We start from the raw sequence: 57671 nt of genomic DNA, 5'->3' as shown, positions 1-57671 counted from the left end.
GCGATTTCCGGATAGCGTTGCGTCCATTCGTTGATCGCCGGCGGCAGCAGCGACAAGGCCAGCGCCGGGATCGCGCCAATCCGTACACTGTGGCCCGGCTCGCGGCGCAGGCTCTGGGCCAGACGTCGCACGCCTTGCAAGCTTTCGCTGACCTTGTCGACCTCACGCTCAAGCTCCAGGGCTTCGGGCGTCGGCTGCAATTTACCGCGCACCCGCAGGAATAACGCAAAGCCCAATTGCTGTTCGGCGTGTTGCAGCACTTTGCTCACCGCCGGCTGCGACACGTGCAGCAACTGGGCGGCGCCACTGACCGAACCAGTCTGGCGAATGGCCTGAAAAATCTCGATGTGTCGCAGTCGCATGGCAAGTCCATAACCTTTGTTTATGGGTCAGCCATCTTTATGCATTGTTCAACGGTTGTCACCTGGCCCTAACCTGAAGCACGTTCCAACAACGCTTAAGGACAGACATGGCTCAGCGGATTTGTATCATCGGTGGCGGCGTCATCGGACTGACGACGGCTTACGCACTGGTTCGCGACGGCATCGATGTGACACTGATCGAGGCCCGGGATTCGTTTGCCAGCGAGACCAGTTTCGCCAATGGCGGCCAGTTGTCCTACCGCTATGTCGCGCCACTGGCCGATGCCGGCGTACCGTTGCAGGCGCTGGGCTGGATGTTGCGCGGTGATTCGCCCTTGAAGCTGCGTCCGCGTCTGGACCCGGCCCAGTGGCGCTGGATGGCGTCCTTTCTGGCGGCTTGCCGTCGTTCGGTGAATCAGCGTAATGGCGCACATCTGCTGCGCTTGGCGTTGCTGAGCCAGGCCACGCTGCAAGGCTGGCGCGACGAAGACCGCCTCGACGGTTTCGACTGGCGGCGCAACGGCAAACTGGTGACGTTTCGTGAAGCCGCAAGCTTCGAGCATGCGCGCCAAGGGCTGGCTGATCCGCAACAGCAACAGGTGTTGTCCGGGGCCGAGTGCGCACAGCTGGAACCGGCACTCGCCGAGGCGCCGTTCGTAGGCGCGATCTACACGCCCGATGAAGAAGTCGCCGATTGCCATGCGTTCTGCCAGCAACTGGTGGCCCGGCTCAAGGCGTCGGGGCGTTGCGAGTTTTTGCCGGGCCGCACGGTCACCGGCATTCGCCACGGGGACGGCGCGGTGCAGGCCATCGAAATGGGCGCGCAGGTGCTGCCGGTCGAGCAACTGGTGATAGCGGCCGGTCATCGCAGCCCGGCGCTGGCGTTGCCGGGCATGAACCTGCCGCTGTACCCGCTCAAGGGCTACAGCCTGACCCTGCCGATCCACGCCGAACATCGCGCGCCGGAGCTGAGCATCACCGATTACAACCGCAAGATGGTTTACGCCCGCATCGGTGCACAACTGCGGGTGGCGGCAATGGTCGACATTGTCGGTTTCGACCCGGCGCTCGATCCCAAGCGTCTGGCGCTGATCAAGCGCCAGGCGCAGGAAACCTTGCCCAATGCCGGCGATTACGACGCTGCCATTGAATGGGCCGGCATGCGCCCGGCCACTCCCAGCGGCGTGCCATTAATTGGCGCCACGGCGTACCGCAACCTCTGGCTCAACCTCGGCCATGGCGCCTTGGGCTTTACGTTGGCCTGCGGTAGCGCTCGGTTGCTGAGTGAGTTGATCGCCCGGCGCGCACCCTCGATCGAAATGCAGGGCCTCGCACCCCGCGTCGCCTGACTGGAAAAGGAAGAACCGATGAGCATCAAGCGTTTCAACAGCAACAATCGACTCTCTGGCGCAGTGACCTTCGGCGAACTGGTGTTTCTATCGGGACAGGTGCCGGGTGACAGCCACGACGCTGCTGGCCAAACCGCAGAGGTCCTGGCGAAAATCGATGGGTTGCTGGCCGAGGCTGGCAGCGACAAGGATCACTTGCTCAGCGCGACCATTTACCTGAGCGACATTGGCCGCGATTTCGCCGCCATGAACGAGGTCTGGTCACAATGGCTGTCGCCGGACAAGGCGCCGACCCGCACCACATTGCAGGCGCAACTGGCCCGTCCAGAGGTTCTGGTGGAAATCACCGTGATCGCCGCCCGCCGCTAATCGCCCCTTACCCACAACGGAGAATAACAATGCAAAAAATCACGTTGATCGGCTGCACTCTTGGCCTGCTGCTCGCCAGTCAGGTCCAGGCCAACGAAGCGCCGCTGACTGGCACGCTGAACAAGGTCGCCAATGCCAAGAGCATCACGCTGGGTTATCGCGACGCGTCGGTGCCGTTCTCTTACGTGGGTGATCACACGGGGCAGCCGATGGGCTATTCGGTGGACCTGGCGAGCAAGATTGTCGAGCGCATCAAGCAAAAACTCGAGCTGCCGGATCTGCAGGTGAAGTACAACCTGGTGACCTCGCAAACACGCATTCCGCTGGTGCAAAACGGCACGGTCGACCTTGAATGCGGCTCCACCGGCGTGACTGCCGAGCGTATGCAGCAAGTGGCGTTTTCCTATGGATTCATCTACGTGAAGGGGCAATTGCTCACGGCGAAGGACAGCGGCATCAAAAGCTTCGCCGACCTGCGCGGCAAGAACGTCGTGACCACCGCCGGCACCACCAATGAGCGGTTTCTGAAGAGCTACAACGTCGATCACAAGATCGATATGTTCGTGATCAGCGCCAAGGACCACGGCGAAGCATTCCAGATGCTGCAGTCAGGGCGGGCGGCGGCGTTCTATATGGACGATGCGCTGCTTTACGGCGAACGGGCCAAGGCTCGTGATCCGCATAAGTGGGTGGTGGTGGGCGAGGAGCAATCGCGGGAAATCTACAGCTGCATGGTGCGCAAGGGCGATCCGCAATTTCTCGAATTGGTGAATTCGACGCTCGCCGATTTGTACAGCTCAGGGGAAATCAACGGCATCTACAACCGCTGGTTCCAGCAGCCGATTCCGCCTAAAGGTTTGAACCTTGAGTTTCCGATGACCAGCGAGCTCAAGGCGATCATCGCGAAGCCGGTGAGTGATCCGGTGCAGTAGTTTTTTTGTTTTTTATGTCTTGTAGACCGCGTCGTCGGCCTTCGCGAGCAAGCCCGCTCCCACATTAGATCTGCGGTCAACACAATATCTGTGAACACCCGAGATCAAATGTGGGAGCGGGCTTGCTCGCGAAGAGGCCCTAGAAGTCGCCCCACAATTGCTGGGCCACCGCCAGCGCCACCACCGGCGCGGTTTCGGTGCGCAGCACGCGAGGGCCGAGACGGGCAGCGTGAAAGCCGCCAGCCTTGGCCTGCTCGACTTCAGCGTCGGACAACCCGCCTTCCGGCCCGATCAAAAACGCCAGCGTCGCCGGTTTCGCATGGCTCACCAGCGGCTCGGCCACTGGATGCAGTACCAGCTTCAATTCGGCCTGCGTCTGCTTCAGCCAGTCGGCCAACAGCAGCGGCGGATGAATCACCGGCACCGATGAGCGCCCGCACTGCTCGCAGGCGCTGATCGCCACCTGACGCCAGTGCATCAGGCGTTTGTCGGCGCGTTCGTCCTTGAGACGGACTTCGCAGCGGTCGGTGAAGATCGGGGTGATTTCGCTGACGCCCAGTTCGGTGGCTTTCTGAATCGCCCAGTCCATCCGCTCGCCACGGGACAGGCCCTGGCCGAGATGGACCGCAAGCGACGACTCGACCTGCCCGGCGAAGCTTTCATCAATGTTCACCACGACGCGCTTCTTGCCGACTTCCGCCAGTGTGCCGCGAAACTCATGGCCCGAGCCGTCGAACAATTGCACCGCATCACCCTCGGCCATGCGCAGCACGCGGCTGATGTAATGGGCCTGGGCCTCGGGAAGCTCGTGTTCGCCGATGCTCAAGGGGGCGTCGATAAAGAAGCGGGAGAGTCTCATGCTGGGTCTCTGTAAAAAGTCGAATGTAGCAGGGTGCGCAATCAGCTTTTGTGGCGAGGGAGTCCGCCCAGCCTGCGATGAGGCTGCGCTGTCGCGCAGAGAACATGCCGATAAATCGGCAAATAAATTTATCTTTAAAATCAATGAGATAAATTTTGTTCTATAAGAGCTTGCTCCCGCTGGGTTGCGAAGCAGCCCCAAACCCGGTGACCGCGTTTTGTCAGTTAAAACGCGCAAACCGGATTACGACTGCTTCGCAGCCGAGCGGGAGCAAGCTCCCTCGCCACAGGGTTACTCAGTGGCTGTTAGCCCGGATCACGGTAGCCCGGGTGAAAGTCCTTCGGCACCGCCACGCTGATGCTGTCACGGGTGGCGATGTCGATGCCTTCGCTGGCCACTTCGGCCAGAAAATCGATCTGCTCCGGGGTAATCACGTACGGCGGCAGGAAATACACCACGCTGCCCAACGGCCGTAATAAAGCACCCCGCTCCAGCGCATGCTGGAACACTTTCAAACCGCGACGTTCCTGCCACGGATAAGCAGTCTTGCTGGCTTTGTCCTTGACCATCTCGATGGCCAGGACCATGCCGGTCTGGCGCACTTCGGCAACGTTGGGGTGATCGGCCAGGTGCGCCGTGGAGGAGGCCATGCGTTGAGCCAGGGCCTTGTTGTTCTCGATGACGTTGTCTTCTTCGAAAATATCCAGCGTTGCCAATGCCGCCGCGCACGCCAGCGGATTGCCGGTGTAGCTGTGGGAATGCAGGAAGGCGCGCAGGGTCGGGTAGTCGTCGTAGAAGGCGCTGTAGACCTCATCGGTAGTCAGGCAGGCCGCCAACGGCAGGTAACCGCCGGTCAGGGCCTTGGACAGGCAGAGGAAGTCCGGGCGGATACCGGCCTGTTCGCAGGCGAACATCGTTCCGGTGCGGCCGAAGCCGACGGCGATTTCATCGTGGATCAGGTGAACGCCATAACGATCACAGGCGTCGCGCAGCAACTTCAGATACACCGGGTGATACATGCGCATCCCGCCGGCGCCCTGAATCAGCGGCTCCAGAATCACGGCGGCCACGCTGTCGTGGTTGTCGGCCAGCGTCTGCTCCATGGCGGTGAACATAGTGCGCGAGTGTTCCTCCCAGCTCATGCCCTCGGGGCGCAGGTAGCAATCGGGGCTCGGCACCTTGATGGTGTCCATCAGCAGGGCTTTGTAGGTTTCGGTGAACAGCGGCACGTCGCCCACCGCCATCGCCGCCATGGTTTCGCCGTGGTAGCCGTTGGTGAGGGTGACGAAGCGCTTCTTGTTCGGCTGGCCGCGGTTGAGCCAGTAGTGAAAACTCATTTTCAGCGCGACTTCGATGCACGACGAGCCGTTATCGGCGTAGAAACACCGGGTCAGGCCTTCGGGCGTCATCTTCACCAGACGCTCCGACAGTTCGATCACTGGCTGATGGCTGAAACCGGCGAGGATCACGTGTTCCAGTTGATCGACCTGATCCTTGATGCGCTGGTTGATCCGCGGGTTGGCGTGACCGAACACATTGACCCACCAGGAGCTGACAGCGTCGAGGTAACGTTTGCCTTCGAAGTCTTCCAGCCAGACGCCTTCGCCGCGTTTGATCGGGATCAGCGGCAGCTGTTCGTGGTCTTTCATCTGGGTGCAGGGATGCCATAACACCGCGAGATCGCGTTGCATCCACTGATTATTCAGGCCCATGTTCAGTCTCCTCGAGGCGGCTCGCTTGGTGCGCGGGCAAACAATCGCGCAAGCCTATGCAATGCGCGTCATCGGGACAACCCATTGTGTCGATTGAGCTACTTTGTAGAGGGCGATAGACGTCGCTGGCGGCGTTTTGATGGCTGACGTATTCTTCGCGGTTCTTTGAGTCGTCTGACTCGTAAAACCGCTATTTCCTCGTGTATTTCCGGAGTTCGCTGAATGTCTGCTGGTTGGCTGCGCGCCTGTGCGCTGGTGATGTTGGGGCTGTTCAGCGTTTCGGCGCTGGCCAAGGATAAAACGGTGATCGTAGTCGGCGGCGGGCTCTCGGGCCTCACCGCGGCGTACGAACTGCAGAACAAAGGCTGGCAGGTCACGCTGCTGGAAGCCAAGCCGACTTTGGGCGGTCGCTCCGGCATGGCCACCAGTGAGTGGATCGGCAACGACAAGACCCAACCGGTGCTGAACAAATACGTTTCGACGTTCAAGCTGACCACCACGCCAGCCCCTGAATTCGTGCGGACTCCTAGCTACTTGATCGACGGTGAATATTTCACCGCCGCCGATCTGGCGACTAAACAGCCGGCCACCAGCGACGCGCTGAAACGCTACGAAAAGACCCTGGATGATCTGGCGCGTTCGATCGAGGATCCGCAAAACCCGGCCGCCAACAGCACGCTGTTTGCCCTGGACCAGATCAACGTGTCCAACTGGCTCGATCGCTTGAGTCTGCCAGCCACTGCGCGTCAGTTGGTGAATCAGCAGATTCGTACCCGTTATGACGAACCTTCGCGCCTGTCGCTGCTGTATTTCGCACAACAGAGCCGTGTCTACCGTGGCGTTGCCGACCGTGATCTGCGCGCCTCGCGTCTGCCTGGCGGCAGCCCGGTGCTGGCCCAGGCCTTCGTCAAACAACTGAAAACCATCAAGACCAGCTCCCCGGTTTCGGCCATTACTCAGGACAAGGACGGCGTGACCGTCAAAGTCGGCAGCGTTGGCTATCAGGCAGACTACATCGTGCTGGCCGTGCCGTTGCGTGCACTGAACAAGATCCAGATGACCCCGGCGCTGGATGCTCAGCACATGGGCGCCATCAAGGGCACCAACTACGGCTGGCGCGACCAGATCATGCTGAAGTTCAAGACGCCAGTGTGGGAAAGCAAGGCGCGCATGTCCGGCGAGATCTACAGCAACACTGGCCTGGGCATGTTATGGGTCGAGCCGGCCCTGAAGGGCGGCGCCAACGTGGTGATCAACCTGTCCGGCGACAACGCGCGCGTGATGCAGGCCTTCGGCGACAAGCAGATGGTCGATCAGGTACTGATTCGTCTGCACGCCTTTTATCCACAGGCACGCGGTTCGTTCACCGGTTATGAAATCCGTCGCTACAGCACCGACCCGTCGATGGGTGGCGCTTACCTGGCCTTCGGCCCGGGCCAGATCAGCAAGTACTGGCGCCTGTGGGAACGTCCGCTGCAACGTGTAGCCTTTGCCGGCGAACACACCGACACCTTGTATCCAGGCACTCTGGAAGGCGCCTTGCGCACCGGTCAGCGTGCGGCCAGTCAGGTAGAAGACTTGGCGGCGGGCAAATCGTTTGAGCCGGCGAAGGTTGTTCCGGCGGCGACCGCAGCAGCGGCAGGTGCAGTGGCGGCGAAGAAAGGCAACTTCTTCAGCAACCTGTTCGGTGGTTCTGACGACAAACCGGCACCGGCCAAGGCGCCAGCACCCGTGGCACCGGTGGCTCCCGTGACGGCCCCAGTAGCTGCGCCGGCCCCAGCGCCAGTACCGGTTGAGCCACCGAAGCCAGCGGTGCCGGTGAAAGCCGAGCCGGTCAAGAAAGCTCCCGTGAAAAAGACGGCTGCTAAAACCGAGACCAAAAAAGCGCCGGTCAAAGCGACGGCGAAAAAGACTGAACCCGTGAAGAAACCAGTGGCCAGTACCGCTGCGAAGATCCCGGCAACGACTGAAACCAAGACGCAGTAAGCAGGAACGGGCTTGCCCGCGAAGACGGCGGTACAGTCAACATTGATGTTGCCTGACACACCGGTTTCGCGGGCGCGCCTACCGGGCGCGGCTTATGCCTGAGGTAGATCGACGATATGGACTTCGTCGTTTTGATAGTCGCTGATATAGGCGCGGTGTCGATCAAGCACCATGTCATACGGTTCGCAAGCACCAGGGATGGGAACCCTGCGAATAATCTCGTACGTGGCGGTATTCACTTCCACGATCTCCTTGTTGGTTTGATCAACGGCATAAGCGTTTTTCTCGCCGAACACTATTTTCCCTTCGCAAGTCACAAAGTCGAAATGCCTGGTGATTGATGACCGGGTGTCCAGCACGGTAAGTTTTCGAGCGTCCTGACCCACGACATACACTTCTCTGCCGTCGGGGCTGACGGTAACCGCAGACGGATATTGTGCGGTTTTGATGATGTCGATGACTTTGAACGTCTTGCTGTCGATGACCGTGAGCGCGTCCTGATACGGGGCGCCAGGGGGGTTAGTGCTGGAAATATACAGACGCGAATCGTCCTGGCTGATATCCACACTGATGGACGGCGAGGGTAATCCTTGCACTCTGCTCACCGCGTAAGTGCGGGCGTCAATAATTGCCAACCACTCTTTATCCTGTCGAACCGTGACGTAAACCTGTTTCCCGTCGCGGCTCACGACGACTCCCCAAGGGTGTCTCCCCACCGTGACGTTACCCATTTCGTATGTTTCGGTATCAATCACTGAAACCGAGCCCGAACCGTAGTTGGTTACGTAAGCTCTTTTTCCGTCAGGGCTAAGGGTGATGTTTTGGGGGTAACGCTCGACGGCAATGGTGCGGATTACCTTTTTGCTCCGGGTATCGATGACAGAGACATTGCCTGAAATGTAATTGCAAACAAAAACGCGAGCCCCATCACTGCTGATGGCTATCCCTCGCGGTCCTTCTCCTACGGGTATCGAATTGGATTGATTGCTCATTATCACGGGGGGAAACTCGAATTGTGACTCATGTAGAACTCCTTTTCGGCCGCTCGCGCAAATATTCCAGTTCAGATTCATCAATGACCCGTAATGGCACTACTGCCAGATATGACAGTTCTGACGAGTGGTAAGGCGCTGGCATTGAAAATGGGAACGATGGCTGAAGGTTTTTCACCCGGTTAACACTCTCTTAACATCTCGACCCCAAGGTCTTGATCGTATTTCTCGATATTTCAGAGCGAAATTTTCCGCTTTAAATCGATAGATAACTCGATAGTCTTGGTCGCAGTTCTTACAGGATTTGGGCAATGCAGTTACGTAACTCTTCTTCCCGCTACGGTTGGGTCAGCATCTTCATGCACTGGGGTGTGGCGCTCGCCGTCTTCGGCCTGTTCGCATTGGGGCTGTGGATGGTCGGTCTCGACTACTACAGCACCTGGCGCAAAGATGCGCCGGATTTGCACAAGAGCATTGGTCTGGTGTTGTTCGCGGCCATGTTGCTGCGGGTGTTGTGGCGCTTTATCAGCCCACCGCCGCCGCCCCTGCAAAGTTATAGCCGCATGACGCGCCTTGGCGCTGTGTTCGGCCATGCCTTCCTCTATCTCGGGCTGTTCGCTTTGATGATTGCCGGTTACCTGATTTCCACCGCAGACGGTGTCGGGATCCCGGTGTTTGGCCTGTTTGAAGTTCCTGCACTGGTTTCCGGACTACCGGACCAGGCAGACACCGCTGGTGTGATCCATTTGTACCTGGCTTGGGTACTGGTAATTTTTTCCGGCCTCCATGCGTTGGCAGCATTGAAACACCACTTTATCGATCGTGATGCGACCCTGACGCGAATACTGGGACGCAAAGCCTGATATTCAACCTCGACTCCCAAGGAATAGAAAGCATGTTGAAAAAGACACTCGCCGCTCTGGCAATCGGTTCTGCTCTGCTGTCCGCTAACGTGATGGCGGCCGACTACGTGGTTGACAAGGAAGGCCAGCACGCCTTCGCTGACTTCAAGATCAGTCACCTGGGTTACAGCTACATCACCGGTACCTTCAAGGATATCGACGGCAAGTTCAACTTCGACGCTGCCAAGCCTGAAGACAGCAAGATCGAGTTCAATGTGCGCACCGCCAGCGTGTTCACCAACCACGCCGAACGCGATAAGCACATCGCCAGTGGTGACTTCCTGAACGTGGGCAAATTCGCCGACGCCAAGTTCGTTTCCACCAGCGTCAAATCCACCGGCAAAAACGCCGCTGGTAAAGACACTGCCGACGTAACCGGTAACCTGACCCTGCTGGGTGTGACCAAACCAATCGTGGTCAAGGCCACCTTCCTGGGTGAAGGCAAGGATCCATGGGGCGGCTACCGTGCCGGCTTCGAAGGCACCACCAGCATCAAACGTTCCGATTTCGGCAAACAGAAAGATTTGGGGCCAGCGTCCGACGCGGTCGAGCTGTACGTTACATTTGAAGGTGTGAAAGCGAAGTGAATTTCGCTGCTTGAACAAAAAACGCCCCTGATCTCGCGATCTGGGGCGTTTTTTATTGGCGGGCAAAATCTGCACTGGCACCGCAAATCCAATGTGGGAGCGGGCTTGCTCGCGAATGCGGTCGAGCATTCAGCATTGATGTCGACTGAACCACCGCTTTCGCGAGCAAGCCCGCTCCCACAGGGTTCTTCGCCAGCATAAAAAATGCCCCGGATCTCGCGATCCGGGGCATTTTTCATGGCTTTGAAAAACTCAGCGATTGCGTGTCAGCAACGCTGGTTTTTCGCCGCGCGGACGGCCTGGCAGTTGATCCAGCTGCTCAGGTGTCGGGAAGCGATCGCTTTTCGACTCCTTGTGAATGATCTTCGGTGCCGGGCCGCGCGGGTTCTGCACGGCCGGTTCCGAACGAGGCTGTTCGTCACGGGCCGGGCGGCGGTTGCGGGACTCTTCGCGACGGGCCTGGCCATCACGTGGAGCACCGCTGCGTGGGCCGCTACGCTTGGCCGGTGGCGTACCGGTGGTTGCGCCGCTGCTGCTGCGCGGACCGTTCTGGCGACCTTGTGGCTGACCGGTGCGCGGAGCACTTGCGCCTGCGCCTTGTGCCGGAGCGCCCGGACGGCGACCACGGCCCTGAGCAGGTTTGGCTTGAGGCACGTAGTCGACGCGGTTACCGAAGTTATCGACATCGTCGTCCAGGAACTCGTCCGGAGCACGGTCAGCGGCGGCGCGAGGTGCCGGACGCTGTTGCTCACGAGCCGGGGTACCTTCACGAGGCTTGTGTTCACGGGCCGGACGATCGCCACGGCCAGTGGCAGCAGGTTTTTCCTTGCCGCCCTTGTCCTTGCCTTTGTCTTTACGACCGCCACCACCACCGCCGCCGTTCGGACCGTCGCCGCGCGGGCCACGTGGGTTGCGCGGGTTACGCACATCCGGACGCTCGCGAACTTCAGGTTTCTCGGCTTCCACAGCGCTGGAGTCGAAGCCCATCAGGTTGCCGTCGGCAATCTTCTGCTTGGTCATGCGCTCGATGCTTTTCAGCAGTTTTTCTTCGTCCGGCGCGACCAGCGAGATCGCCTCGCCCGAACGACCGGCACGGCCAGTACGGCCGATACGGTGCACGTAATCTTCGTCGACGTTCGGCAGTTCGAAGTTGACCACGTGAGGCAACTGGTCGATGTCCAGGCCGCGAGCGGCGATGTCGGTGGCGACCAGAATGCGTACTTCACCGGCCTTGAAGTCGGCCAGGGCTTTGGTTCGGGCGTTCTGGCTCTTGTTGCCGTGGATCGCGACGGCGGTGAGGCCGTGTTTGTCCAGGTACTCGGCCAGACGGTTGGCGCCGTGTTTGGTGCGGGTGAACACCAGCACCTGTTCCCAGGCGCCGGCGGTGATCAGGTGCGCGAGCAACGAACGCTTGTGGCTGGCGGCCAGGCGGAATACACGCTGTTCGATCCGCTCGACCGTGGTGTTCGGCGGCGTGACCTCGATGCGTTCCGGGTTGTGCAGCAGCTTGCCGGCAAGGTCGGTGATGTCTTTGGAGAACGTCGCCGAGAACAGCAGGTTTTGCCGTTTGGCTGGCAGGCGGGCCAGAACCTTCTTCACGTCATGGACAAAGCCCATGTCGAGCATGCGGTCGGCTTCGTCCAGCACGAGGATTTCCACGTGGGACAGGTCGACGCTGCCTTGGCCGGCGAGGTCGAGCAGACGACCTGGGCAGGCTACCAGCACGTCGACACCGCGGGACATGGCCTGAACCTGTGGGTTCATGCCGACGCCGCCGAAGATGCAGGCGCTGACGAACTTCAGGTCACGGGCATAGACCTTGAAGCTTTCGTGCACCTGGGCCGCGAGTTCGCGGGTTGGGGTCAGCACCAGTACGCGCGGTTGGCGCGGGCCGTGACGCTGGGATTTGTCCGGGTGACCGTTGGGGAACAACCGCTCCAGAATCGGAAGGGCGAAGCCGCCGGTTTTACCAGTACCTGTCTGTGCCGCAACCATCAGGTCGCGACCTTGCAACACGGCGGGAATGGCCCGCTGTTGCACCGGAGTAGGCTCGGTATAGCCCGCTGCCTCGATGGCGCGGACTAAAGCCTCGGAGAGACCGAGGGAAGCAAAGGACATGAGTAATCCTGTTTTAGTTAGGGCTTGGCCCAATGGGAGTCTTGCCTGGCGCGAATCGCGTTTAAGAGGACGCAATCCCGTCCGGTCCTGCTGGGCCTCGAAGGCTCGTCTGGAGCGCTCGCGCGGGCTGAAAAGCTGCGCTGTAGCGGGGTCGAGATGCCTTGAACGAGTCCGAGCGTCCGGGCGTGAGCCTGGCGGGAAGGCCGGAGTATAACAGAGCAATCACTGCGCGCCGCTTTCCTGCTGCTCAACGGTTTTTCCGCCGGTTGCGGTGGCGCTGGCGGCCCGTGCTTCGGTAATCGGGCCGGCGCCATAGCGGGCGCTCAGTTCGGCATAGGCCGGCTCGCGCTTGAAGCGTTTGAGCTCGGCACCGAAACGCTGCACCAACAAATCCATCCCGGCATTGCGGCGTACCGCCAGAAACTGGCTCTGCTGACTGATGATGATCGGGTTCTCGGTGATCTTGTCGCGGATGTTCAGTTGATCGAGCAAGTACTGGCCGACCCGGCGATCAGTGATCAGCAGGTCGATGCGGCCGCGCACCAGTTTGCCGAAGTTGGCTTCATGGGTGGGCGCCGGCTCTTGGGTGAACAGCGTCGATTCGCTGAAGTCCTTGCTGTACAGGTAGCCCGGCGAGGTGCCAATGGTCAGACCTTTCAGATCGTCCAGCATGCGAAACGGATACGGTCGCTCCTTGGAGTAGAACATCACGAATTCGACTTGCGAGAGCGGCTCGCTGGGGTAGAGCAGGGTCGCGTCGCGTTCATCGCTGTGGAAAATATCCAGCACGCCATCCGCCTGGCCTTGCTCAAGCATCGACAGGCAGCGTTTCCATGGCAGGAACTGCCATTCCACGTCGATTCCCAGGCGTTTGAAGACGATGGCCGTGGCTTCGTAGTCGAGTCCCAGAGGCTTACCGTTTTCCTCATACACATAAGGTGCCCAGGGTTCGGTGACAATACGCAACTTCTCGCCCCGAGCGGTGAGGCTCAGGCAAGTGAATAGAAACACGGTCAGTAACTGGACGATCAAGGGCATGGCTTGAGATTACGACGAGAAATCATAAAGAGCCAGAAACCGGATCCAGAAGCTCTGGTTCAGGATATGACTGCACAATAAAGGGGCGCCGGAAAGCAAAAAATCGCAGCCTTCGGCATTTCCTACAGGGGGATACGTACCTTTGTAGGAAATGCCGAAGGCTGCGATCTTTTGGGATCTTGCTTTAACGACTTTTAACGCGGCAACTTCAGGTTATTCCACACCGCCAGACTCGGCTCAGCCTGGTTCAGCGTGTAGAAATGCAGCCCTGGAGCACCACCCTGCAGCAGGCGTTCGCACATCTCGGTGATGACTTGCTCACCAAAGCCTTGGATGCTCTGGGTGTCGTCGCCGTAGGCTTCCAGTTGCTTGCGGATCCAGCGCGGGATTTCCGCACCGCAAGCGTCGGAAAAGCGCGCGAGCTTGCTGTAGTTGGTGATCGGCATGATCCCCGGCACGATCGGGATGTTCACGCCTTTCGCTCGTATACGCTCGACGAAGTAGAAATAGCTGTCGGCGTTGAAGAAGTACTGGGTGATCGCACTGCTGGCACCGGCGTTGGCCTTGCGCACGAAGTTGTTGAGATCGTCTTCAAAATTGCGCGCTTGCGGATGCATTTCCGGGTAAGCGGCTACTTCGATGTGGAAATGATCGCCGGTTTCTTCACGAATGAATTCAACCAGGTCATTGGCATGACGCATCTCGCCGCTGGCCATGCCCATGCCCGAGGGCAGGTCACCGCGAAGCGCAACGATACGTTTGATGCCGGCTGCCTTGTACTGGCTCAGCAGGCCACGAATATCGTCCTTGCTATCGCCCACGCAAGACAAATGCGGTGCGGCAGGGACTTTGACTTCGCTTTCAAGCTGCAACACGGTATTTAGGGTGCGATCACGGGTCGAACCGCCAGCGCCGTAGGTGCAGGAGAAAAAGTCGGGATTGTAGGTCGCCAGATGACGGGCAGTGGCGATCAGTTTTTCATGCCCAGCATCGGTCTTCGTAGGGAAGAACTCGAAGCTGTAGCGACGGTCTTGGGACATGGTCATATCCTTGGAAACACGTAAGCCTGAAAGACGTGCACATCCCAATGTGGGAGCGGGCTTGCTCGCGAAAGCGGTGGGTCAGACGACATTAATGTTGAATGATAAACTGCCTTCGCGAGCAAGCCCGCTCCCACAAGGGAGAGCGGACAGCAGGACCGATCAGTAGCGGTAAGCGTGCGGCTTGAACGGGCCTTCGACGGTCACGCCGATGTAGTCAGCCTGTTGCTTGGTCAGTTGAGTGACCACGCCACCGAAACCGCGGACCATTTCAAGGGCCACTTCTTCGTCGAGTTTCTTCGGCAGTACTTCAACGGTCAGGCGCTCGGCTTTCTGGGCTGGCGACAGGTCGGCGTACTTCTGGCCGAACAGGAAGATTTGAGCCAGCACCTGGTTGGCGAACGAGCCGTCCATGATGCGGCTTGGGTGGCCAGTGGCGTTACCCAGGTTAACCAGACGGCCTTCGGCCAGCAGGATCAGGTAGTCGTCGTTCTGAGCGTCGAAGCTGCCTGCACCTGTGCGGTGAACCTTGTGAACCTGTGGCTTCACTTCTTCCCATGCCCAGTTCTTGCGCATGAAAGCGGTGTCGATTTCGTTGTCGAAGTGACCGATGTTGCAGACCACAGCGCGCTTCTTCAGGGCTTTGAGCATGTTTGCGTCGCAAACATTGACGTTGCCGGTGGTGGTCACGATCAGGTCGATCTTGCCCAGCAGTGCTTTGTCGATGCTCGCTTCGGTACCGTTGTTGATACCGTCGATGAACGGCGAAACCAATTCGAAACCGTCCATGCAAGCTTGCATGGCGCAGATCGGGTCGACTTCGGAGACTTTAACGATCATGCCTTCCTGACGCAGGGACTGGGCCGAGCCCTTGCCCACGTCACCGTAACCGATGACCAGCGCTTGCTTGCCGGACAGCAGGTGGTCGGTGCCGCGCTTGATCGCGTCGTTCAGGCTGTGACGGCAACCGTACTTGTTGTCGTTCTTGCTCTTGGTCACCGAGTCGTTGACGTTGATGGCCGGGATTTTCAGCTCGCCCTTGGCCAGCATGTCCAGCAGGCGGTGAACGCCGGTGGTGGTTTCTTCGGTGACGCCGTGGACGCGGTCCAGGATCGCCGGATATTTCTTGTGCAGCAGCTCGGTCAGGTCGCCGCCGTCGTCGAGGATCATGTTGGCATCCCAAGGCGCGCCATCTTTGAGGATGGTTTGCTCCAGGCACCACTCGTACTCTTCTTCAGTTTCACCTTTCCAGGCGAAAACCGGGATGCCGGCAGCGGCGATAGCGGCAGCGGCCTGGTCTTGAGTCGAGAAAATGTTGCAGGACGACCAACGCACTTCGGCACCCAGGGCAACCAGGGTTTCGATCAGCACGGCAGTCTGAATGGTCATGTGGATGCAGCCGAGAATCTTCGCGCCTTTGAGCGGTTGCTCGGCGGAGTATTTGCGGCGCAGCCCCATCAGGGCTGGCATTTCGGATTCGGCGATGATGGTTTCGCGACGGCCCCAGGCAGCCAGGGACATGTCGGCGACTTTGTAATCGTTAAAATCTACAGGCGTGATAACAGCGCTCATGAAGAGCCTCCATTCGTAATGTATGCGAATGGGCGCCGTTGTGCGTTTAGTGTCTGGCCGTGGCCAGGCAACGCCCCATCCGAGCCTGACAGGTCGAACCTGCTGCAGCGCCCCTCGGACAGGTGGCGGGAAAACGGTAGCAACCGAAGATGACCGTTTTGAGTTGGGTAGCCCCATTCCATTTCTGGAATGGGGCCCCCCAAGAACCGTACGTGCGCCTTTCAGCGCATACGGCTCAAGTCTTGCAAAACCTCATTAAGAGGCCGGTTTATTCACTGTCAAACCCAGTGCATGGAGCTGCTGGTGACAAACTGGGTGCAATAGTACCCGATTGCCCAAAGAGTCGTCACCACCCCGAATGCGATAGATGATGTGATGGTCATGCCATCCTGTCTCTTTGGTGATCGGCTGCCCACATAGCGCACACTTTCCGCTCTGGTTTTGGTACAGGCTGAGAATCTGTTTCCGGTACTTCAGCTTTTTCAGCATCCGTTCCATACGCAGCTTTTCACCCACCCCTTCCATCGTAGGATCGAAGGGGTTGTATCCGCCACTGACCTTCTTGTGTCGCTCAATAGGAGTCTCCGCTAACGAGTACAGCTTAAGGGTTACGAACTCTCCCTTTGCGTTTATCACTGTCCCGGAGAACACCCAACTTTTCTGCTCCTGTTTGGGGAAGTATTTTTCCTTTATCCAGGGCGCATTCTTGTTGGGGTGTCGCCGTTTTGCCCAGCGCCAGAGCGCGTAGTTAATCAAGTGGTCCATGCGGCTGTACGTCTGCTTGGCAACCACTGGCTGGTGATAAACCGCCCAGCCTCGCAGTATTGGGTTAAGCAATCGAATCAGATCCTCTTGCCTAGCCGTTTTGTTGGTGCTGATGACTTCCTTTACCTTGCGATAGAACGCTTGCGCGTTTTTCTTGCTCGGTTTGATCAGGAGCTTCCCTTTGTATTTGCGGAAATTCCAGCCAAGGAAATCGAAACCTTCATCTATGTGGACGACATGGGTTTTCTCAGGCGACAACTGCAATCCCCGCACCGCGAGGAATTGCTCAACCCAAGGCTTTATCTCGTTTTCAAGCATCTCTTTCGAGCTACCGGTAATCACAAAATCGTCCGCATATCGCACCACGTTGATTTTCAGCTTCTTGGCCTTTGTCACGCCCAGATGTTGCTTGAGCTGTGATTCCAGTCCGTCCAGCACCATGTTTGCCAAGGTGGGCGAGATAATCCCGCCCTGTGGCGTACCGGCATCCGTCGCCTGTAACTGACGCTTATGAATCACGCCAGCCTTCAGCCATTTCCGGAGGATCTCTTTGTCCGTTGGAACATTGGCGATCAGCCAGTCATGGTTGATATGGTCAAAGCAACCTTTGATGTCCGCTTCCAATACCCATTGGGCCGAAACCTTCTGGGATAAGCATACGAACAACTGACCCATCGCATCCGCCGTTGAACGCTCGATCCGAAAGCCATAGCTGTTCGGATCGCCGGTGGTTTCCGCAATGGGCGCCAAGGCCAGCAGATATAACGCCTGCATAGCCCTGTCAGTCATGGTCGGGATGCCCAGTGGACGCTCCATCCCATTTGACTTCGGAATGAAGACACGCCGTAGAGGCCGTGGCTTGTATCCGTGGCGCTTCAACCCGTTAGCCGCTTTCCACTTGGCATCGGGTGTATCCCAAAGCACGCGGTCGACTCCCGCCGTGCGCTTGCCCTGGTTTTCAGTGACTCGCCGTGTAGCCAAGTATCTGGCCGAACGAGAGCGAGTCAGCATCCGTTGCAAGGATTTAACCCTGCGCCAATTGCCTTCCCGACAAGCCTTCGCAATCCGTAGCTGCATCGCCCGGACATTCCGCTGGACACGACACCAGTCGATGTCGTGCCATTGCTGCGGAGCGCCGGAAGGCGCAGACACGGCCGTATGGCTATGTACTTTCATGCTGCCTTCCTCTCAACGCGCCTGAGCGGAAGACGTACGCATCCCCTGACGGGAATGGACGCTCCCGTCAGGGCTGGATTATTGAAAAACCCGAACCACAGGTTTCTAAGATTATTGAGACAGGTTCAATCAGAGTTCATGCGACGAAAGACCACGCAGAAGTCTGCCCGGTTTCCCGTGGGGTTATGTTTCAACCCCTATCCGGACCATTACAGCCCGGCGTTCGCTTTCTCTACGATCCCATACCCGCACAGCCAACAGCTCACCTTGCGGCTCGCCTGCCCGAAGGCAGCCATACGGGCTTACCACGTTCCCTGCCTGTCACACGATTGGTTTAGGGTCTGCCTTTTCACCGGTGGTCTAAATGGCGACGTATCACTTTCCGCTACAGAGATATCCGACCACGCACCTTTTGGTTCGAGCCTGACAGCAGTTTTGGCTCGTCAATCGTTACGGTGTTTATCAGCAGTTCACATGAGTTACCCATGCCAACCAGCCTAGCGCCTCAACCCGGTACTGCTCCGAGCATCTACGTCTAGCCTCACGGCGAAGACGTACCATTAAGGGGCACATTGTCGGAAGAGCTTCACACCCCACCGTTACCAGTGACGCATGTCTTCGTAGGCTATCGTTGGTCGCACAACGAGTCCGCTACCACCTTGAGAGCAAGGTAGTTGGACGATGACAGACAGAGCTTTCGCTCGAGTCTTCAGATGAGGGAAGCAAGTACTGAACGAATCAGCATGCTTTGAGATGTGTTTCCTCCTGTTTCAGAAGCAGGAGAAAACCCCTGCGGGGATTCTCTCCCGCATGGGTAGGGTTCTAAAAAGAACCGATGATTTATGGGCGCTCCAGAACCAGTGAAACCCGTTCTGTGATCGAACCTCCGAGCGCTAGTCGACCTTGGGGTGCCCCGCCGCAGCGGCAAGTCCTTGAAGGCATTGGACTTCTGGGATGGTTTTGTTTCTCGGGATTGGATACCCAAGCTGTCGGTTTCCTTTCGAAAACCCTTCAAGATGACCATACACCTTGAAGTCTTGAAGACACGCAACACGTGTCGCACAACGGTGGCGATTATAGCCGTGTAGACGATACTTCCAAAGTGTTTCTGTTGGTCAACGTCCGAACGGTAATCGAGACCATAGTCGATGCTTAATAGAGGCTTGGGGCGTAGCTCTGCCATGATGCCCGGCATCAATCGGCAAGACGGTCAGGAGTGAGCATGAATTTCCACACCCGCAAATGGGTAAAACCCGAAGACCTCAACCCCAACGGCACGCTGTTCGGCGGCAGTCTGTTGCGCTGGATCGACGAAGAAGCGGCGATCTACGCCATTGTCCAGCTGGGTAATCAGCGCGTGGTCACCAAGTATATTTCCGAAATCAATTTCGTCAGCGCCTCGCGTCAGGGCGACATCATCGAACTGGGCATCACTGCCACCGAGTTCGGTCGCACCTCGATCACGCTGACCTGCGAAGTGCGCAACAAGATCACCCGCAAGAGCATCCTGACGGTGGAGAAGATGGTTTTCGTGAATCTGGGCGAAGACGGCCTGCCCGCGCCGCACGGCCGGACCGAGATCAGGTACGTCAAAGACCAGTTCAAGGATGACGTCATCGGCGAATGAGATCGGCGGCGCGCCCTTCGCGAGCAGGCTCGCACATTTGATCTTCAGCGAACACAAACTCGATTAACGACTGAAATTCACTGTGGGAGCGGGCTTGCTCGCGAAAGCGGTCTATCGGTCAGCCTGATTTTAGCGGACCACTGAACAGCTCCGAACCCCGCGTGTCGTAACTAAACGACACGCCACCGGTTCAGGAGCTTTATGGACACGTCCAAAGACGGCAAGACCCCGGATCTCTCGGCACAAGAGCAGCGTGAGGTCGACAAGAATCAGCCACCGCGCGCGGCGGTGCTGCACGAAATCATTCGCACCCAAGGTAATCAGGAACTCGAGCGTAGCGTTGCGGCGCTGTGGTGGTCAGCCCTGGCTGCCGGTCTGACGATGGGCTTGTCGCTGATGGGCATGGGGCTGCTCAACTCGCGTCTGCCGGACGGCGAAGGCTTCAAAGTGATTGCCAGTTTCGGCTACTGCGCAGGTTTTCTTGCAGTGATCCTCGCCCGTCAGCAACTCTTCACCGAGAACACTCTGACTGCGGTTCTGCCGATCATGAGCAAACCCACACTGGATAATTTCGGTCGGTTGTTTCGGCTGTGGACAGTGGTGCTGGTGGGCAACCTCTGCGGCACTCTGCTGGTGGCCTATGTGATGCTGCACCTGCCGATTTTCGACACCAAGACCGACCTGGCCTTCCTCGACATCGGGCGCAAGGTCATGGAGAACGACGCCAGCAAAATGTTCGCCAAAGGCATCATCTCCGGCTGGATGATCGCCACCATGGTCTGGATGATCCCCTCCATGGAAAGCGCCAAGATGTGGATCATCATCCTCATCACCTATGTCATGGCATTGGGAGATTTCACCCACATCGTGGTCGGATCGGTGGAGGTTTCGTACCTGGTGTTTGCTGGCGAGTTACCGTGGAAGGACTTCTGGCTGGTGTTCGCCGGGCCGACGCTGGCGGGAAACATCATTGGCGGCAGTTTTATTTTTGCGCTGATCAGCCATGCGCAGATTCGCAGTGAGTCCGGTGCGCCTGAAAACAAGGGAAACGAAGTGGATGCGAGGGCTGACGAACGTTAGGCATTGAGGCCGGGCGAGGCATCAGCGCTCGCCCGACCCGCCCGGAACCTTGCGATTATCAGCCAGGGATCAGCCATGCGCGGGTTTGATCGATGGTTGTCGAGTGGGAAGGACGCGAAGCGTTCGCAAAGGTGCGCGAGACGTACTGGTCGGCAATCCGATTGAGTATTTCGTTGTAACCTTCGGCGTTTCTGGTTTCGCGCAAGTCATCGATTGCATCGTTCAACAACTTGACGTTCGAATCCGGTTGGCCAAGACGATACAAAGAGGGGTAGATCACCTCACGAATGAAGTTTTCGCTCTTGGTGACGATATCGCGCATGCCCATCTCCTCGATTGCCTTGGTTAAAACAGCGGACTTGGGTCCTGTTATCCCGGCATCCATGCGTTTGACAGCTTGAAGCAGTTCCATGTAGTCCGGGACGTTTCCATGGTTGAGCTTCTTCGCCAGCCACTCGGTTTTTCCCTGTGTGTCAGCGAGCTGATCCAGATGACTGATAGCGTCACGTATAGCCCCGGTCAGGCTCAGTTTCTGCGGCGTGGCTTCGGCTTTGACGTGGCTCAAGGCTTGCTGCAAATTCTTCAGTGTCTTTTTAGCTTGCTGACGGAAGGTGATGACTGCGGCAGAGGCTTGATCGCCTTCCAGCTTTTCCGCCGCCGCGTCGAACAATTGATCATCGAGGGCCAGCAGTGCGCCGCCGATGGAGCTGAAAGCATAGGTTTCGGTGCTTTTGTGGCGTGTCAGGTACTGTTCAACTTCAATTTGCAGTTTTTGCTGCAGGTGGTTTTTGTGCTCCATCGGCATGCTGAAGTTGACCGTGCCTTGTAACGTGCCAGTAAAGTTGCCCTTTTCGGTCTTCAGAGGAACAGTGACTGTTTTCTTTTCAAGTGCTTTGAGGCCATCGGCTTCTTGAGCGTCTCGAGCCGTATAGCGTACGCCGACTAACTTGTCGGCTATCGCTGAGCTCAGTGTGCCGCGATCTTTTTTTTGACCGCCATTCTCGCTCTGGAACTTGAGAATCAACTGATCGCTTTCAGGAACTACGCTCATCGAGAATTGAGGTTCGTAGAGGTCCATGACCGGTGTGTTGAGCATGATCCCGCCGTCCTGAAATGACGTCCGTTCACCGTCAGCCTGAAAGGCCAGTCCTTGTTCAGAAGGCTTTTGAAAAACCAGGGGCAGTGAACCTGAAATATGGGCTGCGCGAGCCACATCCAGATCCGGGGTCAGGCTGGCATTGAACACCACCATCTGCGGGCGCCCATCGAGCATGGCGGTGCCGGTGATGTGCAGTTGCTTGATTTCAGGCATGTCCTGGCTCAGCGTCGCCAGATCACCGAAGGTCACGAAATTTCTTTTTAGCATGTCCTTTACACTATCTTCGATCTTTTCTGGAAGCTGTCGTTGTGAATCGTTACGGGCATCGTTGAAACGCGACAGGATTGACTCAATCATTTTTTCGCGGATCAGGGCTTCCAGCGGCATGGCCTTGGACTGGAGGCGAGGCATCAGATCGAACAGCAAGCGTCCGATAGTGCCGGCTTTTCCCGGGACCTTCGCGATGCCTTTGCCAAGGATGGAACTGACCTGCTGTATCGGTCCCAGCACCTTGTTTTGACTATCGAGCAGGGAAATGAGATTGGTCTCGTCCGACATCTTGTCGAAGTCTGCGTGGCTCATGCCGCTGGCCAGAAATGCCGCCGAAATGGCGCCGGCCGACGAACCGGAGATGCTGCGGATCTTGTCCAGGGCCCCATCCTCTTCCAGTGCTTTCACCATCCCTGAGAAGGCGACCCCCTTGGCGCCGCCGCCGCTGAGCACCAGGCGTTCGATGTCGGGAAGCTTGAGGTCCATTTCGACCACCCCATTTTCAAAACGGCGGATCGACAACCCGCGTTCGTTCAATGACAGGAGAGTTCCGCACTGGCCTTGACCGATCTGCGTTGACCCCCTCATGAAGTCACCCCAATCATTGTCGATTGGACCTGCCGATGAGCCTTTAGCGGCATTTTCCGGGAGGGTCGACTGAACGAGAGGGCGCGCCAGGGGAGCGGTTGTATTGATCATGAGTGTCTCTTCCTTTGAGAACAAATACGGAAGCTGCACTTTAGGAGAGTCAGGGGTGCCCGGGAGCACGTTGTATCAACTTGGAACACATGCCCGAAGATGATTGGCAAAGGCACGCGGCATGACCCGAAAGGCTCTGGCTTGAGCCTTTCAGATGGGTATTAGGCGGGCGGCCTGACGGCTTGAAGAAACGTCACACAACGTGCGTCCAGATTGCTGGACGTCGAAGACCGTTTTTCTGACCGACCGTCATGAGGTCTGTCGGATGGTTTTATGACCTGCCTGTTCAGCCGGCCACGTCCCTGATCAGGCGTGCGCAGGCCGACGACCGTTCTTGGGGAGAGTGGGCAGAGGCATCAATTATTGGAATTAGTCGTGCGCAACTGAGTGCGGCATGGTCGCTTGCAGTATAAACAGCTGCTGATATATGGCGAATCAAATCTCTGCCCTGTGATGCAGGAGCTGCGAAGGCTGCTCCTACGGGGGAGGGTAGGCGGAAAACAAGGAGTGTGCCGTGCTTGCGACGGTTCTGGTGTTGGTGGCGGCGCTGCTGCACGCGGCGTGGAATACCCTGATCAAATTCAGCGCGGAGCGGCTGTTGGTGGTGGCCTGCATGGACAGCGTGGCGCTGCTGTTTGTCGCCCTGATGCTGCCCTTCGTGGCGTTGCCGCCACTGGAGATGTGGCCGTGGATTCTCGCATCGGCGGCATTTGAGTTGCTCTATCGCTACCTGTTGATCCAGGCCTATCGGGTCGGCGATCTCGGTTTGGTCTACCCGTTGATGCGTGGTTTGTCGCCGTTGGTGGTGCTGGCGCTGACACTGATCTTCGCCGGGGAAGTGCTGACGGCTCAGCAGATCTTCGGGATTTTGCTGATCCCGTTCGGCATGTTGTGCCTGCTCTGGCAGGGCGGTGGCGGGGTGCGTCTGCCGTGGTCGATGCTGCCGGTGGTGGCGCTGATCGGACTGTGCATCGGTTGCTACACCTTTATCGATGGCCAAGCCTTGCGGCGCTGGTCCCATCCGCTGGATTACCTGGTGTGGGTCACCTTGTTCAGCGCCTGGCCGTTCCCATTGTTGGCGATGGTGCGCAAGCGCCCGGCGTTCATGCTGTTCTGGCGCGAACAGTGGCGGTTAGGGTTGGCGGTCGGGTTTTGCGTATTGTTCAGTTACGCTCTGGTGCTGTGGGCCATGCAGCTCGGCTCGATTGCCGAAGCCGCGGCACTGCGCGAAATCAGTGTGATTCTGGTGGTGCTGTTCGGTATGCGCTACCTGAAAGAACCTTTCGGCAGGTCCCGGCTCTTAGCCTGTGGGTTGGTGCTGATCGGAATGTTGGTGATGAAGTTTTAGTCGCCCCTGATGGAATTCGATTCTCTATAACTTGAAGAAGGAACTGCGTTATGACGGTTGCTCTGTGGTGCATTTTGATTGCGATCTTCCTGCCGTATCTATGTACAGGTGTCGCCAAGTTCAGCGGTGGCAAGTTCGGGCTGAAACAGAATCACGACCCGCGGGCGTTTCTGGATTCGCTCGAAGGGGTGGCCAGGCGTGCGCATTCGGCGCAGTTGAACAGTCTCGAAGTGACCCCGGCGTTTGCGGCGGCGGTAATCGTCGCGCACTTGGCTGGTAATGCTGATCTGGTGACGATCAATGTGCTGGCGGTGTTGTTTATCACCAGTCGGCTGCTCTACATCATTTGCTATCTGGCGGACTGGGCGATTCTGCGGTCGCTAGTGTGGGCCATTGGCATGGGGGTGATTGTCAGTTTCTTTGTTGTGTCGGTCTGAATCTGGCCGTTGAAATGTTCGGTGTCTGTCAGGGCCTCTTCGCGAGCAAGCCCGCTCCCACATTGAATTATCGGCGGACACACATCTTGTGTTCACCGAAGATTCAATGTGGGAGCGGGCTTGCTCGCGAATGCAGTAGTGCTGTCGATCCAACTCTTAAGGATTAGCTTTAACCGTATCGGCAACCTGCGGCACTTGAGGCAACGCCGCCCCTTTAGGCCAAAGCATCCAGATCTGTCCCTGCTGTTTCATGTCGCCGGCCAATTGCCCGGCCGCCTCGCCCGTGCCCCAGAACAGGTCCGCGCGGACCTCGCCGGCAATCGCGCCGCCAGTATCTTGCGCGGCCACCGGACGTACCAGTGCGCTGCCGTCCGGGCGCGTGGTCGATAACCACAACAGGCTGCCGAGCGGAATCACCTTGCGGTCCACCGCCGCGCTATAACCTGCGGTCAGCGGTACATTCAGCGAACCGCGCGGCCCTTCATTGCTGTCGGGGTTGTGGGTGAAGAACACGTAGCTGGGGTTGCTGCCGAGCAGTTCGGGAATTCGCGTCGGATTGGCTTTGGCCCAATTATCAATGGCGGCCATGGTCACGTCTTCTTTCTTCAACTCCCCCTGATCCACCAGCCAGCGGCCGATGGGCCGATACGGGTGGCCGTTCTGGTCGGCATAACCGATGCGCATTTGACGACCGTCATCAAGCTGGATACGGCCCGAGCCCTGGATTTGCAGGAACTGCAGGTTCATCGGGTCGGTCAGCCAGGCAATTACCGGCGCTTTCACGCCTTTGGTTTCAATCGTTGCCGCATCGTCGTATGGCTTGAGCACGCGACCTTCGAGTCGTCCGCGCAGACGCTTGCCTTTGAGTTCCGGGTAGATACTGTCCAGCGAGACGATGATCATGTCCTCTGGCACACCGTAGACCGGGATGTTGGCGTCCTCGGTTTGAGTCAGGCTGCCGGGATACACAGGTTCGTAGTAGCCAGTGATCAGACCGTTGGGGTTGTCATTGGCGGCACGCAGGCCATAGACGTCCAGGTTCTGTTTGAGGAAGCCGCGGATGTCATTGGCGGTTGGTTGCACATTGGCGGAAGCCGCACAGGTGCCGCCCCAGACCGGGTCGGCCTTGAGTCGGTTGCAGGCGCTGCGCCACGAGCCGAAGCCGGCGACGAGGTCGTTATCGGACACCGCCGGAAGCGCTTCCCAGGTGGCGCTGGAGTAGGTCGCCAGTGCGTGGGTTTTCGGTTTGCTGCTGTCGCCGCCGGTGCAACCTGCCAGCACGGCCACCATCGGTAGGGTCCAGGTCAGATTGTGACGCCATGCCTTGAAACGGCTGTTCATGGAGTAATTCCTTTGGCGGTTGCCTGAGTGCTCCATGCGCTCAAACAACCCGTATTGATAATAGGGCTATTGGTCTTTGCCGGTGACGCGAGGATACTGGCCGCCGTTTCCAGTGACCTGAAGCCACCATGACTCTTAAAAGACTTTTTGTTGTATTGCTGGCCTGCCTGACCTTGTCCGCCTGCGGCGGTGTCGACCCGAATTCGCCACTGGGTCAGCGCAAGGCGATCTTCAAGCAGATGCTCAAGACCGGCGAAGACCTGGGCGGCATGTTGCGTGGGCGTATTCCATTCGATGGTCCGAAATTCGCTGATGGTGCCGTGAAGCTCGACACTTTGTCCCATGAGCCGTGGAAACACTTCCCGCAGGTACGCGAAGACGATCACACCAGCGCCAAGGACGATGTCTGGCAGAAGCAGGCACGTTTCCAGGAGATGGCCCGAACCCTTGAAGGCGCCACCGGTGAACTGGTGATCGCCAGCCAGGTTCAACCCTACAAGGTCAGCAATCTGGGGCCGGCGGTGCAGAAAGTCGAAGATGCCTGCAGTGCGTGCCATAAGGAGTTTCGGGATCATTGATTGTAGGGGGGTTGGCTTGCCAGCGAATGGTTCTTGAGACCGCCAAAAGCTTCGCTGGCAGGCCAGCTCCTACTTATCCAGCTCATCCAGCGCTTCCTGCAATTCCTTACGCGATTGAGCCAGTTTGTCTTTGCGCTTGTTGATCTTCTCTGCGTCGCCTTTCTTCATGGCTTTGTCGAGGTCAGCCTGACGTGTGCTGACTTCGTGCTTGGCGTCGAGCACCTTGTTTTCCCGTTCCTTCTTCAAGGAGGCGTCGGTGCAATGGGCGGTGACTTCGCTCAGGGCGGTTTCCAGACCCGCCTGTTGATCGGCGTTGCCGCGGGACTTGGCCAGTTCGATCTGGTTGATGATGCCTTGTTTTTTGGCGGCGCAGCCAGTCAGGCCAGGTGCGTCTTCGTCGGCCATCAATGGAGCGGCCATCACGCTGCACAGGGTCAACAAGGCGAGCGGTGAAAGAAGTTTCATAAAAGCTCCAGGTGAAAAAATCGATGTAGCGATGGGCTGTTTGAGCGCATCGGCCACTTTGGGTTCCCGGTTCTCAGGCAGGGCTGGCCGCTAGAAACCATCAATTCCGGCAACACGTAATGTCTCACTCAAGGCCAGGACCTGCGGGTCGCGGAAAAATGCGCTCAATTGCGCTGCGCGTCCCGGGCCAATGCCGGCTTCGGCCTGCCATTGTTCGGTGTTTCGTTGCGCTAGCGCCTGCCATGAATCGGCGAGACGTGCCTGACCGGTCGGTGGCAAGCCCAGGGCTTTAAGCCAGCGAGCGAATGGGCGTTGCCGGGCGCTGTTGAAGCTGTTCAAAAGACGAGCACTGCTGCGCTCGCCGAAGCCGTCAATGGTAGCAAGCTCTTGCTCATCGAGGGTCAACCAATCGAGCAGGCTGGCGAGGCGTTTGGCCTTGAGCAGTTTCTCCCAGGTGCCCGGCCCGACATGAGGCAAGGCCAGCCCCTGTTTGCCGCTGAGCCAGCTCAGGCGTGCGAGGAATTGGCTTTCACATCCTGGTGTTGGTTGCCAGCAGCTTAACGGATGAAAGTCTGCTGCCAGTGGTACGTTCAAATCAGGACGTTCGGTGCTGCGCAATACGACACCATCGAGTCTGGGGATGGTCAGCCCCGCCAGGCTGATGGCGACCTGATCGCCCGGGCGAATATCCAGCGTTTTCCAGCGTTGCAGGGAGCTGACACTCACGCGTTTGATTTGCCGGTCATCGAGCATCACCGGTGCCAGATCCAGCACCGGGGTGATCCGGCCGGTTCGTCCGATCTTGAAGTGGACCTTGCGCACTTCGGCCAGCGCCTGGGCAAAAGGGTATTTCCAGGCAACGCTCCAGTAAGGCGTTTTCACCCGCCACCGCTCGGCCGGTGGGCGTTGGTCCTGTCGCAGCACGACCCCATCGCTGGCAAAGGGCAGGGGCGAGCGATACCAGTGATCGCGCCAACGTTCGGCATCGGCAAATGCCTCGATCGGCTGACTGTAGGGCGCCGTGCTCGGGAACCCCAATTCATCCAGAGCCGCCACACGGGCCGACAGGCTTTTCGGGCCTTGCGGCCAGTCCCAGACAAACAACCCGATACCGGCGGCTTGCTCCGTGCTCAGTGCCTTGCGTGCCATTAGCCCGGCCACCGTAGCGCGGGCATTGAGGCTGCCGGCCTCGGCTTGTACGTGTTCGCTCAGGCGCCAATAGAGTTCGCCCTGCAGCAGCAAGTCCCGCGACTGCGACAGTTTTTGAGGGATGGCGGCGATCTGGCGTGCCGAGGCGGTCCAGTCCTGGCCGTTGACCCCGTCCCCTCGGCTGATCGCCCGGTGCAACCAGCCGTTGCGATAGATCAACGTCACCGCCACACCGTCAACTTTGGGCTGAATCCAGACCTCTCCCCGATCTTTTAGCCAGGCTTCGACGGCGCGCCCATCGCGCAGTTTTTCCAGGCCGGTATGGGCGATGGGGTGGGCAAGCGTGCCGGCGGCCGTACGTAATGGTTCGGCGGAGGGGCCTGCATCAAAACACTCGCGCCATTCGGTCAGTCGCGCGCGGGATTGATCATAGAGTTCATCGGCGATCAGCGACTGGCCTTCACGGTGGTAGCTGTCGTCCCAGCGATCGATTTGCTGTTGCAGGGCGGTGATTTCCTCCTGCGCGCGGACTGGTGGCCAGGCGGGGCATTCGGCGGCATTGGTGGTCAGGCAGGTGAGGGTCAGCAGGAAACCGAAAAAAAGGCGCAGGTTGGGCAGCATCGAGAGCGTCCTTGCTCGTTGGGATGCTTGAAGGCTAGATCAATCCTGGTAGGCGCGAAGGGTGGTTTTTTTGCTGAGTGTTTCGGGCATGAGTCAGAGGTGACTGGGCTGGCCTCTTCGCGAGCAAGCCCGCTCCCACATGGAATCTCCTGCGTACACAGATGCTGTGAGCGACTGAAATCAAATGTGGGAGCGGGCTTGCTCGCGAAGGCGGCGACACGGTCTCAAGCAGCAAGACAATAAAAAGCCCCACACGGCGAACCGTGCGGGGCTTTGGGTACCGCGAGGAAAGTCTTACAGGCCGGCCGCGACACGCAGATCGTCGGCGCGGTCGGTTTTTTCCCAAGTGAAGGTGGTGAACGTATCGTCGCCCACAGTCTTGGTTGCCGGAGTGCGACCGAAGTGGCCGTACGCAGCGGTTTCCTGGTACATCGGGTGCAGCAGGTCGAGCATGGTGGTGATTGCGTATGGACGCAGGTCGAACACTTCGCGAACCAGTTTGACGATCTTGTCGTCGCTGATTTTGCCGGTACCGAAGGTGTTCAACGAAATCGACGTAGGCTGGGCAACACCGATCGCGTAGGAGACCTGAATCTCGCAGCGCTCGGCCAGGCCGGCCGCGACGATGTTCTTGGCCACGTAACGACCGGCGTAGGCCGCCGAACGGTCAACCTTCGATGGATCCTTGCCGGAGAACGCGCCGCCGCCGTGGCGGGCCATGCCGCCGTAGCTGTCGACGATGATCTTGCGACCGGTCAGGCCGCAGTCGCCAACCGGGCCACCGATGATGAATTGGCCAGTCGGGTTGATGTGGAACTGGGTGTCCTTGGACAGCAACTCGGCAGGCAGTACGTGCTTGACGATCAGTTCCATCACGCCTTCGCGCAGGTCTTTGTAGGACACTTCAGGGTTGTGCTGGGTCGACAGTACAACGGCGTCGATACCGACAACCTTGCCGCCTTCGTAACGGCAAGTCACTTGCGACTTGGCGTCCGGGCGCAGCCAAGGCAGAAGGCCGGATTTACGGGCTTCGGCCTGACGTTGAACCAACTGGTGCGAGAAGGTGATCGGTGCTGGCATCAGCACGTCGGTTTCGTTGCTGGCGTAGCCGAACATCAGGCCCTGGTCGCCGGCACCCTGGTCTTCAGGCTTGGCACGGTCGACGCCCTGGTTGATGTCGGGGGACTGCTTGCCGATGATGTTCATCACACCGCAGGTTGCACCGTCGAAGCCGACGTCGGAGCTGGTGTAGCCGATGTCGGTGATCACGTCACGAACGATCTGCTCCAGATCGACCCAGGCCGACGTGGTGACTTCACCTGCGATGATTGCCACGCCGGTTTTCACCAGCGTTTCGCACGCCACGCGGGCGAACTTGTCTTCAGCAATGATGGCGTCCAGCACCGCATCGGAAATCTGGTCGGCGATTTTGTCCGGATGCCCTTCGGACACTGACTCGGAGGTGAAGAGGGAGTATTCGCTCATCTCGATTTTTTCCTGAATTTACCGATGGTGAGTGTCGCCAGGCGGTCGCTGAAAATGGCGGACCTGAATCTGGAAACCATTACGTAAGCCTACATAGAGACTTTCCCCGGGAACGAGTCCCGCAGCGGTGGCCCAACGGGCCAGATCGTCCTGTTCAAACCCCAACCAGAGATCACCGCAGGCCTCCCTGGCCCAACTCTGATTGTGGCTACATAAGTCTGTCACGAGCAGGCTGCCGCCTGGTTGCAGCAAGTCGGCCATGTGCTTGAGCGCTTCGGCCGGTGCGGCGAAATGGTGCAGTACCATGTTCAGTACAACGCAATCAGCCTTGAGGCTTACCCCGTTCAATGCATCGGCCAATTGCAGGCTGACGTTAGCCAGCGTTTCACGTTCACAGACCTGACGGGCCAGATCGAGCATCGCCGGGCTGTTGTCCAGCGCCGTGACTTGAGTGAAACGACGTGCCAGCTCCGGCAGAAAGCTGCCATCGCCGGGACCCACTTCGATGGCTGTGGCGCCAGGGTCGAAACTCAGCTTGTCGAGCAGTGCCACCACGCTTTCGCGGTATTGCGGCAGGCCGGCGATCAAGTCTTGCTGGGCGCGAAACTTCTCCGCGACCCGTGAGAAAAAGTCCTGGCTGGCCGCCGCCCGTTGTCCATGGACCTGACCGATCCGCGACTGAACCTCAGTCGGCAGGGTCAGGTTGTCCACTTCTTCCAGCAGCGCGGCGTGCAGCTTGCCGCCCAACAGATCGGTGTGGGGCAGGGCGCGACGATAAAAAATCGCATTGCCTTCACGGCGGGTCGCCACCAGATCGGCCTGGGCCAAAACCTTGAGGTGATGACTCATGCCGGACTGACCGATGCTGAAGATCTGCGCCAACTCCAGTACGCCGAACGAATCGTTGGCCAGCGCGCGCAATACATTCAGCCGCAGAGGATCGCCGCCGGCCTTGCACAGGGCCGCCAGCTCATCGCAATCGTCATGTCGAATGGAAGGCGCGCGTAAATTCATAAGGCCAGCAGTCTAGTGACGCTCAGAAATCATCGCAAGAGCAATATCAAAAAGTTTTGATATTGCTCGATGGGCGGCACTTCTCAGCGTTAGGTTTAGTCAGCAAACGAACAGCGGAAAGGTTTCATCAGCCAAATACGTCGTTATCCATTGGAAAAACGCCTTCGGATGACTATCTGTCATTGCCCCGAGGCGTCCGGGTGAGGGAAAATGCTCGCCTTTTTTCCGTTTCGTTTTATTCATTCTCGATTCAGTACCCGCAGGAGAACAGCGATGCCCAGCCGTCGTGAGCGTGCCAATGCCATTCGTGCCCTCAGCATGGATGCCGTGCAAAAAGCAAACAGCGGCCATCCCGGTGCCCCTATGGGTATGGCGGATATTGCCGAAGTCCTTTGGGGTGACTACCTGAAGCACAATCCGAGCAATCCATCGTTCGCCGACCGTGACCGCTTCGTGCTGTCCAACGGTCACGGTTCGATGCTGATCTACTCGCTGCTGCACCTGACCGGCTACGACCTGTCGATCGATGACCTGAAAAACTTCCGTCAGCTGCACAGCCGTACTCCGGGTCACCCGGAATTCGGTTACACCCCGGGCGTTGAAACCACCACCGGTCCACTGGGCCAAGGCTTGGCCAACGCCGTGGGTTTCGCTCTGGCGGAAAAAGTCCTGGCGGCGCAGTTCAACCGTCCCGGCCATAACGTCGTCGATCACCACACCTACGTGTTCCTGGGTGATGGCTGCATGATGGAAGGCATTTCCCACGAAGTCAGCTCCCTGGCCGGTACGTTGGGCCTGGGCAAGCTGATCGCCTTCTACGATGACAACGGTATCTCCATCGACGGCGAAGTCGAAGGCTGGTTCACCGACGACACGCCGAAGCGTTTTGAGTCCTACAACTGGCAAGTGATCCGCAACGTTGACGGTCACGACCCGGAAGAAATCAAGATCGCCATCGAAACAGCGCGCAAAAGCGAGCAACCGACGCTGATCTGCTGCAAGACCACCATCGGTTTCGGTTCGCCGAACAAGCAAGGCAAGGAAGACTGCCACGGCGCCCCATTGGGTGACGCGGAAATCGCCCTGACCCGTGAAGCACTGAAGTGGAACCACGGCCCGTTCGAAATCCCGGCCAACATTTATGCCGAGTGGGACGCCAAGGAAGCCGGTCGCGCTGCCGAAGCCGAGTGGGATCAGCGCTTCGCTGCTTACTCCGCTGCTTTCCCAGAGCTGGCCAACGAACTGGTTCGTCGTCTGAGCGGTGATCTGCCGACTGACTTCGCTGAAAAAGCTTCTGCTTACATCGCTGAAGTCGCAGCCAAGGGCGAAACCATCGCCAGCCGTAAAGCCAGCCAGAATGCCCTGAACGCGTTCGGCCCGCTGCTGCCGGAACTGCTCGGCGGTTCGGCTGACCTGGCCGGCTCCAACCTGACCCTGTGGAAAGGTTGCAAAGGCGTCACCGCCGAAGATGCCAGCGGCAACTACATGTACTACGGCGTTCGCGAGTTCGGCATGAGCGCGATCATGAACGGCGTCGCCCTGCACGGTGGCCTGGTGCCTTACGGCGCGACCTTCCTGATGTTCATGGAATACGCCCGCAACGCGGTGCGCATGTCGGCGTTGATGAAGAAACGCATCATCTATGTGTTCACCCATGACTCCATTGGTCTGGGCGAAGACGGCCCGACTCACCAGCCGATCGAGCAACTGGCCAGCCTGCGCTGCACGCCGAACCTCGATACCTGGCGTCCAGCCGATGCCGTTGAATCGGCAGTGGCCTGGAAATGCGCTCTGGAGCGTGACGACGGTCCGTCGGCACTGATCTTCTCCCGTCAGAACCTGCAGCACCAAACCCGTGATGCCGTGCAGATCGAGTGCATCAAACTCGGCGGCTACGTGCTGAAAGACTGCGCAGGCGAGCCTGAGCTGATCCTGATCGCCACCGGTTCGGAAGTCGGCCTGGCTGTTCAAGCCTTCGACAAACTGACCGAGCAAGGCCGCAAGGTGCGTGTTGTTTCGATGCCATGCACCAGCGTCTTCGAAGCCCAGGACGCTGGCTACAAGCAAGCGGTTCTGCCATTGCAGGTCAGCGCCCGTATCGCCATCGAGGCCGCCCACGCGGACTACTGGTACAAGTACGTGGGCCTGGAAGGTCGCGTGATCGGCATGACCACCTACGGCGAGTCGGCGCCTGCGCCTGCCTTGTTCGAAGAATTCGGCTTCACCCTGGAAAACATCCTGGGTCAGGCTGAAGAGCTGCTGGAAGACTGATCCAGAAGTTGCTTCGTCTGGACGGCCGTCTTCGCGAGCAAGCCCGCTCCCACATTGGAATGCATTCTCCTGTGGGTGCGGGCTTGCTCGCGAAGGCAATAGTCCAGACAACGCTGCAATAACGGATTCACCACGGTAATCGAGAACCCCATGCCTCAACCGCGTCCTTACAAAGTTGCACTCAACGGCTACGGCCGGATTGGTCGTTGCGTCTTGCGTGCGTTGTTCGAGCGAGGCTCGACGGCCGGGTTTGAAATTGTCGCGATCAACGATCTGGCCGACATGGCCAGCATCGAATACCTGACACGCTTCGACTCCACTCACGGGCGGTTTCCCGGCGAAGTGAAGGTCGAGGGCGATTGTCTGCATATTAATGGCGACTGCGTGAAGGTCCTGCGCAGTGCCTCCCCCGAAGGCATCGATTGGGCGTCGCTGGGCGTCGATCTGGTGCTGGAGTGCTCCGGCGCCTACCACACCCGACAAGATGGCCAGCGTTTCCTCGACGCCGGTGCGCCACGTGTGCTGTTTTCCCAGCCGATGGCCAGCGAGGCGGATGTCGACGCCACCATCGTCTACGGCGTGAACCAGGATTGCCTGACCGGCGACGAGTTGCTGGTGTCCAACGCTTCCTGCACCACCAACTGCGGCGTGCCGTTGTTGCGCCTGTTGGATCAGGCCATTGGTCTGGAATACGTGTCGATCACCACCATCCATTCGGCAATGAACGATCAACCGGTCATCGACGCCTATCACCACGAAGACCTGCGTCGCACCCGTTCGGCGTTCCAGTCGGTGATTCCGGTGTCCACTGGTCTGGCGCGAGGCATTGAACGCCTGTTGCCGGAACTTGCCGGGCGAATTCAGGCCAAAGCCGTGCGGGTGCCGACGGTTAATGTGTCTTGCCTCGACATTACGATGCAGACCGTAAGCGATACCGACGCCACCGAGGTCAACCGGATTCTGCGCGAGGCCGCCACCCATGGCCCGCTCAAGGGCCTTCTGGCCTATACCGAGTTGCCTCACGCCAGTTGTGATTTCAATCATGACCCACATTCGGCCATCGTCGATGCCAGTCAGACTCGCGTTTCCGGCCCTCGGCTGGTGAACATCCTGGCCTGGTTCGACAACGAATGGGGTTTTGCCAATCGAATGCTGGACGTTGCAGAACACTATTTGCAAACAGCTGCACCACAACCAAAACCTGCTCTCTAAAACAGCTATCCAGGAATTGCGACCCATGACCGTGTTGAAGATGACCGACCTCGATCTGCAAGGTAAGCGCGTACTGATCCGCGAAGACCTCAACGTCCCAGTCAAGGACGGTGTTGTCACCAGCGATGCGCGAATCCTGGCCTCGCTGCCGACCATCAAGCTGGCCCTGGAAAAAGGCGCGGCCGTGATGGTCTGCTCGCACCTTGGCCGTCCGACCGAAGGCGAGTTCTCGGCCGAGAACAGCCTTGCGCCGGTGGCTGACTACCTGAGCAAGGCGCTGGGCCGCGAAGTGCCGCTGGTGTCCGATTACCTGGGCGGTGTCGACGTGAAAGCCGGCGACATCGTGCTGTTCGAAAACGTGCGCTTCAACAAGGGCGAGAAAAAGAACGCTGACGAACTGGCCAAGCAATACGCGACCCTGTGCGACGTGTTCGTGATGGACGCCTTCGGCACCGCTCACCGCGCCGAGGGTTCGACCCACGGCGTGGCCAAGTTCGCCAAAGTCGCCGCTGCTGGCCCGCTGCTGGCCGCCGAACTGGACGCACTGGGCAAGGCCCTGGGGGCCCCGGCTCAGCCAATGGCCGCCATCGTTGCCGGTTCCAAGGTGTCGACCAAACTCGACGTACTGAACAGCCTGAGCCAGATCTGCAACCAGCTGATCGTGGGTGGCGGCATCGCCAACACCTTCCTGGCTGCTGCCGGTCACCCGGTCGGCAAATCCTTGTACGAACCGGACCTGCTGGACACTGCCCGTGAAATCGCCGCAAAGGTCAGCGTGCCATTGCCGGTGGACGTGGTGGTTGCCAAGGAATTCGCTGAAAGCGCGACCGCGACCGTCAAGCTGATCGCCGACGTGGCTGCAGACGACATGATCCTGGACATCGGCCCACAGACCGCGGCGAATTTCGCCGAGCTGCTGAAGTCGTCCAAGACCATTCTGTGGAACGGCCCGGTGGGCGTATTCGAATTCGACCAGTTCGGTAACGGCACCAAAGTGCTGGCCCAGGCCATCGCAGAAAGCTCGGCGTTCTCCATCGCCGGCGGCGGCGACACCCTGGCGGCCATCGACAAATATGGCGTTGCCGAGCAGATCTCCTACATTTCTACCGGCGGCGGCGCGTTCCTCGAGTTCGTCGAAGGCAAAGTGCTGCCGGCCGTTGAAGTCCTGGAAAGCCGGGCCAAGGCCTGAGACCGTCCATTTGACCGGGCAAAGGAGTGTTTACATGGTCAAGACCTTAGCGCTGTTGATCGTCGCGGGTTCGCTGGCGGCTTGCGGGAGTATCCCGAAAGCCACGCCGGAACCCGAGCCGCGTGCGCCGGAAAAAGGCTGCTACCAGGCCGATTGGCAGGCGGAAACCAACCCGGTGATCAACAAGCGTTCCGGGCCGGATGGCCTGGACAAATATGAGACACACACCCCGGCCAAGGAACATGGTTGCCCTTGAGGGGTCTGACTCTTTACTCAAGACAGGCGGCGTGCGCTGTCAGTCGAGGAACACGGATGAAACGCTTTATCGCCGTTGCGGCACTGGCATTGCTGGCAGGTTGCGCCAATTTGAACCTGTTCAACGCTGCCGAGCCAGCGGACAGCTGGACCACCTGGACCTGCGACAGTCAGGCCAAAGTGCTCTGGCGCTACACTGACATCAGCCGCAAGGAAGTCGACGTTCGTCTGGGCGGCGCCGATCAGGTCTACCGCTTGAAGCTTGAACCGGGCGCCGAAGGTTCGCTGTACAGCAACGATATGCTGGCGTTTCACATAAAAGGTGAGGAAGGCCTGGTGTACTGGGTCGCCACCAATGATTTGATCGGCCGCGGTTGTAAAGCGCAGTAAGGCCACAGAATTTTTGCAACACCACAGACCTAATGTGGAAGCAGATCCAAATGTGGGAGCGGGCGTGCTCGCGAAAGCGGTAGATCAGCTTGCAGCAATGTTGAATGTAGAACCGCATTCGCGAGCAAGCCCGCTCCCACAGGGTTCTGTGCAGTATTGAAGATTTAGGCAGCACCGAATCCGCAGCCGGCCAACCCCCGATCTGCAATAACTTGAATAGCCGCCGCCGCTACGGCAGGCTGGCACGATTAACGACCCTCAACCGGGAGAGACACACACAATGGCACTTATCAGCATGCGCCAGATGCTGGACCACGCAGCCGAGTTCGGCTACGGCGTTCCAGCCTTCAACGTCAACAACCTTGAGCAGATGCGCGCCATCATGGAAGCCGCTGACAAGACTGACTCCCCGGTGATCGTCCAGGCTTCGGCCGGTGCTCGCAAATACGCCGGTGCACCGTTCCTGCGTCACCTGATCCTGGCGGCAATCGAAGAATTCCCGCACATCCCGGTGTGCATGCACCAGGACCACGGCACCAGCCCTGACGTCTGCCAGCGCTCCATCCAACTGGGCTTCAGCTCGGTAATGATGGACGGTTCCCTGGGCGAAGACGGCAAGACCCCGACCGACTACGACTACAACGTCCGCGTTACCCAACAAACCGTAGCCATGGCTCACGCCTGCGGCGTTTCGGTAGAAGGCGAGCTGGGCTGCCTGGGTTCGCTGGAAACCGGCATGGCCGGTGAAGAAGACGGCATCGGCGCCGAAGGCGTTCTGGATCACAGCCAAATGCTGACCGACCCGGAAGAAGCCGCTGACTTCGTCAAACGCACCCAAGTCGACGCCCTGGCCATCGCCATCGGCACCAGCCACGGCGCCTACAAGTTCACCAAGCCACCTACCGGCGACGTGCTGGCCATCGACCGCATCAAAGAAATCCACAAACGCATCCCGAACACCCACCTGGTGATGCACGGTTCGTCCTCGGTTCCGCAAGAGTGGCTGGCGATCATCAACCAGTACGGCGGCGACATCAAAGAAACCTACGGCGTACCGGTTGAAGAAATCGTCGAAGGCATCAAGCACGGCGTGCGCAAGGTCAACATCGACACCGACCTGCGCCTGGCCTCCACCGGCGCGATGCGTCGCCTGATGGCTACCAACCCGAGCGAGTTCGACCCGCGTAAGTTCTTCGGCGCGACTGTGACTGCGATGCGTGATGTGTGTATTGCGCGTTATGAGCAGTTTGGTACTGCCGGTAATGCTTCGAAGATCAAGCCGATCTCGTTGGAAGCGATGTTCCAGCGCTATTTGAAGGGTGAGTTGAACGCCAAGGTGAACTAAGCCTTCTGCGTTTGAGTGACATAAAAAACCCGCAGCGATGCGGGTTTTTTATTGCCTGAAATATGGCCGAAGTTTTGAAGGGGGTTACGTATCGTGATCGATATCCAGCTTGCTGAACGTCACTTTCCCGCCTTCGGTGGAATACCCGGTGTTGTCCTGCACATAAACCCCGGCCTTGAAGTACAACGCTTTATCACGCCACATCGCGCTGATGTCGGTGTCCCATTGGTAGCCTGCCGCACTGATGCCCAATGCGCCGCCGGGGCTGAGGTGGATGAGGTAGGAGAATTCCCGATCGAGTTTCACGCCGGTGGCGATGGTGATGACCCGGCCGGTGTCGTCGTCGGGGTGCATGCGGACTTTGGCAACGATGTTTCCGGTCGCGCTGGTGGCTTTGTATTGATATTCGACCTTCACCATGGGCTTGGTGCTGTTGTGGGCATGGATCTGGCCAATGACGATCTTGCCTGAGCTGGGTACCTGGTTGACCGTAAGGGTCGCACGCAAGAAGTTGTCTGCATGGGGGTAGTACCAGTTTTTCAGCGTGCCATTGCTGTAGGTTTCGCGCAGTTCGGTGCGCGGGTAGCTTGCGTTTTGAGTGCGCGAGCCAGTTACCGGGGTCCAAAAAAACAATGTACCGGTGTCTGAGTGGAAGTATTGATCCTTGAAGCCGTCTACCAGCTTCGCTGTTTCGACGGTATATGGCGGGCTGCCGACAGGAACACTGAGGTTCCAGGTTGCGAGATCGATCATATGTAAGCTTCCACTTTTTTTTAGCACACACGTGCCGTAGCTCTAGCCAGCGCCTTTGAGCAGTCTTTATAAGCGTTGAAGACATCTTTGTTAATGCCCGTCCGGCAGATGGTTGGCGTCAACATCCTGTCGAAATGCCATCCTTCCCGGTTTATGGGGCCTGTAGGGCTGACCGTTGGTCGGCTGCGTGAAACTTTAATGAAGTGATGGCATCTCGGCAGCCTTTGCTTTCGCGGATCCGGGGCTAGAGTGAAGTCGCAATAGGTAACCGGTTTTAACAAAAGGCCGGCCTGAATTCGTTACACTGGCGACCTTTTCGTGACTCGTGTTGCCGCCCCAATGACTGCGTTGAAATACCTCCAGGCCTATCCCGCTACATTGCAGGACCAGGTGCGCCAGCTGATCGCCGAAGGTCGGCTGGGCGATTACCTGAGCCAGCGGTATCCGGAAAAGCACGGCGTACAGAGCGACAAGGCGTTGTACACCTATGCCCTGGACCTCAAGCAGGAATACCTGCGCAACGCCCCGGCCATCGACAAGGTGTTATTCGACAACCGTCTGGACCTGACCCACCGCGCGCTCGGCCTGCACACCGCAATCTCGCGGGTGCAGGGCGGCAAGCTCAAGGCCAAGAAAGAAATTCGTGTGGCCTCGTTGTTCAAGGAAGCGCCTTCCGAGTTTCTGAAAATGATCGTGGTGCATGAGTTGGCGCACTTTAAAGAGTCGGATCACAACAAGGCGTTCTACAAGCTGTGCGAACACATGTTGCCGGGGTATCACCAGGTGGAGTTCGATCTGCGGGTGTACCTGACGTGGCGGGATATGCACTGAAGGATCAAGCGATCGGGGATATTCAGATGGATGTGAGCAAGACCAAGAGCAGCTTTTACCGCCGGCTATACGTGGCGTACCTGATCGACAGCGGGCTGGCCAGCAGTGTCCCGGCGCTGACCGAAGTCACCGGCATGCCCCGGCGCACGGCCCAGGACACCATCGCGGCATTGGCGGATCTGGACATCGTTTGTGAATTCGAGCAGGAAGAAGGCGCGCGCAACCATGCGGGGCGCTATCGGATTCGCGAATGGGGGGCGATTGATCGGGGGTGGATCGAGCGTAATCTGCGGCAGATTAAAGCGGTGTTGGAGTATCCCTGAGATTTTGTGGTGTCGCGGCTGACGCCTTCGCGAGCAAGCCCGCTCCCACACTGGATCGCCCGTGAATACAAAATAGGTGCACATAGCAGATCAAATGTGGGAGCGGGCTTGCTCGCGAAGAGGCCTTTATGGGCGACGCATCCCGATATGCGGAATGTCATCCTCCAGATATTCCTCCCCCACTACAACAAACCCGTACTGCCCGTAATACCCCTGCAAATGCGCCTGGGCCGAGAGGTAGATCGGCACTTCAGGCCAGCGTTTGGCGGCTTGTTTCAACGCCTGGCTCATCATTTCATGCCCCAGCCCGGTGCCGCGTGCAGCGGGAGCAATGATCACTCGGCCTATCACCACGTCACCACCCTGTAACTCCGGGTCGAGCAATCGCAGGTAAGCCACCAGCCGATCCCCGTCCCAGCCCATCAAATGGCAGGTGTCACCTTCCAGGTCCTGACCATCGATGTCCTGATAAAGGCATTTCTGCTCGACGACGAACACCTCGGCGCGCAACTGCAAAACGGCATACAGCTGCTCTTTACCCAGATCGCTGTGATGCTTGCAGACCCAATCGATTGTCATCTTCAGATTCCTTGAACAACGTTGCTCCGATACTAAGCGTCCTGACGCGAGATGTCTTGATGGCAGAGAAATCTGTGACAAAGGCCAAAATGCCATCATTCATTTCTCGCGAGATTGTCTTCTTTGTGTAATCTGCGATGAAGCGCTGTGCAATGGCCTCAATGAGCTATTGCCAGGGCCTTGGAGTTTTGGCTGAAAAACACGTAGGGCAGCCCGCCCGCTAAGGATTTTCAAGCATGCCGCGATTGCATCGAGCGTTTGCTTTGATTGGATTGCTGTTGCTGACACAGGCTGCGGCAGCGGAAAAGCTGCGTCTGGTAGCTGATGCCTGGCCACCCTTTACCGACGCCACGTTGGTCAATGGCGGATTGGCTACTGACATCGTCAGCACTGCGCTGGCTCGGGCCGGTTATGCCAGTGATTTCGAACAGGTGCCCTGGGCGCGAGCTTTGTTTGGGGTAGGCGAGGGGCGTTACGACGTACTGGTCAACGCCTGGTACAACGACGAGCGCACAAAACTGGGGCAGTTTTCCAGCGAGTACCTGCTCAACCGTGTGCGTTTTCTCAAGCGCAAGGACGTGCCGATCGAATTCAGCAACCTGCATCAACTGCATACCTACCCGATAGCGGTAGTGCGCGGTTATAGCTATTCGCACGAATTCGACGACGATGTGTCGCTGCAGAAAGTCCCGGTGCATAACTTCGCCATGGCCGTGCGCATGGTTGCGGCCGACCGGGTCAAACTGACCCTGGAAGACGAGTTCGTCGCACGGCATTACCTCGCTCGGGAGTCATCCAAGGTACGCAATGCCGTGGAGTTTTTACCCAAGCCGTTGAGCGAGAATAGCCTGCATATTCTGGTGAGCCTGAAGAACCCGCAGCACGAACAGATCGTCGCCGGCTTCGACCGTGAGATTGCGGCGATGAAGGCCGATGGGAGTTATGAGAAGTTGCTCAAGCAGCATGGGATGTAAGTGCCGGGTATTGTGGTGTGGCCGATGACGCCTTCGCGAGCAAGCGCGCTCCCACATTAGATCTGTGGTGTTCACAAAATTATGTTCACCGCAGATTTAATGTGGGAGCGGGCTTGCTCGCGAAGAGGCCCGCCCGATCAGCAAAAATCTCAAGCCTCGCTCGTGTCCTTGATGAGATGCGCCGCCAACGTCCGCAATGGCCCCAATTGCCGGCAGATCAACGCCAGTTGCGTCTGCACCAACCGCTGCCCTTCATCGATCTCATCCGGCATTTGCTCAAGCCCATTGGCCAGCGCTTCTTCCTCATCGCTCTGAATCGCAATCGGCTGTTTGCTCGCCAGGCCTTGAGCGATTTCGTCAAGGCTGGCGGCCAGGCTCACGCCGGCGCCGTCGATCAAATGCACGCGTACGTCCGACGGTAATTGGGCTTCACGGTGTGCCCCCAGCCCCGACAAATAGCTGAGCAAGGTGTGCGACAGCACCAGGAAACGGAACCCGACATCCGCTTCCTTACGGAAGTGCCCCGGCTCCATCAGCATATTGGCCAGCGTCGTCGACAACGCGGCATCGGCGTTGTGCGCGTTGCGTCGAGCCAGGCGATAAGCCAGGTCGTCGCTTTTACCTGCGGCGTATTGCTGCATGATCTGGCGCAGGTAAACGCTGTTGCAGGTGAGGGTGTTGGCCAGCACTTTGTTCAGGCGTCGACCCTGCCAGTCCGGCAGGAACAGGAATACCGCCAGACCGGCGATCAGACTACCGAGCAAGGTATCGAACAGTCGCGGCAGAAGCAGCCCATAACCATCGCCCACCTGGTTGAAGCAGAACAGCACCATGAGCGTGATCGCGGCAGTCGCCAGAGTGTAGCGAGTGGTACGGTTGGTAAAGAACACGACCCCTGCAACGATGGCGAAGCTCGACTGCACCAAGGGATTTGGGAACAGATCGAACAGCGCCCAGGCCACGGTCAGGCCGATGGCGGTGCCGATGATCCGCTGCCCGAGTTTGCGGCGGGTGGCGCCGTAGTTCGGCTGACAGACAAACAGCGTGGTGAGGATGATCCAGTAACCTTGCGACGGGTGAATCAAATGCACCATCGCATAGCCGATGCTCAACGCCAGGGGCAGGCGCAGGGCATGGCGGAATAGCAAGGACGTCGGCGTCAGCTGCGTGCGCAAGCGTATCCAGACATCTTTGAGGCTGTGTGGCGAACGGTCGAGCAGGCTGCTGTCGGTGGCGTCTGCGAGCGCATCGGGGTTGCTGGCGTCGCTGAGCAAACGGTCGAGAGTGCCGAGGTTGGCGGCCAATGCCCGCAACGAACGCAACAGACCACGCCAGGCCGGATTGCTCTGGATGCGCAGGTGTTCGAGGGATGCATGCAGGTCGCTCAGGGCTCCGGCGAAGCTTGCGTCATAGATGAACGGTTGACGCATCTGGATCGATTCGGCCAGCGCGCGGCAAGCCTTGCCTTGTTGGCGCAGCAGACGCTGACAGCGGAACAGCACGTCGCTGTGGAAGAACGCTTCGGCCAGCGCGTTGTAGGGGTAGTGCGAGGAGCTGGCGCGCTCGTGGATGTCCTGGGCGAGAAAGTACAGCTTCAGATAACGGCTGACTTTCACGCCCGGCCGACCGTCGCCGACCCGATGCAAAATGATTTCCTTGGCGGCGTTCAGGGCCGCCACCACCCGACCGTTCTGCTGGGCCAGTTCCAGCCGCTGTGCTTCCACGTCCATCTGCCGGATCGGTTCGAACAGCGACGATTTGAGCTTCAGGTAATAACCCAGTTCACGGAACAACCGCGCCAGGCTTTGCTGCACCGGTTGGTTGGAAAACATTGCCTGCCACAGCACCGAGAGCAAGCCATACCATGCCGCACCGGCCACCAGCAGCACCGGCTCGTGCCAGAAATCAGTGACCGCGCCACCGCGCTGGTCCACGCCGATCATGGTGTAGACCGACAGAATCAGTGTTGCCGAAGCAATCGCGCCATAACGTTCGCCCAGCGCGCCGAGCATGGTCAGGCAGAAGCTGGCCAGTGCAAAGGCGATGATAAAGAGGACGGGGTAGGGGAAGAGCAGTTCGACGGACAGGGCGGCGACCATAAAACACACTAGCGTCACTGCGAGCGCGTTGAGGCGACCCTGCCAACTGTCGTCGGTTTCGGCCAGGGCGCTGGCGATGATCCCCAGGAACAACGGGATCAGCAGCCCCATCTCATCCTGATACCAACACAGCGCCATGCTGCCGGTCAGGGCGATGAATACCCGCACGCTGTAACTGAACTTATCCAGCGCCCAGAGGCGGCGCAGAGACTGCCGAAATGTGGTCGATGACATGAAGTGCGAAGGCCTTCCGAGGCAATGACGCTAAATTGAGCCACTAATGACGCCGACGCAATGGCGCCGATCACATCTGACAGCAAAATCTGTTCCTGACCAGTCACCATAGATGTGGGAGCGGCGGTGCGACGATTCGACTTGCTCGCGAAGAGGCCAGTACATTCAACATCGATGTTGACTGTCAGACCGCCTTCGCGAGCAAGTCGGATCGCCGCACCGCCGCTCCCACATTTAATTTGTGTTTGTCAGACGAATTGCGCGGCGGCGTAACCGGAAGCCCAGGCCCACTGGAAATTGAAACCACCCAGATGCCCGGTGACGTCGAGCACTTCACCGATGAAATACAGACCCGGGCTTTTCAGCGATTCCATGGTCTTGGACGACACCTCACGTGTGTCCACGCCGCCCAGGGTCACTTCGGCAGTGCGGTAGCCTTCGGTGCCGGCCGGCACGACTTTCCAGCTCGCCAGTTTTTCGGCGATATCCGCCAGTTCGGCGTGGGTGTACTGCTTCATCGGTTTGGAGGCGAACCAGTTGTCCGCCAGCAGATTGGCCATCTTCTTGGTGAAGATTTCACCGAGCAAGGTTTTCAACTCGCTATTCGGGCGTTCGGCCTGCTGCTGTTGCAGCCAGCTCGGCACGTCGTGATCCGGCATCAGGTTGATTTCCACCGTGTCGCCGGATTCCCAGAACGACGAAATCTGCAAGATCGCCGGTCCGCTGAGGCCGCGGTGGGTGAACAGGATGTTCTCGCGGAAACTCTGGTCGTTGCAGCTCACCAGGCAATCCACCGACGTACCGGACAGCTCGGTGCAAAGCTCCTTGAGCTGATCGGTGATGGTGAACGGCACGAGGCCGGCGCGGGTCGGCAGCAGGTCGTGGCCGAATTGCTTGGCCACTTGATAACCGAAACCGGTGGCGCCCAGCGTCGGGATCGACAGGCCGCCGGTGGCGATTACCAGCGATTCGCAGGTGATTTGCCCCAGCGTGGTGTCCAGCAGGTAACCGCTTTCGAGTTTTTCGATCGTCTGGATCGAGGTGTCCAGATGCAGGTTGACGCCGACCTGATCGCACTCGTTGAGCAGCATTTCGAGGATGTCGCTGGATTTGTTATCGCAGAACAACTGGCCGAGTTTCTTCTCGTGGTACGGCACGCCGTGCTTGGCGACCATGCCAATGAAATCCCACTGGGTGTAGCGCGCCAGCGCGGATTTGCAGAAGTGAGCGTTCTGCGACAGGAAGTTGCTCGGCTCGGTGTACATGTTGGTGAAATTGCAGCGGCCGCCGCCCGACATGAGGATTTTCTTGCCGGCCTTGTTCGCATGGTCAAGCAACGTCACTTTGCGCCCGCGCCCGGCGGCGGTCAGCGCACACATCAACCCTGCGGCGCCAGCGCCAATGATCACGACTTCGGTAGAGCGCAAAACGGTGTCCTCACACAAATTTAAATTCACCGGCAAACCAATGTGGGAGCGGGCTTGCTCGCGAAGGGGCCAGTACATTCAACATGGATGTTGTCTGTCAGTCCGCTTTCGCGAGCAAGCCCGCTCCCACATTTGATCTCTGTCAGCCAGACGATCGCTTACAAGATACGAACGCGCAATGAGCGGCCTTTGATTTTACCGTCGTTCAGGCGCTGCAAGGCTTGCTTGGCGATCCCGCGTTCCACGGCCACGTAAGCCTGGAAGTCGAAAATCGCAATTTTGCCGACCTGAGCGCCCGGAATGCCGGCATCGCCGGTCAGTGCGCCGAGAATGTCGCCCGGACGTACCTTGTCTTTACGGCCCGCACCAATGCACAGCGTGCTCATCACCGGCAGTAGCGGTGCGCCGCCCTGGGATTTGAGGTTGTCCAACTGATCCCAGCTCAACGGCGACTTCTGCAGCTGCTCGATGGCTTGGGCGCGGTGAGCTTCAGACGGGGCGACCAGGCTGATCGCGATGCCTTTCTCGCCCGCACGACCGGTACGGCCGACACGGTGAATGTGGATTTCCGAATCACGGGCCAGTTCGACGTTGATCACCATGTCCAGCATATCGATGTCCAGACCGCGTGCGGCGACGTCAGTGGCGACCAGTACCGAAGTACTGCGGTTGGCGAACATGGCCAAAACCTGATCGCGGTCACGCTGTTCCAGATCACCCTGCAGACCGACGGCGGAGATGCCTTTGGAGGTCAGGTGATCAACGGTTTCCTGAACCTGCTGCTTGGTGAAGCAGAAGGCCACGCAGGACGCCGGACGGAAATGCGCGAGGACTTTGACCACCGCATCCATACGCTCTTCCGGAGAGATCTCGTAGAAGCGCTGCTCGATCTGCGTATCGTCGTGGAACGCCTCGGCCTTCACGATCTGAGGGGTGCGCATGAATTTCGACGCCAGTTGCTTGATGCCCACCGGGTACGTGGCGGAGAACAGCAGGGTCTGGCGGCGCTCCGGGGTCTGGGCGATGATTTCTTCGATGGAGTCGTAGAAACCCATGTCGAGCATGCGGTCGGCTTCGTCGAGGATCAGCGTGTTCAGGCCATGAAGCACCAGCGAACCCTTGCGCAAGTGCTGCTGGATGCGCCCCGGAGTGCCGACGATGATGTGCGCGCCGTGCTCCAGCGAAGCGATCTGCGGGCCGAAGGACACGCCGCCGCACAGGGTCAGGACCTTGATGTTGTCTTCGGAACGGGCCAGACGACGGATTTCCTTGGCGACCTGGTCGGCCAGCTCACGGGTCGGGCAAATGACCAGGGCCTGGCAACCGAAGAAGCGCGGATTGATCGGGTTCAACAGGCCGATACCGAAGGCCGCGGTCTTGCCGCTGCCGGTCTTGGCCTGGGCGATCAGGTCCATCCCCTTGAGGATCACCGGCAAGCTTTGCGCCTGGATCGGCGTCATCTGGGCATAACCGAGAGAGTCGAGGTTAGCCAGCATGGCGGCGGACAGCGGCAAAGTATTAAAAGCGGTGGCGATGGTGGTCACGGGACTGGCCTGCAAAACAAAATGTCGCGCAGTGTATCAGTCTCGTGGCCATTCGCCCTAAGGCTCTATGTGCGGTTCCGGACGTTTGACGCGCCGTCCGTCTTCTCTGGACAGTTGCGAAAAAATCGTTGCAGCCAGCATCGCCATGATTCCGACCGTCACAAACGTCAGCTGGAACGCGCCCAGGACCGTGTCTACGCCGTCATTGCCGATCTCCGCCGTGAAGCCGCCGAGCAGGGCGCCGGCGCAGGCTACACCGAGGCTGAGGGACAGTTGCGCGACCACCGACAGCAAACTGTTGCCGCTGCTGGCGCTGGCGTCGTCGAGATCGATCAGGGTGACGGTGTTCATCGCGGTGAACTGCAAGGAATTGATCGCCCCCAGAATCGCCAACTGAGCCAGCAGCAGCCAATACGGCGTCTGCTCGCTGACCAGGCCCATGCTTGCCAGCATGATCCCCAGCGCCAGTGTGTTGCCGGTCAGTACCGTGCGGTAGCCGAAACGTTCGATCAGCGGCCGCGCCACCGACTTGGCGACCATCGCGGCCGCAGCCAGGGGCAACATGCTCATCCCGGCCTGTGACGGTGAATAACCCAGCGCCACTTGCAGCAGCAACGGCACCAGGAACGGCAACGCGCCACTGCCGAGGCGAGCGAACAGGTTGCCGAGGATACCCACGGCGAAGGTCCGGGTCTTGAATAGCGATGGCGCAAACAGCGGATTGTCGATGTGCCCGGCCCTCAGCCAATACGCCGCCAGACACGCCATGCCGCCAAACAACAGCAACATCACCCGCAAGTGCGGCAGGTGCAGTTCGCCGAGGCCTTCCATGGCGATGGTGATCAGCACCATCGCCGCGCCGAACAGCAGAAAGCCCAGGCTATCGAAGCGGGTACGCTCGCTGCCGCGCAGGTCGGGAATGAATTTCCATACCGCGTAGCAACCGAGGACGCCCACCGGCAGGTTGATCAGAAAGATCCAGTGCCAGGTCAGGTATTGCACCATCCAGCCGCCCATGGTCGGGCCGATCAGCGGGCCGAGCAGGCCGGGAATGGTAATGAACCCCATGATCCGCACCAGCTCCGAACGCGGATACGCGCGCAGCACCACCAATCGCCCGACCGGCAGCATCAACGCGCCACCGAGGCCTTGAATCACCCGGGCGCCGATGAGCATGCTCAGGGTGCTGGACAAGGCGCAGAGCAAAGAGCCGAAGCTGAACAGGAGGATCGCGCCGAAGAAGATTTTCCGGGTGCCGAAGCGGTCGGCGATCCAGCCAGAGGCGGGGATCAACAAGGCGACGGTGAGCATGTAGGCGATGATCACGCCCTGCATGCGCAACGGGTCTTCGGCCAGGTCCCGGGCCATGGCGGGGAGGGCGGTGTTGAGGATCGTCCCGTCGAGGGACTGCATGAAGAAGGCAATGGCCACAACCCACGGTACCCAGCGGGCGGTGACGGCATCGAGAGGTGGGCGGTTGGGCATGGGACCTCTTGTGGATTAATGCAGATTCATGGCTGACGTTGAACCCTGTGGCGAGGGAGCTTGCTCCCGTTCGGCTGCGTAGCAGTCGTAAATCCGGCGAATGCGGTATGTCTGATAGAACGCGTTTGCCGATCTAGGGGGCCGCTTCGCAGCCCAGCGGGAGCAAGCTCCCTCGTCACAGGTTTGTGTTTACAGCGTCAACGTAAGTCGGCTGACGAGCGCACCGGGCAACAACGCCGAGGCCGTGGCCCGCTGACTGTAGGTGCTGGCCGACAACATCAGCTCGCGTTCCTCGGTCAATGCTTCCAGCTGCGACCCAAGCAAGCTGTAGACGCTGTCATCGAAACGCATGGTGCTGACCGGCGCCTGAATCTCGCCGTTCTCGACCCAGAAGGTCGCAAATCGCGTCATGCCGGTCAGGCGCGCCGCCGGTTGGTCCGAGTAGTTCAGGTACCACAGGTTGCTGATGTAGAGCCCGGTGCCGAGGCGCTTGAGGATGTCCGCCTGCTCCAGGTCGCCGCCTTTCATGATCAGCGCTGTTGGATATTCATGGCTGCTGGCGCCGTTGGCAGTGAGATCGTATTCGGCGGCGCTGCGGGAATTGATCAGTCGGGCATTGGCCATGCCTTTGGCGATCAACCCCAGATCATCGCGGGGATAACCTTCGTCGGAAAACGCCGGGCTCAAGGAATCGCTGACCTGCTCACTTAACCATACGTTGGGGCTGAAGCAGGTTTCGCTGGCGTAGAGCTTCTGCAACGGGCTCTGTTTACTGGCAATCGCCTGGGCCGAAAACCCGCCCCAGCTGAGCATGCCCATGATTTCTTCCAGCGCTGCCGGCGCCAGATAAGCACGGTATTCGCCGGGCGCCAGCGTGCGCAACGGCCGACCCAGAAACGCCAACTGTTCGCGGGCCTGCTGGAAGCGCCTGGCAAACCCTTCGCTGTTCCAGTCGTGCCCGGCATAGCTGGCTTTCACCGCCTGACCGTTTTCATGGAACAGGCTGAAGTCGAAGTTGAAACTGTTGGCCTGATGCCAGCCGAAGGCGCCCGATGAACTGGCAAAACCACGACTGATGGGACCGGCGGCATAGAAACCGACCAGGTCCAGCCCCTCTGCAGCTTGAGTGATTTCAGCGACCACTTGCTCGGTGTCCGGCAGCGGATGCTCCTGCACGTTGTTACTCTGCCAGTCGTTCTGGTTAAGCAGCAGGTACGGATCCTGAGGCAACAGTGGCAGGGTTTCGCGCAACTGTTGCAGACCTTCGGCCAGACGCTGAAGATCGACTTCGTGGTCGCCCGACAGCGTGATATTCAGATCGGCATGACGACCATCGTTAATCAGTTTGAACCCGACACTCGCTTGCTGCACCTGCCCGGCCTGACGGACTTTGGCATGGTTGAAGCGCACGAAAGCCGACGACTCGGCGGCGTAGCTGAGGGTGAATTGCTCCGGCCCACGAATTGCGTCGCGCAGCCAATTGACCAGGTCCTTGAATGACTGAGCCTGACTCTTGGAAGTACTCATCAGGCGTCTCCTCCAAACACATCAACATTGCTGAACACGCAGGCCGGCGACGCGTGACCGACGCGGATCACCTGGTTCGGTTCGCCCTTGCCGCAGTTCGGCGTGCCTAGCACTTTGACGGTGTTGGCATCGCCGACAGCGCTGAGGCTTTTCCAGAATTGTGCGGAAATCGCCCGGTAGTTCGGGTTCTTCACCACACCCTTGAGTTCGCCGTTTTCGATCAACTGGCCCCATTCGCAACCGAACTGGAATTTGTTGCGCGCATCGTCGATCGACCACGAACGGTTGGTGCTCATCAAAATGCCGTGCTCGATATTGCCGATCATCTGCTCCAGCGGCTGATCGCCGGGCTCGATGTTGAGGTTGGCCATGCGGTCGATCGGCGGACGGTTCCAGCCGCAGGCGCGGCTGTTGGCAACGCCATCCATGCCGGCACGAAATTGCGACAGCGCGCCGCCCAATGGCCGCAGCAGCAAACCTTCCTTGATCAAAAATTGTTTGCTGGCAGCGCTGCCATCGTCGTCATGGCCATAGCTGGCGAGCTGCTCGGGGATGTCCGGGTCGAACGTCACGTTGAGCAGTTCGGAGCCGTATTGCAGGCTGCCGAAGTCTTCTGCCTTGACGAAACTGGTGCCGGCGTAATTGCGCTCATCGCCGAGGATGCGGTCCAGTTCCAGCGGGTGACCGATGGACTCGTGGATCTGCAGCATCATCTGGTCGGGCATCAGCAACAGATCGCGCGGGCCTTGCGGAGTGTTGGGTGCCAGCAGCAATTGCAGCGCCTGATCGGCGACTTTCGGGCCGGCACCGATCAGGCCGCAACGGCTGATCACATCAAAACCGCCCTGCTGGCCGAAGTTCTCGCGGCCGAGGCTACGGGTCTGGCTGTCGTTGCCGTCGTAGGCGGTGACGTCCACGCTCGGGTAGACGAAGCGCTGGGCCTGACGCAATTCGGCACCGGCGCTGTTGAGGTAGATTTGCTCGACGTTGGTGATGCCGATGCTCGCCTGCCAGTTCACCAGCCGCTCGTCCTTGGGTACGGCGGCGGATTCGGCGCCGAGCAATTGGTAGCAATCGCTCAGTGATGCAAAGGGCTGATCGAAGTTAGGCGAGAAATAGTCGGCGCGGTCGCTGGAGACGGCTTGCTCGCGCAGGTCGAGCAGGGCGTGAGGCTTGAGTCGACGGGCTTGTTGCTCGGCTTTTTCCAGCGCGGCTTGCAGGCCGGATAGGGACAAGTCATTGGTGGCGGCATAGGCTTCGACGCCGTTGACCCGAACGGTCAGCATCGCGCCTTCGTCGCGGCTCAGGCTCGGCGGTTCGGCGACGTTCTTGCGCACCGACAGGTACTGGCCGGACTCGCGCACATAACGCAGCGAAAAGAATTCAGCGCCCGTGCGCAAGGCAGCGAAGCGCTGCTTGAGCTGGGGGTGGAAATCGAACATTCGGGAACCTCCTTGGTATGGAGTTGCGATGTATCGGTATTGCGAGGGGGTGAAGCGTTTGCGTGGCGCTAGATTAGGCCTGGGCGGGGGGTAGATCAAGGGCGGAGCGGTGTAGGGAGGGGTTGCCCGGTGTATGGCATGACGTTATGTGTTGTTTGGTCGGGCCCCTTCGCGAGCAAGCCCGCTCCCACATTAGATCGGTAGTGAACACAGATTTTGTGAACACCAGAGATCTAATGTGGGAGCGGGCTTGCTCGCGAAGGCCGCGCCTCGGTGTAACTGTCTTACTGAGCAGTCAGGCTCACATCCCGCAACGGCTTGCCACGCACCGGTGCATCACCGGCCACGAAGTAGGCGGCCTTGCTACGCGGCAATGGCTTGCGACCGCGGATCTTGTCGGCGATTTTCTCGGCCATCATGATCGTTGGCGCGTTCAGGTTGCCGGTGGTGATGATCGGCATGATCGAGGCATCGACCACGCGCAGGGCCTGCATGCCGTGCACACGACCTTCGCCATCGACCACGGCCATCTCGTCGGTGCCCATCTTGCACGAGCAGGACGGGTGGAACGCTGTTTCGGCGTGTTCGCGGATGAACGTGTCCAGCTGCTCATCGGTTTGCACCTCGATGCCCGGGCTGATTTCGCGGCCACGGAAGGCGTCCAGTGCTGGCTGCTGCATGATTTCACGGGTCAGGCGGATGCCGTCGCGGAATTCCTGCCAGTCCTGCTCGGTGGCCATGTAGTTGAACAGGATGCTCGGGTACTCGCGCGGATCCTTGGACTTGGCCTGGATGCGACCGCGACTTGGCGAACGCATGGAACCCATGTGCGCCTGGAAGCCGTGCTCTTTCACACCGTTGCTGCCGTTGTAGTTAATCGCCACCGGCAGGAAGTGGTACTGAATGTTCGGCCATTCGAAGTCCGGGCGGGTGCGGATGAAACCACCGGCCTCGAACTGGTTGCTGGCGCCGATGCCGGTACCGTTGAACAGCCACTCGGCACCGATGGCCGGCTGGTTGTGCAGCAGCAGCGACGGGTACAGCGAGACCGGTTGGGTGCAGGCGTATTGCAGGTACAGCTCAAGGTGATCCTGCAGGTTTTCGCCAACGCCCGGCAGGTCGTGGACTACCGGAATGTCGAGTTTCTTCAGCAGTTCGGCCGGGCCGACGCCGGAGCGCTGCAGGATCTGCGGCGAGGCGATGGCGCCGGAGCACAGCAGCACTTCCTTGCGGGCGCGGGCTTCAACGCGCTCTTCAGCGGCGCCGATCAGGTAACGCACGCCGATCGCACGCTTGCCTTCGAACAGAATCTTGTCGGTCAGGGCATGGGTGACGATGGTCAGGGTCGAACGCTTCTTGGCGACGTCCAGGTAACCGCGAGCGGTGCTGGCGCGACGGCCGTTCGGCGTCACGGTGCGGTCCATCGGGCCGAAGCCTTCTTGCTGGTAGCCGTTGAGGTCTTCGGTACGCGGGTAACCGGCCTGCACGCCGGCTTCAACCATCGCGTGGAACAGCGGGTTGTTGCCGGCTTTTGGTGTGGTCACGCTGACCGGACCGTCGCCACCGTGGTAGTCGTTCGGGCCGATGTCACGGGTTTCCGCCTTGCGGAAATACGGCAGGCAGTCGAGGTAGGTCCAGTCTTCCAGGCCGGGCAGTTTGGCCCAGCCGTCGTAGTCCATCGCGTTGCCGCGGATGTAGCACATGCCGTTGATCAGCGAAGAACCACCCAGGCCCTTGCCACGTCCGCATTCCATCCGGCGGCCGTCCATGTGTGGCTCTGGATCGGTTTCATAGGCCCAGTTGTAGCGACGACCTTGCAGCGGGAACGCCAGGGCGGCCGGCATTTGCGTGCGGAAGTCGAGACGGTAATCCGGGCCGCCCGCTTCGAGCAGCAGGACGGTGACGCCTTCGTCTTCAGTCAGACGGGTCGCCAGGGTGTTACCGGCCGAGCCGGCACCGATGATGATGTAATCGAATTCTTGGGACATTGAATGCACCCTCGTTGAATATGGTCAGGTCAGGCGAGTGCTTCGCACTCGATCGCGGGCAAGCCACGCTCCCACAGGGTCGGGGTTACCGCAGATTTGGCGAACGACGCCAAACCTGTGGGAGCGGGCTTGCCCGCGATGACGGCCTCGCAGGCGAAACAAATACCGCCTTAGAACACCGAGGCGTAATCGCCCAGTTCGACCTGTACCGATTTGATGCGTGTGAAGTTGTTCAGCGAGCTGATGCCGTTCTCACGGCCCACGCCCGACTGCTTGTAGCCGCCGACCGGCATCTTGGCGTCGGACTCGCCCCAGGCGTTGATCCAGCAGATTCCGGCTTCCAGTTGATGGATCACACGGTGAGCGCGGTTCAGGTCTTTGGTGACGACGCCAGCGGCCAAACCGAACTCGGTGTCGTTGGCACGACGGATCACTTCTTCTTCGGTTTCATAGGTCAGGATGCTCATCACCGGGCCGAAGATTTCTTCGCGAACGATGGTCATCTCGTCGGTGCAATCGGTGAACACGGTCGGTGCCACGAACGCGCCTTTGGCGAATTCGCCGTCGGTCAGACGATCGCCGCCGCACAGCAGGCGCGCGCCTTCTTCCTTACCTTTGGCGATGTAACCCAGCACGCTTTCCATGTGGGCGAAGCTGACCAACGGGCCGAAGTTGGTGTTTTCGTCTTCCGGGTTGCCGACGCGAATGCGTGCAACACGCTCAACGATCTTGGCTTCGAAAGCTGCTTTCAGGTGGCTCGGTACGAACACGCGAGTGCCGTTGGTGCAGACCTGACCGGAGCTGTAGAAGTTGGCCATCATGGCGGTGTCGGCGGCGCGATCCAGGTCGGCGTCGTCGAAAATGATCAGCGGAGATTTGCCGCCCAGTTCCATGGTCACGTCTTTCAGCGACGAGGCGGAAGCGCTGGCCATGACCTTCTTGCCGGTGTCGGTGCCACCGGTGAAGGAGATTTTTTCGATGCGTGGGTGTTCGGTCAGCCAGGTGCCGACTTCACGGCCGCTGCCGGTCAGAACGTTGAACACGCCAGCCGGAACGCCAGCTTCGGTGTAGATCTCGGCCAGTTTCAGCGTGGTCAGGGAGGTGACTTCGCTTGGCTTGAAGATCATCGCGTTACCGGCCGCCAGGGCAGGTGCGGATTTCCACAAAGCGATCTGGATCGGGTAGTTCCACGCGCCGATACCGGCCACGACGCCCAGCGGCTCGCGACGGGTGTAAACGAAAGACGTGGTGCGCAGTGGAATCTGCTCGCCTTCGATGGCCGGCACCAGGCCTGCGTAGTACTCCAGCACGTCAGCGCCGGTAACGATGTCGACGTAACGGGTTTCGGAGTACGCCTTGCCGGTGTCCAGGGTTTCCAGGGCGGCCAGTTCATCGTTGCGCTCACGCAGGATGTCGACGGCACGACGCAGGATGCGCGAGCGCTCCATGGCAGTCATCGCAGCCCAGATTTTCTGGCCCTTTTCGGCGCTGACCACAGCACGCTCAACGTCTTCCTTGGTCGCACGTTGTACGGTTGCGAGGACTTCACCGTTAGCCGGGTTGATGGCTTCGAAGGTGGCGTCGCTGCTGGCGTCACTGTAGCCGCCATCGATGTAGAGTTTTTGCAGTTCGAAACGGGCCATAAAGTCCTCGCAAGTGCATAAGTGGTTGGCGTTGACCACCGGGCGAGCCGTGTAGCAGTGGCATCGCGGTCGGTAGCGGTTCAGGGGCTGAGCGGTTATGTGTGCTCTAACTCACCTGCTTGGCCAGTTGGAAATCCATGTATTCGTAAGCGATCTGGTGCGCCTGCCCGGTGTCGAAAGCATCTCCAGACAGCGCGCCGCGCAACCACAAACCGTCAATGAGGGCTGCCAGGCCGCGGGCGGCGCTGCGCGCTTGATCAAGCGGCAACACACGGCGGAACTGGCAGCACAGGTTGGAATACAGACGGTGATCGTTGATCCGCTGCAACCTGTGTAATGACGGGTGGTGCATGCTGGTGGCCCAGAAGGCCAGCCAGGTTTTCATTGCCGGGCCATTGACCTGGCTGGCGTCGAAGTTGCCTTCGATAATCACCTGAAGGTGAGCCCGTGGGCTGGTGTCCTCCAGCGCCTGACGGCGCGCGGTGACGTTCTCGCTGAGGACACTCATCAGATACTGCGCCGTGGCGGCGATCAGACCGTTCTTGTCCTGAAAGTAGTGACTGATGATGCCATTCGAGACACCGGCCAAACGGGCGATCAGCGCAATGCTGGCGTCCCCCATGCCGACCTGATCGACAGCCTGCAACGTGGCTTCGATCAATTGCTGACGGCGGATGGGTTGCATACCGACCTTGGGCATCTTGCACATCTCCTTAGGCCTTCCGGTGGACGAAAAACGGCTACCGGATCGAGGGCCAGTCTATTTTGTTTTGATTGAACGTTCAATCAACAAAGAATAAGATCTGCGACAATTCGTCGCTGCTTACAGATTTTTCCTACGTGTAAATGGCGATAAACCGACATCCAAAAATGCTCGAAACCTATACGCACTGGCGTTCCAAGGGGTTCGGGCTTTTTTCGGGGTGTCTTTATATCACCCACTGGTCGGCTGCCAACTAACCGATTGGTCGGGTACCGCGTTGCCTTGTGTTCTTCTCTCGCACTGCCTGGAGCATCTGTGCCATGAGTTCTGCCTCTCTAATAAAGACCCCACCCGAGAAGGTGACGATCAACGGTTGGGTGTTTTACACCTCTACCGCGCTGATCCTGCTGTTGACCTCTATTCTGATCATCGCCCCGCAAGAGGCTGGCAGAATGCTTGGTATTGCCCAGGCCTGGTTGTCCCGCAGCTTCGGCTGGTACTACATGGTGGTGATCGCCGCTTATCTGGTTTTTGTGGTTGGCCTGGCGTTTTCGTCCTACGGCAAACTCAAACTGGGCAGCAAGGACGACACCCCGGATTTCAGCTACGGCGCCTGGGCGGGGATGTTGTTCTCGTCGGGTATTGGCATCTCGTTGCTGTACTTCGGTGCTTCCGAACCGCTGGACCACTATTTCAATCCGCCGGAAGGCGTGGCCGGCAGCAACCTTGCGGCTCGTCAGGCGGTGCAACTGACATTCCTGCATTGGGGCCTGCATGGCTGGGCGATCTACGCACTGGTCGGCTTGGCCGTGGCGTACTTTGCTTACCGTCATAATCAGCCGCTGGCGTTGCGGTCGGCACTGTATCCGCTGGTCGGCGAGCGTTGGGTCAAAGGCGCGGCCGGTCATGCGGTGGACGGCTTCGGCATGTTCGTGACCCTGCTGGGGCTGGTGACGAACCTGGGGATCGGTTCGCTGCAAGTGTCGTCGGGGCTGGAAAACCTGTTCGGCATGGAACACAGCAACACCAACCTGCTGATCGTGATCATCGTGATGAGCACCGTGGCGACTATCGCCGCCGTGTCTGGCGTGGAAAACGGCATTCGTCGTCTGTCCAACCTGAACATCGTGCTGTTCAGCGGTCTGCTGATTTTCGTGCTGCTGTTCGGCCCGACCCTGCACCTGCTCAACGGCTTTGTGCAGAACATCGGCGACTACCTGAACGGCGTGGTGCTGAAGACTTTCGACCTCTATGTGTATGAAGGCGACAGTGAGAAGTCCGACCGCTGGCTGGGCCTGTGGACTCTGTTCTACTGGGCCTGGTGGATTTCCTGGGCGCCATTCGTAGGCATGTTCATCGCACGTATTTCCCGTGGTCGCACGGTACGTGAACTGGTGGCCGGCGTGCTGCTGATTCCGCTGGGCTTCACCCTGGCATGGCTGTCGATCTTCGGTAACTCGGCCCTGGACCTGGTGATGAACCATGGGGCGGTGGAGCTCGGGAAGACGGCGCTGGAACAGCCGTCGATGGCGATCTATCAGTTGCTTGAGCATTACCCGGCGTCGAAGATCGTGATCGGCGTATCGATTTTTGTCGGCTTCGTGCTGTTCCTGACCCCGGCGGATTCCGGCGCGGTGATGATGGCCAACCTTTCCTGCAAAGGCGGCAACGTCGACGAAGATGCGCCGCACTGGCTGCGGATTTTCTGGTCGGCGGTGATCACCCTGGTGACCATCGGTCTGCTGTTCGCCGGTAACTTCGAAGCCATGCAAACCATGGTGGTGCTGGCGGGGCTGCCGTTCTCGGTGGTGCTGGTGTTCTTCATGTTTGGCTTGCACAAGGCCATGCGCCAGGACGTGCAAATCGAACAGGAGCAAGCGGAACTGGCGGCGCGTGGTCGTCGTGGTTTCAGCGAGCGCCTGACCCAGCTGGACCTGCAACCGAACCAGTCGATCGTTCAGCGTTTCATGGACAAGCAGGTCAGCACGGCGCTGGAAGATGCGGCTGTGCAATTGCGTGCTCAGGGTCTGGATGTGCAGACGTTGCTGGGCAAGTCGAAACGCTGCATGGGCGTGCGGATCGAGATGGAAGAGGGCAACCCTTTTGTCTACGAAGTGAGCCTGGACGGTTATCTGGCGGCGGCGAGTGACACGGTGTCTGCCGAAAGCGCTGATGAGCCTCGCGCACGTTACTACCGCGCCGAGGTGTACCTGCACAACGGCAGCCAGGACTACGACTTGATGGGCTTCACTCAGGATCAGATCACCCGTGACGTGCTCGATCAGTTTGAAAGCCATCGGCAGCTTCTTGGCCGGGTTTATAGCTAAGAAGTGAGTGGCGCGGTGTTCCAGTGACACCGCGTCGCATTCTTCGCGAGCAAGCCCGCTCCCACAGGTGACCGAGTTCTATCAGGGACATGCGGTCAAATAATGAAATGGCTACCCCCGCCGCCCTCTGCGATCGCCCACTAAGCTTTCGCAGGGGG

Annotated in this window: 47 protein-coding genes and 1 riboswitch (1 of these 48 running past the window's edge); of the genes, 21 read left to right on the top strand and 26 right to left on the bottom strand. The window is 59.1% G+C overall.

The genetic code is table 11. The features are described from left to right. Positions 1 to 362: the 5' portion of a LysR family transcriptional regulator gene (locus IC37_RS11415; protein ID WP_030130184.1), read on the bottom strand. Its footprint begins 601 nt before the window's first position; only the first 362 of its 963 coding nucleotides appear in the window; the start codon lies at positions 360 to 362; its stop codon lies beyond the left edge, outside the window. 107 nt (positions 363 to 469) lie between these two features. On the opposite strand from IC37_RS11415, the gene IC37_RS11410 reads away from it, so the two are divergent. From IC37_RS11410 to IC37_RS11400, 3 genes are read left to right on the top strand one after another with little or no spacing between them, the layout of a single operon-like run. Then, complete coding sequence (locus tag IC37_RS11410; protein ID WP_030130185.1) at positions 470 to 1711, top strand: D-amino acid dehydrogenase; 1242 nt, start codon at positions 470 to 472, stop codon at positions 1709 to 1711. A gap of 18 nt (positions 1712 to 1729) precedes the next feature. Continuing rightward, the gene (locus IC37_RS11405) at positions 1730 to 2080 is read left to right on the top strand and encodes a RidA family protein (protein ID WP_030130186.1); all 351 of its coding nucleotides are present in this window, start codon (positions 1730 to 1732) and stop codon (positions 2078 to 2080) included. 29 nt (positions 2081 to 2109) lie between these two features. Continuing rightward, positions 2110 to 3012 carry a transporter substrate-binding domain-containing protein gene (locus IC37_RS11400; RefSeq protein ID WP_007898005.1) on the top strand — a complete coding sequence of 301 codons (903 nt, stop codon included), beginning with the start codon at positions 2110 to 2112 and terminating at the stop codon, positions 3010 to 3012. A gap of 139 nt (positions 3013 to 3151) precedes the next feature. On the opposite strand, the gene IC37_RS11395 is transcribed toward IC37_RS11400, so the two are convergent. Together IC37_RS11395 and IC37_RS11390 are read right to left on the bottom strand one after the other, a co-directional pair. Continuing rightward, positions 3152 to 3871: a 16S rRNA (uracil(1498)-N(3))-methyltransferase gene (locus tag IC37_RS11395; RefSeq protein WP_030130187.1), complete on the bottom strand. Its 720-nt coding sequence runs from the start codon at positions 3869 to 3871 to the stop codon at positions 3152 to 3154. 305 nt (positions 3872 to 4176) lie between these two features. Then, positions 4177 to 5583 (bottom strand): adenosylmethionine--8-amino-7-oxononanoate transaminase, encoded by a 1407-nt coding sequence (locus tag IC37_RS11390; RefSeq protein ID WP_030130188.1) that lies wholly within the window; start codon positions 5581 to 5583, stop codon positions 4177 to 4179. A 222-nt stretch (positions 5584 to 5805) separates the two neighbouring features. On the opposite strand from IC37_RS11390, the gene IC37_RS11385 reads away from it, so the two are divergent. Continuing rightward, the gene (locus IC37_RS11385) at positions 5806 to 7569 is read left to right on the top strand and encodes a flavin monoamine oxidase family protein (protein WP_030130189.1); all 1764 of its coding nucleotides are present in this window, start codon (positions 5806 to 5808) and stop codon (positions 7567 to 7569) included. Positions 7570 to 7661: 92 nt separating this feature from the next. On the opposite strand, the gene IC37_RS11380 is transcribed toward IC37_RS11385, so the two are convergent. After that, a complete protein-coding gene (locus IC37_RS11380) occupies positions 7662 to 8642 on the bottom strand; it encodes a YncE family protein (protein WP_256580709.1) in 981 nt (326 codons plus the stop codon). A 230-nt stretch (positions 8643 to 8872) separates the two neighbouring features. On the opposite strand from IC37_RS11380, the gene IC37_RS11375 reads away from it, so the two are divergent. Beyond that, a complete protein-coding gene (locus IC37_RS11375) occupies positions 8873 to 9424 on the top strand; it encodes a cytochrome b (protein ID WP_030130191.1) in 552 nt (183 codons plus the stop codon). Positions 9425 to 9456: 32 nt separating this feature from the next. Beyond that, positions 9457 to 10050, top strand: a complete 594-nt coding sequence (locus IC37_RS11370; protein WP_030130192.1) for a YceI family protein — start codon at positions 9457 to 9459, stop codon at positions 10048 to 10050. Positions 10051 to 10302: 252 nt separating this feature from the next. Here the strand turns inward: IC37_RS11370 and IC37_RS11365 are convergent, their stop codons facing one another. The 5 genes from IC37_RS11365 to ltrA all read right to left on the bottom strand — a co-directional run bounded on the left by IC37_RS11365 (position 10303) and on the right by ltrA (position 17759). Further along, positions 10303 to 12168, bottom strand: a complete 1866-nt coding sequence (locus tag IC37_RS11365) for a DEAD/DEAH box helicase (protein WP_030130193.1) — start codon at positions 12166 to 12168, stop codon at positions 10303 to 10305. Positions 12169 to 12390: 222 nt separating this feature from the next. Beyond that, positions 12391 to 13206, bottom strand: coding sequence for an ABC transporter substrate-binding protein (locus IC37_RS11360; protein ID WP_030130194.1), 816 nt, complete (start codon positions 13204 to 13206; stop codon positions 12391 to 12393). Between the two features lie 194 nt (positions 13207 to 13400). Continuing rightward, on the bottom strand, positions 13401 to 14246 hold the full coding sequence (gene metF, locus IC37_RS11355) for a methylenetetrahydrofolate reductase [NAD(P)H] (RefSeq protein WP_030130195.1): 846 nt from the start codon (positions 14244 to 14246) through the stop codon (positions 13401 to 13403). 162 nt (positions 14247 to 14408) lie between these two features. Then, a complete protein-coding gene (gene ahcY, locus IC37_RS11350; RefSeq protein ID WP_030130196.1) occupies positions 14409 to 15818 on the bottom strand; it encodes an adenosylhomocysteinase in 1410 nt (469 codons plus the stop codon). Positions 15819 to 15841: 23 nt separating this feature from the next. After that, positions 15842 to 15940: riboswitch (S-adenosyl-L-homocysteine riboswitch) on the bottom strand. A gap of 133 nt (positions 15941 to 16073) precedes the next feature. Next, positions 16074 to 17759, bottom strand: a complete 1686-nt coding sequence (gene ltrA, locus IC37_RS11345) for a group II intron reverse transcriptase/maturase (RefSeq protein WP_030130197.1) — start codon at positions 17757 to 17759, stop codon at positions 16074 to 16076. Positions 17760 to 18981: 1222 nt separating this feature from the next. On the opposite strand from ltrA, the gene IC37_RS11340 reads away from it, so the two are divergent. Together IC37_RS11340 and IC37_RS11335 are read left to right on the top strand one after the other, a co-directional pair. Beyond that, positions 18982 to 19386, top strand: coding sequence for an acyl-CoA thioesterase (locus tag IC37_RS11340; protein WP_030130199.1), 405 nt, complete (start codon positions 18982 to 18984; stop codon positions 19384 to 19386). 201 nt (positions 19387 to 19587) lie between these two features. Beyond that, positions 19588 to 20466, top strand: a complete 879-nt coding sequence (locus tag IC37_RS11335; protein ID WP_030130200.1) for a formate/nitrite transporter family protein — start codon at positions 19588 to 19590, stop codon at positions 20464 to 20466. Between the two features lie 58 nt (positions 20467 to 20524). Here the strand turns inward: IC37_RS11335 and IC37_RS11330 are convergent, their stop codons facing one another. Continuing rightward, complete coding sequence (locus tag IC37_RS11330) at positions 20525 to 22534, bottom strand: patatin-like phospholipase family protein (RefSeq protein ID WP_051414826.1); 2010 nt, start codon at positions 22532 to 22534, stop codon at positions 20525 to 20527. A gap of 514 nt (positions 22535 to 23048) precedes the next feature. On the opposite strand from IC37_RS11330, the gene IC37_RS11325 reads away from it, so the two are divergent. Together IC37_RS11325 and IC37_RS11320 are read left to right on the top strand one after the other, a co-directional pair. Next, positions 23049 to 23882, top strand: coding sequence for an EamA family transporter (locus IC37_RS11325; RefSeq protein WP_030130202.1), 834 nt, complete (start codon positions 23049 to 23051; stop codon positions 23880 to 23882). 50 nt (positions 23883 to 23932) lie between these two features. Beyond that, positions 23933 to 24319 carry an MAPEG family protein gene (locus tag IC37_RS11320; RefSeq protein WP_030130203.1) on the top strand — a complete coding sequence of 129 codons (387 nt, stop codon included), beginning with the start codon at positions 23933 to 23935 and terminating at the stop codon, positions 24317 to 24319. A gap of 156 nt (positions 24320 to 24475) precedes the next feature. On the opposite strand, the gene IC37_RS11315 is transcribed toward IC37_RS11320, so the two are convergent. Then, positions 24476 to 25660, bottom strand: coding sequence for a murein transglycosylase A (locus IC37_RS11315; protein WP_030130204.1), 1185 nt, complete (start codon positions 25658 to 25660; stop codon positions 24476 to 24478). 128 nt (positions 25661 to 25788) lie between these two features. On the opposite strand from IC37_RS11315, the gene IC37_RS11310 reads away from it, so the two are divergent. Then, positions 25789 to 26238, top strand: a complete 450-nt coding sequence (locus IC37_RS11310) for a cytochrome c (protein ID WP_030130205.1) — start codon at positions 25789 to 25791, stop codon at positions 26236 to 26238. Between the two features lie 69 nt (positions 26239 to 26307). Here the strand turns inward: IC37_RS11310 and IC37_RS11305 are convergent, their stop codons facing one another. From IC37_RS11305 to IC37_RS11290, 4 genes are all read right to left on the bottom strand, one after another. Continuing rightward, positions 26308 to 26703, bottom strand: coding sequence for a DUF1090 domain-containing protein (locus IC37_RS11305; protein WP_030130206.1), 396 nt, complete (start codon positions 26701 to 26703; stop codon positions 26308 to 26310). A gap of 90 nt (positions 26704 to 26793) precedes the next feature. After that, positions 26794 to 28473 carry an NAD-dependent DNA ligase LigB gene (ligB, locus tag IC37_RS11300; protein WP_030130207.1) on the bottom strand — a complete coding sequence of 560 codons (1680 nt, stop codon included), beginning with the start codon at positions 28471 to 28473 and terminating at the stop codon, positions 26794 to 26796. Between the two features lie 294 nt (positions 28474 to 28767). Next, positions 28768 to 29958, bottom strand: coding sequence for a methionine adenosyltransferase (gene metK, locus IC37_RS11295; RefSeq protein WP_030130208.1), 1191 nt, complete (start codon positions 29956 to 29958; stop codon positions 28768 to 28770). 18 nt (positions 29959 to 29976) lie between these two features. Further along, positions 29977 to 30972, bottom strand: coding sequence for a metalloregulator ArsR/SmtB family transcription factor (locus tag IC37_RS11290; protein WP_030130209.1), 996 nt, complete (start codon positions 30970 to 30972; stop codon positions 29977 to 29979). 273 nt (positions 30973 to 31245) lie between these two features. On the opposite strand from IC37_RS11290, the gene tkt reads away from it, so the two are divergent. The 6 genes from tkt to fba all read left to right on the top strand — a co-directional run bounded on the left by tkt (position 31246) and on the right by fba (position 37634). Further along, positions 31246 to 33243, top strand: a complete 1998-nt coding sequence (tkt, locus tag IC37_RS11285; protein WP_030130210.1) for a transketolase — start codon at positions 31246 to 31248, stop codon at positions 33241 to 33243. A gap of 150 nt (positions 33244 to 33393) precedes the next feature. Continuing rightward, on the top strand, positions 33394 to 34455 hold the full coding sequence (gene epd, locus IC37_RS11280; protein WP_030130211.1) for an erythrose-4-phosphate dehydrogenase: 1062 nt from the start codon (positions 33394 to 33396) through the stop codon (positions 34453 to 34455). A gap of 25 nt (positions 34456 to 34480) precedes the next feature. Beyond that, complete coding sequence (locus tag IC37_RS11275) at positions 34481 to 35644, top strand: phosphoglycerate kinase (protein ID WP_030130212.1); 1164 nt, start codon at positions 34481 to 34483, stop codon at positions 35642 to 35644. A gap of 34 nt (positions 35645 to 35678) precedes the next feature. Next, positions 35679 to 35900, top strand: coding sequence for a hypothetical protein (locus IC37_RS11270; protein ID WP_030130213.1), 222 nt, complete (start codon positions 35679 to 35681; stop codon positions 35898 to 35900). Between the two features lie 56 nt (positions 35901 to 35956). Continuing rightward, complete coding sequence (locus IC37_RS11265) at positions 35957 to 36289, top strand: MliC family protein (protein WP_030130214.1); 333 nt, start codon at positions 35957 to 35959, stop codon at positions 36287 to 36289. Positions 36290 to 36569: 280 nt separating this feature from the next. Beyond that, a complete protein-coding gene (fba, locus tag IC37_RS11260; protein WP_030130215.1) occupies positions 36570 to 37634 on the top strand; it encodes a class II fructose-bisphosphate aldolase in 1065 nt (354 codons plus the stop codon). A gap of 84 nt (positions 37635 to 37718) precedes the next feature. Here the strand turns inward: fba and IC37_RS11255 are convergent, their stop codons facing one another. Beyond that, a complete protein-coding gene (locus IC37_RS11255) occupies positions 37719 to 38387 on the bottom strand; it encodes a polysaccharide lyase family 7 protein (protein WP_030130216.1) in 669 nt (222 codons plus the stop codon). Between the two features lie 339 nt (positions 38388 to 38726). Between IC37_RS11255 and IC37_RS11250 the strand changes: the two genes are divergently transcribed. Next, positions 38727 to 39218, top strand: coding sequence for a M48 family metallopeptidase (locus tag IC37_RS11250; RefSeq protein ID WP_030130217.1), 492 nt, complete (start codon positions 38727 to 38729; stop codon positions 39216 to 39218). 26 nt (positions 39219 to 39244) lie between these two features. Then, on the top strand, positions 39245 to 39541 hold the full coding sequence (locus tag IC37_RS11245) for a helix-turn-helix domain-containing protein (protein WP_007894945.1): 297 nt from the start codon (positions 39245 to 39247) through the stop codon (positions 39539 to 39541). Between the two features lie 126 nt (positions 39542 to 39667). On the opposite strand, the gene IC37_RS11240 is transcribed toward IC37_RS11245, so the two are convergent. Beyond that, positions 39668 to 40120 carry a GNAT family N-acetyltransferase gene (locus IC37_RS11240; RefSeq protein ID WP_030130218.1) on the bottom strand — a complete coding sequence of 151 codons (453 nt, stop codon included), beginning with the start codon at positions 40118 to 40120 and terminating at the stop codon, positions 39668 to 39670. Between the two features lie 236 nt (positions 40121 to 40356). Here IC37_RS11240 and IC37_RS11235 point away from each other — a divergent pair, with 236 nt between their 5' ends. Beyond that, positions 40357 to 41094 (top strand): ABC transporter substrate-binding protein, encoded by a 738-nt coding sequence (locus IC37_RS11235; protein ID WP_030130219.1) that lies wholly within the window; start codon positions 40357 to 40359, stop codon positions 41092 to 41094. A 149-nt stretch (positions 41095 to 41243) separates the two neighbouring features. On the opposite strand, the gene yccS is transcribed toward IC37_RS11235, so the two are convergent. From yccS to betI, 9 genes are all read right to left on the bottom strand, one after another. Further along, complete coding sequence (yccS, locus tag IC37_RS11230; RefSeq protein ID WP_030130220.1) at positions 41244 to 43427, bottom strand: YccS family putative transporter; 2184 nt, start codon at positions 43425 to 43427, stop codon at positions 41244 to 41246. A 248-nt stretch (positions 43428 to 43675) separates the two neighbouring features. Then, complete coding sequence (locus IC37_RS11225) at positions 43676 to 44854, bottom strand: NAD(P)/FAD-dependent oxidoreductase (RefSeq protein WP_030130221.1); 1179 nt, start codon at positions 44852 to 44854, stop codon at positions 43676 to 43678. A gap of 158 nt (positions 44855 to 45012) precedes the next feature. After that, positions 45013 to 46350 (bottom strand): ATP-dependent RNA helicase DbpA, encoded by a 1338-nt coding sequence (gene dbpA / locus IC37_RS11215; RefSeq protein ID WP_256580718.1) that lies wholly within the window; start codon positions 46348 to 46350, stop codon positions 45013 to 45015. Positions 46351 to 46455: 105 nt separating this feature from the next. Further along, positions 46456 to 47883: a multidrug transporter subunit MdtD gene (mdtD, locus tag IC37_RS11210; protein WP_030130223.1), complete on the bottom strand. Its 1428-nt coding sequence runs from the start codon at positions 47881 to 47883 to the stop codon at positions 46456 to 46458. Positions 47884 to 48072: 189 nt separating this feature from the next. Next, positions 48073 to 49410, bottom strand: coding sequence for a TldD/PmbA family protein (locus tag IC37_RS11205; protein ID WP_030130224.1), 1338 nt, complete (start codon positions 49408 to 49410; stop codon positions 48073 to 48075). After that, a complete protein-coding gene (locus IC37_RS11200) occupies positions 49410 to 50852 on the bottom strand; it encodes a TldD/PmbA family protein (protein ID WP_030130225.1) in 1443 nt (480 codons plus the stop codon). The genes IC37_RS11205 and IC37_RS11200 overlap by 1 nt, the downstream gene beginning before the upstream one ends. A gap of 284 nt (positions 50853 to 51136) precedes the next feature. Beyond that, complete coding sequence (gene betA / locus IC37_RS11195; protein ID WP_030130226.1) at positions 51137 to 52840, bottom strand: choline dehydrogenase; 1704 nt, start codon at positions 52838 to 52840, stop codon at positions 51137 to 51139. A 170-nt stretch (positions 52841 to 53010) separates the two neighbouring features. Further along, positions 53011 to 54483: a betaine-aldehyde dehydrogenase gene (betB, locus tag IC37_RS11190; RefSeq protein ID WP_030130227.1), complete on the bottom strand. Its 1473-nt coding sequence runs from the start codon at positions 54481 to 54483 to the stop codon at positions 53011 to 53013. A 106-nt stretch (positions 54484 to 54589) separates the two neighbouring features. Then, on the bottom strand, positions 54590 to 55183 hold the full coding sequence (betI, locus tag IC37_RS11185) for a transcriptional regulator BetI (RefSeq protein ID WP_008008079.1): 594 nt from the start codon (positions 55181 to 55183) through the stop codon (positions 54590 to 54592). Between the two features lie 380 nt (positions 55184 to 55563). On the opposite strand from betI, the gene IC37_RS11180 reads away from it, so the two are divergent. Next, positions 55564 to 57513, top strand: a complete 1950-nt coding sequence (locus IC37_RS11180) for a BCCT family transporter (RefSeq protein WP_256580717.1) — start codon at positions 55564 to 55566, stop codon at positions 57511 to 57513. Positions 57514 to 57671 lie beyond the last annotated feature (158 nt).

The organism is Pseudomonas sp. QTF5 (assembly GCF_000512695.2).
Classification (GTDB): Bacteria; Pseudomonadota; Gammaproteobacteria; order Pseudomonadales; family Pseudomonadaceae; genus Aquipseudomonas.
The sequence above is the reverse complement of the archived record's forward strand: the minus strand, read 5'-3'. Positions and strand labels throughout refer to the sequence as shown.

Coding starts and splice junctions, on each gene's coding strand:
- IC37_RS11410 (WP_030130185.1), top strand. CDS start 470: ATGGCTCAGCGGATTTGTATCATCGGTGGCGGCGTCATCGGACTGACG.
- IC37_RS11405 (WP_030130186.1), top strand. CDS start 1,730: ATGAGCATCAAGCGTTTCAACAGCAACAATCGACTCTCTGGCGCAGTG.
- IC37_RS11400 (WP_007898005.1), top strand. CDS start 2,110: ATGCAAAAAATCACGTTGATCGGCTGCACTCTTGGCCTGCTGCTCGCC.
- IC37_RS11395 (WP_030130187.1), bottom strand. CDS start 3,871: ATGAGACTCTCCCGCTTCTTTATCGACGCCCCCTTGAGCATCGGCGAA.
- IC37_RS11390 (WP_030130188.1), bottom strand. CDS start 5,583: ATGGGCCTGAATAATCAGTGGATGCAACGCGATCTCGCGGTGTTATGG.
- IC37_RS11385 (WP_030130189.1), top strand. CDS start 5,806: ATGTCTGCTGGTTGGCTGCGCGCCTGTGCGCTGGTGATGTTGGGGCTG.
- IC37_RS11380 (WP_256580709.1), bottom strand. CDS start 8,642: ATGAATCTGAACTGGAATATTTGCGCGAGCGGCCGAAAAGGAGTTCTA.
- IC37_RS11375 (WP_030130191.1), top strand. CDS start 8,873: ATGCAGTTACGTAACTCTTCTTCCCGCTACGGTTGGGTCAGCATCTTC.
- IC37_RS11370 (WP_030130192.1), top strand. CDS start 9,457: ATGTTGAAAAAGACACTCGCCGCTCTGGCAATCGGTTCTGCTCTGCTG.
- IC37_RS11365 (WP_030130193.1), bottom strand. CDS start 12,168: ATGTCCTTTGCTTCCCTCGGTCTCTCCGAGGCTTTAGTCCGCGCCATC.
- IC37_RS11360 (WP_030130194.1), bottom strand. CDS start 13,206: ATGCCCTTGATCGTCCAGTTACTGACCGTGTTTCTATTCACTTGCCTG.
- metF (WP_030130195.1), bottom strand. CDS start 14,246: ATGTCCCAAGACCGTCGCTACAGCTTCGAGTTCTTCCCTACGAAGACC.
- ahcY (WP_030130196.1), bottom strand. CDS start 15,818: ATGAGCGCTGTTATCACGCCTGTAGATTTTAACGATTACAAAGTCGCC.
- ltrA (WP_030130197.1), bottom strand. CDS start 17,759: ATGAAAGTACATAGCCATACGGCCGTGTCTGCGCCTTCCGGCGCTCCG.
- IC37_RS11340 (WP_030130199.1), top strand. CDS start 18,982: ATGAATTTCCACACCCGCAAATGGGTAAAACCCGAAGACCTCAACCCC.
- IC37_RS11335 (WP_030130200.1), top strand. CDS start 19,588: ATGGACACGTCCAAAGACGGCAAGACCCCGGATCTCTCGGCACAAGAG.
- IC37_RS11330 (WP_051414826.1), bottom strand. CDS start 22,534: ATGATCAATACAACCGCTCCCCTGGCGCGCCCTCTCGTTCAGTCGACC.
- IC37_RS11320 (WP_030130203.1), top strand. CDS start 23,933: ATGACGGTTGCTCTGTGGTGCATTTTGATTGCGATCTTCCTGCCGTAT.
- IC37_RS11315 (WP_030130204.1), bottom strand. CDS start 25,660: ATGAACAGCCGTTTCAAGGCATGGCGTCACAATCTGACCTGGACCCTA.
- IC37_RS11310 (WP_030130205.1), top strand. CDS start 25,789: ATGACTCTTAAAAGACTTTTTGTTGTATTGCTGGCCTGCCTGACCTTG.
- IC37_RS11305 (WP_030130206.1), bottom strand. CDS start 26,703: ATGAAACTTCTTTCACCGCTCGCCTTGTTGACCCTGTGCAGCGTGATG.
- ligB (WP_030130207.1), bottom strand. CDS start 28,473: ATGCTGCCCAACCTGCGCCTTTTTTTCGGTTTCCTGCTGACCCTCACC.
- metK (WP_030130208.1), bottom strand. CDS start 29,958: ATGAGCGAATACTCCCTCTTCACCTCCGAGTCAGTGTCCGAAGGGCAT.
- IC37_RS11290 (WP_030130209.1), bottom strand. CDS start 30,972: ATGAATTTACGCGCGCCTTCCATTCGACATGACGATTGCGATGAGCTG.
- tkt (WP_030130210.1), top strand. CDS start 31,246: ATGCCCAGCCGTCGTGAGCGTGCCAATGCCATTCGTGCCCTCAGCATG.
- epd (WP_030130211.1), top strand. CDS start 33,394: ATGCCTCAACCGCGTCCTTACAAAGTTGCACTCAACGGCTACGGCCGG.
- IC37_RS11275 (WP_030130212.1), top strand. CDS start 34,481: ATGACCGTGTTGAAGATGACCGACCTCGATCTGCAAGGTAAGCGCGTA.
- IC37_RS11270 (WP_030130213.1), top strand. CDS start 35,679: ATGGTCAAGACCTTAGCGCTGTTGATCGTCGCGGGTTCGCTGGCGGCT.
- IC37_RS11265 (WP_030130214.1), top strand. CDS start 35,957: ATGAAACGCTTTATCGCCGTTGCGGCACTGGCATTGCTGGCAGGTTGC.
- fba (WP_030130215.1), top strand. CDS start 36,570: ATGGCACTTATCAGCATGCGCCAGATGCTGGACCACGCAGCCGAGTTC.
- IC37_RS11255 (WP_030130216.1), bottom strand. CDS start 38,387: ATGATCGATCTCGCAACCTGGAACCTCAGTGTTCCTGTCGGCAGCCCG.
- IC37_RS11250 (WP_030130217.1), top strand. CDS start 38,727: ATGACTGCGTTGAAATACCTCCAGGCCTATCCCGCTACATTGCAGGAC.
- IC37_RS11245 (WP_007894945.1), top strand. CDS start 39,245: ATGGATGTGAGCAAGACCAAGAGCAGCTTTTACCGCCGGCTATACGTG.
- IC37_RS11240 (WP_030130218.1), bottom strand. CDS start 40,120: ATGACAATCGATTGGGTCTGCAAGCATCACAGCGATCTGGGTAAAGAG.
- IC37_RS11235 (WP_030130219.1), top strand. CDS start 40,357: ATGCCGCGATTGCATCGAGCGTTTGCTTTGATTGGATTGCTGTTGCTG.
- yccS (WP_030130220.1), bottom strand. CDS start 43,427: ATGTCATCGACCACATTTCGGCAGTCTCTGCGCCGCCTCTGGGCGCTG.
- dbpA (WP_256580718.1), bottom strand. CDS start 46,350: ATGCTGGCTAACCTCGACTCTCTCGGTTATGCCCAGATGACGCCGATC.
- mdtD (WP_030130223.1), bottom strand. CDS start 47,883: ATGCCCAACCGCCCACCTCTCGATGCCGTCACCGCCCGCTGGGTACCG.
- IC37_RS11205 (WP_030130224.1), bottom strand. CDS start 49,410: ATGAGTACTTCCAAGAGTCAGGCTCAGTCATTCAAGGACCTGGTCAAT.
- IC37_RS11200 (WP_030130225.1), bottom strand. CDS start 50,852: ATGTTCGATTTCCACCCCCAGCTCAAGCAGCGCTTCGCTGCCTTGCGC.
- betA (WP_030130226.1), bottom strand. CDS start 52,840: ATGTCCCAAGAATTCGATTACATCATCATCGGTGCCGGCTCGGCCGGT.
- betB (WP_030130227.1), bottom strand. CDS start 54,483: ATGGCCCGTTTCGAACTGCAAAAACTCTACATCGATGGCGGCTACAGT.
- betI (WP_008008079.1), bottom strand. CDS start 55,183: ATGCCCAAGGTCGGTATGCAACCCATCCGCCGTCAGCAATTGATCGAA.